The organism is Paenirhodobacter hankyongi (assembly GCF_003664585.1).
Taxonomy (GTDB): Bacteria; Pseudomonadota; Alphaproteobacteria; order Rhodobacterales; family Rhodobacteraceae; genus Rhodobacter; species Rhodobacter hankyongi.
In genome coordinates, this window is record NZ_RCHI01000007.1 from 165,785 (window position 1) to 216,528 (window position 50,744).

Annotated in this window: 53 protein-coding genes and 2 tRNA genes (1 of these 55 cut by a window edge); 36 read left to right on the forward strand and 19 right to left on the reverse strand. The window is 70.0% G+C overall.

All coding sequences use genetic code 11. The features are described 5' to 3' along the window. The 3 genes in view from DYS74_RS09700 to DYS74_RS09710 are tightly spaced (each overlapping or abutting the next) and all read left to right on the forward strand, a layout consistent with a single transcriptional unit that may run on beyond the window. A protein-coding gene (locus DYS74_RS09700; protein WP_121533268.1) for an ABC transporter permease crosses the window boundary here: on the forward strand, positions 1-727 show its 3' portion. Its footprint begins 26 nt before the window's first position; the window shows 727 of its 753 coding nt (coding positions 27-753); the start codon falls outside the window, past its left edge; it ends in the stop codon at positions 725-727. Then, a complete protein-coding gene (locus tag DYS74_RS09705) occupies positions 720-1,475 on the forward strand; it encodes an ABC transporter ATP-binding protein (RefSeq protein ID WP_121533270.1) in 756 nt (251 codons plus the stop codon). The genes DYS74_RS09700 and DYS74_RS09705 overlap by 8 nt, the downstream gene beginning before the upstream one ends. Continuing rightward, positions 1,472-2,470, forward strand: a complete 999-nt coding sequence (locus DYS74_RS09710; protein WP_121533272.1) for an ABC transporter substrate-binding protein — start codon at positions 1,472-1,474, stop codon at positions 2,468-2,470. Before DYS74_RS09705 ends, DYS74_RS09710 begins: the two co-directional genes overlap by 4 nt. A gap of 3 nt (positions 2,471-2,473) precedes the next feature. On the opposite strand, the gene DYS74_RS09715 is transcribed toward DYS74_RS09710, so the two are convergent. Together DYS74_RS09715 and DYS74_RS09720 are read right to left on the reverse strand one after the other, a co-directional pair. Continuing rightward, on the reverse strand, positions 2,474-3,469 hold the full coding sequence (locus DYS74_RS09715; protein WP_121533273.1) for a 2-dehydropantoate 2-reductase: 996 nt from the start codon (positions 3,467-3,469) through the stop codon (positions 2,474-2,476). Continuing rightward, positions 3,466-5,109, reverse strand: a complete 1,644-nt coding sequence (locus DYS74_RS09720) for an FAD-binding dehydrogenase (RefSeq protein WP_121533275.1) — start codon at positions 5,107-5,109, stop codon at positions 3,466-3,468. Before DYS74_RS09720 ends, DYS74_RS09715 begins: the two co-directional genes overlap by 4 nt. Positions 5,110-5,318: 209 nt before the next feature. On the opposite strand from DYS74_RS09720, the gene DYS74_RS09725 reads away from it, so the two are divergent. From DYS74_RS09725 to DYS74_RS09825, 21 genes are all read left to right on the forward strand, one after another. Continuing rightward, the gene (locus tag DYS74_RS09725) at positions 5,319-6,629 is read left to right on the forward strand and encodes a sensor histidine kinase (RefSeq protein ID WP_121533381.1); all 1,311 of its coding nucleotides are present in this window, start codon (positions 5,319-5,321) and stop codon (positions 6,627-6,629) included. After that, entirely contained in the window at positions 6,626-7,624 is a 999-nt protein-coding gene (locus tag DYS74_RS09730) for an NADH-quinone oxidoreductase subunit B family protein (RefSeq protein WP_121533277.1), read from the forward strand. Before DYS74_RS09725 ends, DYS74_RS09730 begins: the two co-directional genes overlap by 4 nt. A 5-nt stretch (positions 7,625-7,629) precedes the next feature. Further along, a complete protein-coding gene (locus DYS74_RS09735) occupies positions 7,630-9,057 on the forward strand; it encodes a nickel-dependent hydrogenase large subunit (RefSeq protein WP_121533383.1) in 1,428 nt (475 codons plus the stop codon). Between the two features lie 64 nt (positions 9,058-9,121). Further along, entirely contained in the window at positions 9,122-11,380 is a 2,259-nt protein-coding gene (hypF, locus tag DYS74_RS09740) for a carbamoyltransferase HypF (protein WP_121533279.1), read from the forward strand. Positions 11,381-11,579: 199 nt separating this feature from the next. Next, a complete protein-coding gene (locus DYS74_RS09745) occupies positions 11,580-12,656 on the forward strand; it encodes a hydrogenase small subunit (RefSeq protein ID WP_113901003.1) in 1,077 nt (358 codons plus the stop codon). Between the two features lie 3 nt (positions 12,657-12,659). Then, positions 12,660-14,453 (forward strand): nickel-dependent hydrogenase large subunit, encoded by a 1,794-nt coding sequence (locus tag DYS74_RS09750; RefSeq protein WP_121533281.1) that lies wholly within the window; start codon positions 12,660-12,662, stop codon positions 14,451-14,453. Between the two features lie 48 nt (positions 14,454-14,501). Further along, positions 14,502-15,278 carry a Ni/Fe-hydrogenase, b-type cytochrome subunit gene (gene cybH, locus DYS74_RS09755; RefSeq protein WP_113901005.1) on the forward strand — a complete coding sequence of 259 codons (777 nt, stop codon included), beginning with the start codon at positions 14,502-14,504 and terminating at the stop codon, positions 15,276-15,278. A gap of 309 nt (positions 15,279-15,587) precedes the next feature. Beyond that, the gene (locus tag DYS74_RS09760; protein ID WP_121533283.1) at positions 15,588-16,220 is read left to right on the forward strand and encodes a HyaD/HybD family hydrogenase maturation endopeptidase; all 633 of its coding nucleotides are present in this window, start codon (positions 15,588-15,590) and stop codon (positions 16,218-16,220) included. After that, positions 16,220-16,540: a HypC/HybG/HupF family hydrogenase formation chaperone gene (locus tag DYS74_RS09765; RefSeq protein ID WP_121533285.1), complete on the forward strand. Its 321-nt coding sequence runs from the start codon at positions 16,220-16,222 to the stop codon at positions 16,538-16,540. Before DYS74_RS09760 ends, DYS74_RS09765 begins: the two co-directional genes overlap by 1 nt. A gap of 10 nt (positions 16,541-16,550) precedes the next feature. Next, positions 16,551-16,964: a hydrogenase accessory protein gene (locus DYS74_RS09770; protein ID WP_121533287.1), complete on the forward strand. Its 414-nt coding sequence runs from the start codon at positions 16,551-16,553 to the stop codon at positions 16,962-16,964. Positions 16,965-16,968: 4 nt separating this feature from the next. Continuing rightward, complete coding sequence (locus DYS74_RS09775) at positions 16,969-17,796, forward strand: hydrogenase expression/formation protein (RefSeq protein ID WP_121533289.1); 828 nt, start codon at positions 16,969-16,971, stop codon at positions 17,794-17,796. Further along, positions 17,793-18,599: a [NiFe]-hydrogenase assembly chaperone HybE gene (gene hybE / locus DYS74_RS09780; RefSeq protein WP_121533291.1), complete on the forward strand. Its 807-nt coding sequence runs from the start codon at positions 17,793-17,795 to the stop codon at positions 18,597-18,599. Before DYS74_RS09775 ends, hybE begins: the two co-directional genes overlap by 4 nt. Then, a complete protein-coding gene (locus DYS74_RS09785; protein ID WP_121533293.1) occupies positions 18,596-19,480 on the forward strand; it encodes a hypothetical protein in 885 nt (294 codons plus the stop codon). The genes hybE and DYS74_RS09785 overlap by 4 nt, the downstream gene beginning before the upstream one ends. Further along, the gene (hypA, locus tag DYS74_RS09790) at positions 19,473-19,814 is read left to right on the forward strand and encodes a hydrogenase maturation nickel metallochaperone HypA (RefSeq protein ID WP_121533295.1); all 342 of its coding nucleotides are present in this window, start codon (positions 19,473-19,475) and stop codon (positions 19,812-19,814) included. Before DYS74_RS09785 ends, hypA begins: the two co-directional genes overlap by 8 nt. Beyond that, positions 19,814-20,713, forward strand: a complete 900-nt coding sequence (gene hypB / locus DYS74_RS09795) for a hydrogenase nickel incorporation protein HypB (RefSeq protein WP_183077499.1) — start codon at positions 19,814-19,816, stop codon at positions 20,711-20,713. Before hypA ends, hypB begins: the two co-directional genes overlap by 1 nt. Beyond that, positions 20,713-22,188, forward strand: coding sequence for a sigma-54-dependent transcriptional regulator (locus DYS74_RS09800; protein WP_121533297.1), 1,476 nt, complete (start codon positions 20,713-20,715; stop codon positions 22,186-22,188). The genes hypB and DYS74_RS09800 overlap by 1 nt, the downstream gene beginning before the upstream one ends. A gap of 1 nt (position 22,189) precedes the next feature. Then, a complete protein-coding gene (gene hypC / locus DYS74_RS09805) occupies positions 22,190-22,480 on the forward strand; it encodes a HypC/HybG/HupF family hydrogenase formation chaperone (RefSeq protein ID WP_121533299.1) in 291 nt (96 codons plus the stop codon). After that, the gene (gene hypD / locus DYS74_RS09810; protein WP_121533301.1) at positions 22,477-23,613 is read left to right on the forward strand and encodes a hydrogenase formation protein HypD; all 1,137 of its coding nucleotides are present in this window, start codon (positions 22,477-22,479) and stop codon (positions 23,611-23,613) included. Before hypC ends, hypD begins: the two co-directional genes overlap by 4 nt. A gap of 73 nt (positions 23,614-23,686) precedes the next feature. Beyond that, positions 23,687-24,709, forward strand: a complete 1,023-nt coding sequence (hypE, locus tag DYS74_RS09815; RefSeq protein WP_121533303.1) for a hydrogenase expression/formation protein HypE — start codon at positions 23,687-23,689, stop codon at positions 24,707-24,709. Between the two features lie 939 nt (positions 24,710-25,648). Further along, positions 25,649-26,986 carry an NAD(P)/FAD-dependent oxidoreductase gene (locus DYS74_RS09820; protein WP_121533305.1) on the forward strand — a complete coding sequence of 446 codons (1,338 nt, stop codon included), beginning with the start codon at positions 25,649-25,651 and terminating at the stop codon, positions 26,984-26,986. A gap of 64 nt (positions 26,987-27,050) precedes the next feature. Continuing rightward, complete coding sequence (locus DYS74_RS09825; protein ID WP_121533307.1) at positions 27,051-28,217, forward strand: M20 aminoacylase family protein; 1,167 nt, start codon at positions 27,051-27,053, stop codon at positions 28,215-28,217. Positions 28,218-28,359: 142 nt separating this feature from the next. Here the strand turns inward: DYS74_RS09825 and DYS74_RS09830 are convergent, their stop codons facing one another. Then, a complete protein-coding gene (locus DYS74_RS09830) occupies positions 28,360-28,710 on the reverse strand; it encodes a RidA family protein (protein ID WP_121533309.1) in 351 nt (116 codons plus the stop codon). A 107-nt stretch (positions 28,711-28,817) separates the two neighbouring features. On the opposite strand from DYS74_RS09830, the gene DYS74_RS09835 reads away from it, so the two are divergent. Then, entirely contained in the window at positions 28,818-29,906 is a 1,089-nt protein-coding gene (locus DYS74_RS09835) for a PQQ-dependent sugar dehydrogenase (protein ID WP_121533311.1), read from the forward strand. Positions 29,907-29,929: 23 nt separating this feature from the next. Here DYS74_RS09835 and DYS74_RS09840 read toward each other — a convergent pair. Then, positions 29,930-30,003, reverse strand: a tRNA-Gly gene (locus DYS74_RS09840). 266 nt (positions 30,004-30,269) lie between these two features. Continuing rightward, positions 30,270-31,115, reverse strand: a complete 846-nt coding sequence (locus tag DYS74_RS09845; RefSeq protein ID WP_121533313.1) for an AAA family ATPase — start codon at positions 31,113-31,115, stop codon at positions 30,270-30,272. A gap of 192 nt (positions 31,116-31,307) precedes the next feature. Here DYS74_RS09845 and dksA point away from each other — a divergent pair, with 192 nt between their 5' ends. Both dksA and DYS74_RS09855 read left to right on the forward strand, forming a co-directional pair. Next, positions 31,308-31,730 carry an RNA polymerase-binding protein DksA gene (dksA, locus tag DYS74_RS09850; protein WP_121533315.1) on the forward strand — a complete coding sequence of 141 codons (423 nt, stop codon included), beginning with the start codon at positions 31,308-31,310 and terminating at the stop codon, positions 31,728-31,730. A gap of 103 nt (positions 31,731-31,833) precedes the next feature. After that, positions 31,834-33,012, forward strand: coding sequence for an FAD-dependent monooxygenase (locus DYS74_RS09855; protein WP_121533317.1), 1,179 nt, complete (start codon positions 31,834-31,836; stop codon positions 33,010-33,012). A 111-nt stretch (positions 33,013-33,123) separates the two neighbouring features. Here the strand turns inward: DYS74_RS09855 and DYS74_RS09860 are convergent, their stop codons facing one another. Beyond that, complete coding sequence (locus DYS74_RS09860; RefSeq protein ID WP_121533319.1) at positions 33,124-33,531, reverse strand: universal stress protein; 408 nt, start codon at positions 33,529-33,531, stop codon at positions 33,124-33,126. A gap of 84 nt (positions 33,532-33,615) precedes the next feature. Next, complete coding sequence (gene moaA, locus DYS74_RS09865; RefSeq protein WP_121533321.1) at positions 33,616-34,632, reverse strand: GTP 3',8-cyclase MoaA; 1,017 nt, start codon at positions 34,630-34,632, stop codon at positions 33,616-33,618. A gap of 131 nt (positions 34,633-34,763) precedes the next feature. On the opposite strand from moaA, the gene DYS74_RS09870 reads away from it, so the two are divergent. From DYS74_RS09870 to DYS74_RS09885, 4 genes are all read left to right on the forward strand, one after another. Continuing rightward, positions 34,764-35,291, forward strand: a complete 528-nt coding sequence (locus tag DYS74_RS09870) for a hypothetical protein (protein ID WP_121533323.1) — start codon at positions 34,764-34,766, stop codon at positions 35,289-35,291. Positions 35,292-35,305: 14 nt separating this feature from the next. Then, a complete protein-coding gene (locus DYS74_RS09875) occupies positions 35,306-35,773 on the forward strand; it encodes a methyltransferase family protein (RefSeq protein ID WP_245965250.1) in 468 nt (155 codons plus the stop codon). A 278-nt stretch (positions 35,774-36,051) separates the two neighbouring features. Then, positions 36,052-37,629, forward strand: coding sequence for a Re/Si-specific NAD(P)(+) transhydrogenase subunit alpha (locus DYS74_RS09880; protein ID WP_121533325.1), 1,578 nt, complete (start codon positions 36,052-36,054; stop codon positions 37,627-37,629). Between the two features lie 18 nt (positions 37,630-37,647). Further along, the gene (locus DYS74_RS09885; protein ID WP_121533327.1) at positions 37,648-39,084 is read left to right on the forward strand and encodes an NAD(P)(+) transhydrogenase (Re/Si-specific) subunit beta; all 1,437 of its coding nucleotides are present in this window, start codon (positions 37,648-37,650) and stop codon (positions 39,082-39,084) included. Positions 39,085-39,132: 48 nt separating this feature from the next. Here DYS74_RS09885 and DYS74_RS09890 read toward each other — a convergent pair whose 3' ends face one another. The 5 genes from DYS74_RS09890 to DYS74_RS09910 all read right to left on the reverse strand — a co-directional run bounded on the left by DYS74_RS09890 (position 39,133) and on the right by DYS74_RS09910 (position 41,238). After that, the gene (locus DYS74_RS09890; RefSeq protein WP_121533329.1) at positions 39,133-39,525 is read right to left on the reverse strand and encodes a hypothetical protein; all 393 of its coding nucleotides are present in this window, start codon (positions 39,523-39,525) and stop codon (positions 39,133-39,135) included. After that, positions 39,525-39,824, reverse strand: coding sequence for a hypothetical protein (locus tag DYS74_RS09895; RefSeq protein WP_147435487.1), 300 nt, complete (start codon positions 39,822-39,824; stop codon positions 39,525-39,527). Before DYS74_RS09895 ends, DYS74_RS09890 begins: the two co-directional genes overlap by 1 nt. Next, positions 39,821-40,390, reverse strand: a complete 570-nt coding sequence (locus DYS74_RS09900) for an RNA polymerase sigma factor (RefSeq protein ID WP_121533333.1) — start codon at positions 40,388-40,390, stop codon at positions 39,821-39,823. The genes DYS74_RS09895 and DYS74_RS09900 overlap by 4 nt, the downstream gene beginning before the upstream one ends. 68 nt (positions 40,391-40,458) lie before the next feature. Further along, a complete protein-coding gene (locus DYS74_RS09905; RefSeq protein ID WP_121533335.1) occupies positions 40,459-40,770 on the reverse strand; it encodes a hypothetical protein in 312 nt (103 codons plus the stop codon). A 33-nt stretch (positions 40,771-40,803) separates the two neighbouring features. Continuing rightward, the gene (locus tag DYS74_RS09910) at positions 40,804-41,238 is read right to left on the reverse strand and encodes an EF-hand domain-containing protein (protein ID WP_183077500.1); all 435 of its coding nucleotides are present in this window, start codon (positions 41,236-41,238) and stop codon (positions 40,804-40,806) included. A gap of 215 nt (positions 41,239-41,453) precedes the next feature. Here DYS74_RS09910 and DYS74_RS09915 point away from each other — a divergent pair, with 215 nt between their 5' ends. Continuing rightward, a complete protein-coding gene (locus tag DYS74_RS09915; RefSeq protein ID WP_121533339.1) occupies positions 41,454-42,743 on the forward strand; it encodes a DUF3422 family protein in 1,290 nt (429 codons plus the stop codon). Between the two features lie 17 nt (positions 42,744-42,760). Here DYS74_RS09915 and ybaK read toward each other — a convergent pair whose 3' ends face one another. From ybaK to DYS74_RS09935, 4 genes are read right to left on the reverse strand one after another with little or no spacing between them, the layout of a single operon-like run. Continuing rightward, entirely contained in the window at positions 42,761-43,243 is a 483-nt protein-coding gene (gene ybaK / locus DYS74_RS09920; RefSeq protein WP_121533341.1) for a Cys-tRNA(Pro) deacylase, read from the reverse strand. Then, on the reverse strand, positions 43,240-43,602 hold the full coding sequence (locus tag DYS74_RS09925) for a DUF4186 domain-containing protein (protein WP_121533343.1): 363 nt from the start codon (positions 43,600-43,602) through the stop codon (positions 43,240-43,242). Before DYS74_RS09925 ends, ybaK begins: the two co-directional genes overlap by 4 nt. Further along, positions 43,599-43,958: a YigZ family protein gene (locus tag DYS74_RS09930; protein WP_121533345.1), complete on the reverse strand. Its 360-nt coding sequence runs from the start codon at positions 43,956-43,958 to the stop codon at positions 43,599-43,601. Before DYS74_RS09930 ends, DYS74_RS09925 begins: the two co-directional genes overlap by 4 nt. Before the next feature lie 9 nt (positions 43,959-43,967). Continuing rightward, positions 43,968-45,815: a heavy metal translocating P-type ATPase gene (locus DYS74_RS09935; RefSeq protein ID WP_121533347.1), complete on the reverse strand. Its 1,848-nt coding sequence runs from the start codon at positions 45,813-45,815 to the stop codon at positions 43,968-43,970. 169 nt (positions 45,816-45,984) lie between these two features. Between DYS74_RS09935 and DYS74_RS09940 the strand changes: the two genes are divergently transcribed. The 4 genes from DYS74_RS09940 (at position 45,985) to DYS74_RS09955 (ending at position 50,036) form a co-directional block, all read left to right on the forward strand. Further along, a complete protein-coding gene (locus DYS74_RS09940) occupies positions 45,985-47,778 on the forward strand; it encodes a PhoX family protein (protein WP_183077501.1) in 1,794 nt (597 codons plus the stop codon). Between the two features lie 89 nt (positions 47,779-47,867). Next, positions 47,868-49,520, forward strand: coding sequence for a hypothetical protein (locus DYS74_RS09945; RefSeq protein ID WP_121533349.1), 1,653 nt, complete (start codon positions 47,868-47,870; stop codon positions 49,518-49,520). A 70-nt stretch (positions 49,521-49,590) separates the two neighbouring features. Then, positions 49,591-49,664 (forward strand) — tRNA-Gly (locus DYS74_RS09950). Between the two features lie 102 nt (positions 49,665-49,766). Beyond that, positions 49,767-50,036, forward strand: a complete 270-nt coding sequence (locus DYS74_RS09955; protein ID WP_121533351.1) for a DksA/TraR family C4-type zinc finger protein — start codon at positions 49,767-49,769, stop codon at positions 50,034-50,036. A gap of 57 nt (positions 50,037-50,093) precedes the next feature. On the opposite strand, the gene hemP is transcribed toward DYS74_RS09955, so the two are convergent. The 3 genes from hemP to cydX all read right to left on the reverse strand — a co-directional run. Next, positions 50,094-50,252 carry a hemin uptake protein HemP gene (gene hemP / locus DYS74_RS09960; RefSeq protein ID WP_164880124.1) on the reverse strand — a complete coding sequence of 53 codons (159 nt, stop codon included), beginning with the start codon at positions 50,250-50,252 and terminating at the stop codon, positions 50,094-50,096. 9 nt (positions 50,253-50,261) lie between these two features. Next, positions 50,262-50,414, reverse strand: a complete 153-nt coding sequence (locus tag DYS74_RS18660) for a hypothetical protein (RefSeq protein WP_164880121.1) — start codon at positions 50,412-50,414, stop codon at positions 50,262-50,264. A 209-nt stretch (positions 50,415-50,623) separates the two neighbouring features. After that, a partial coding sequence (gene cydX / locus DYS74_RS09965) for a cytochrome bd-I oxidase subunit CydX (protein ID WP_121533355.1) occupies positions 50,624-50,744 on the reverse strand: 121 nt, incomplete at its 5' end.

Below are 50,744 nucleotides of genomic sequence, written 5' to 3' on the forward strand. Positions count from 1 at the left end.
GATCGTTGCTGCCTGCCTGCTGGCGGGCTGGGAGGCCTATTGCCGGCTGGCCGGGGTCTCGCCCCTGATCCTGCCCGCGCCCTCGGCGGTGCTGCGCGCGCTGGTTCTGAACCGCGCCGAGATCGCCGTCCATGCCGGTGCCACGCTGCAGGTCGCGGCGATCGGCTTTTCCGCCTCGGTCGCGGTGGCGCTTGCGGTCTCGGTGGCGCTCCACTTCCTGCCGCGGGCCGAGCGCGCGCTGATGCCGCTCTTCGTCGCCAGCCAGACCGTGCCGCTCGTTGCGCTCGCGCCGCTGATGATCCTGTGGTTCGGCTTCGGGCTGCTGCCGAAGGTGCTCTTGGTGATCCTCGTCACCTTCTTCCCGATGCTGCTGACGCTGCTTGCGGGCTATCGCCAGACCCCGCCCGCGTTGCGCGAGCTCTTGGCCTCGATGGGGGCGGGGCGGGGGCAGGTGTTCCTGCGCGCCTGCCTGCCCGCGGCGCGGCCGTCGTTCCTGTCCGGGCTCAGGGTCTCGGCGACCTATGCGATCGTGGCGACGATCTTTGCCGAATATGCCGGGGCGCGGCGGGGGCTGGGCATCTACATCCTGCAGGCGAAGAACACCTTCCGCCCCGATCTCGTGCTGGCGGCGGTGCTGGTCTCGGCGGGGCTGACGCTGGCGCTGCTCGCGCTGATCGGTGGTCTGGCCCGGCTGACGGCCCGCGGGCCGGAGGCGCGCCATGACTGAGGCGGGGCTCGATCTGAGCGGGCTGACGATCCGGGCGGGCGCGCGGGTGCTGGTCGAGGACCTGTCGATGACCTTGCCGACCACCGGCATCACCGCGCTGATCGGCCCTTCGGGCTGCGGCAAGTCGACGGTGCTGCGCTGGCTGGCGGGCATCCTGCCCGACACCCTTGCCGCCGAGGGGCAGGCGCGGATCGGCGGCCGGCCGCTGCGCCTGCCCGATCCGGCGATCGGCTTTCAGCCGCAGGCGGATGCGCTGTTTCCCTGGCTCACCATCGCCCAGAACGCCGCGCTCGGGCTGCGGGTGGCGGGGCTGTCGGCGCCGGCGGCGCGCGCCCGGGTGGCGCCGCTGTTCCCGGCCTTCGGCCTTGCCGGCACCGAGGCGATGTATCCCGCCGAGCTGTCGGGCGGCATGCGCCAGCGCGCCGCCTTCCTGCGCACGATGGTGCGGGATGGGCAGTTCCTGCTGCTCGACGAGCCGTTCTCGGCGCTTGATGCGGTGACGCGGCTGCGGCTGCAGGGCTGGCTTCTGGCGCGGCTGGCCGAGCGGCCGCGCAGCGTGCTGCTGGTCACTCATGACCTGCACGAGGCGACCTCGCTTGCCGACCGCATCCTGGTCATGGCGGCGCGCCCCGGCCGGATCCGGGCCGAGATCGCCGTGCCGATCCCGCCATCCGCGCGCAGCGAGCACAGCCTTGCCCCGCTGCGCGAAACCCTGAAAACCCTGTTGCTGGAGGACCCCCCGACATGATCCGATCCCTTGCGCTGGCGCTTGGCCTGCTGCTGCCGCTTGCGACCACGGCCACGGCCACGGCCGAGACCGCCACCCCCGTCACCGTCGCGCTCGACTGGACGCTGAACACCAACCACGTCGGCCTTGTCGTCGCGCAGCAGAAGGGCTTTTACGCCGAGGCGGGGCTGGCGGTCGAGCTGCTGCCCTATTCCGACACCAGCCCGGCGGCGCTGCTGGCGGCGGGGGCGGCCGATTTCGGCTATCTGACCTCGCTCGGCTTCCTGTCGGCGCGGGCAAGCGGGGCGGATCTGGTCGCGCTCTGGGCGACGATGCAGCACGAGACCGGGCGGCTCGTCTACAATTCCGACAACACGGCGATCACCCGCCCGGCCGATCTGTCGGGCAAGGTCTATGCGGGCTTTGGCGGGCCGGCCGAGGCGGCGCTGATCGGCACGATGATCCGCGCCGACGGCGGCACGCCCGAGTGGACGACCGTGACCCTCGGCACCGGCGCCTACGAGGCGCTGGCGGCCGGCAAGGTCGATTTCACCCTCGAGGTCGCGACCTGGGAAGGGGTGAACAGCACGCTCGAGGGGCGGCACCAGTCGTCCTTCCGCTATGCCGATTTCGGCGTCCCCGACCAGCAGAACGGCTATATCGCCGCGCGTGCCGAAACCGTGGCGAAGAGCCCCGAGATGGTCGCAGCCTTCATGCGCGCGACGCAGAAGGGGTATGAATGGGCGGCCGACCACCCGGCCGAGGCGGCCGATCTGTTGCTGGCGGCGGGGGATTTCCCGAACCCGGCACTGGTGCGCGGCTCGATGGCGGCGATCGACGCGGGCGGCTATCTGCGTGACGGCAGCACCCCTGTCGGCACGATCGACCCCGCGCGCTTTGCCGCGATGGCGAAGTTCCTGTTCGACAGCGGCGTGCTGAAGGACAGCAGCGGCGCGGCGCTTTCCTGGCCGGGCGATGTCTCGGGCTGGCATGACCAGCGCTGGATGGCGGAGTAAGGCTCAGCCTGCCCGGGCGGCGGCGCGCAGATCGGCAAGCAGCGCCGCCGCCGCGATCGGCCGGCGCCCCTCGCGGATCAGGGCGCACAGCCGCGCGTTCACCGGCGCCCGCCGCCCAAGCCTGCGGGCGAGCGCCACCACCTCGCCGTTGATCCAGTCGATCTCGGGCGGCCGGCCGGCCTCAAGGTCGTCGGCCATCGAGGACCGCGCGCTCGGGTCGATGCGCAGCATCGCGCCGGCCAGACGCCGGAAGACCGGGTCGGGCAGGGCCAGCACCCGCGGCACGAGGGTGGACGGCAGCGGCGTCAGCCGGGCCGGGCGCACCCGCCCTTCGCGGCGCAGCAGCGCGAGCGCCTCGGTCTGCGCCAGCGCCAGCGCCCGGCGATAGTCGCGCTGCGCAAGCTCTGCCCGCAGCGGCAGGCCGGAGAGCGCATTGACCGCGTTGTTGAGGTTCAAAAGCAGCTTGCCCCAGAGCACCGCCTCCATGTCCCGGCGCAGGTCGAGCGGCAGCCCGGCGCGGGCGAAGACCGGCGCGAAGGCCGCGGCGCGGGCGTCGACGGCGATCCGCCCCGCGGTGGCGCGGTGGTGACGCCCGCCCGGCCCGGTGATGACGTTGAAGGGTACCATGCCCGCCAGCACGGTGATTCCGGGCAGCGCCGCCGAAAGCCGGGCGGCATTGCCGAGGCCGTTTTGCAGGCTCACCACCACCGCATGCGGCGCGAGCACCGGGGCAAGCGCGCGCCCGGCCGCCTCGGTCGCGGCGGATTTCACCGTCACCAGCACGAGGTCGCAGCCCGCGAGCGCCCGCGGATCGTCGGTCGCAAGGCAGGCCCGGGTGCGGCCGTCGCGCCCGTCGAGGTCGCTCACCCGCAGCCCGTCGCGGCGCAGCGCCGCCATCTTCGGCGCGCGCCCGACCAGCACCACCTCGGCCCCCGCAAGGGCGAGGCAGCCGCCGACATGGCCGCCCACGGCCCCCGCGCCGAAGACGCCGATCCTCATGCCGCCCGCCCCGCGGCCCGGCCCGAGAACAGGCAGCCGCCGAGGAAGGTGCCTTCGAGCGCGTTGTAGCCGTGATAGCCGCCGCCGCCGAAGCCCGCCGCCTCGCCGCAGGCGAAAAGGCCCGGGATCGGCCGGCCGTCGGCGCCAAGCGCCTGCCCGGTCAGGTCGGTCTCGATGCCCCCCAGCGTCTTGCGCGTCAGCACATGCAGCCGCACCGCGATCAGCGGTCCGGCGATCGGGTCGAGGATCCGGTGCGGCCGCGCCGTGCGCATCAGCCGGTCGCCGAGATAGGCGCGCGCGCCGCGCAGCGCGGTGATCTGCACGTCCTTGGCGAAGGGATTTGCAAGCTCGCGGTCGCGCGCCTCGATCTGTGCGCGCAGGTGATCGGCCTTGATCGGCCGCGCGCCGATCCGGTTCATCCCCGCCACCAGTTCCTCAAGCCCGCGGGCAACGACGAAATCCTCGCCATGGCGCTTGAACGCCTCGAGTGGCGGCGCCGCGGCCCGGCCGAGCCGGCTGCGCAGCAGAAGCGGGATGTCCTTGCCGGTGAGGTCGGGGTTCTGCTCGGACCCCGAGAGCGCGAATTCCTTCTTCGCGATCGCCTGGGTGGTGACGAACCACGAATGCGGCTGGCCGATGCGGCACAGATGGGCGAGCGTGCCGAGGCTGTCGAAGCCCGGCAGGCAGGGGGCGGGCAGGCGATTGCCGTCGGCGTCGAACCACATCGAGGAGGGGCCGGGCAGGATCCGGATGCCGTGGTTCGGCCAGATCGGGTCCCAGTTCCGGATGCCCTCGGTGTAATGCCACATCCGGTCGTTGTTGATGACCCGGGCGCCGGCGCGTTCGGCATGGCCGATCATCAGCCCGTCGACATGGGCAGGCACGCCGCAGACCATGCTTTCGGGCGGCGGGCCGAGCCGCTCGACCGGCCAGTTCTGTCGCACCAGCGCGGCATTGCCGCCGATGCCGCCGCTCGCCACGATCACCGCCCCGGCGGCGATCTCGAACCGGCCCGCGACGGCGCGCGTGCTTTCCATGCCGCGCCCGGCGGCGTCCTCGGCCAGGATCTCGCCCTCGACCCCGGTGATGCCCTCGGGCCCGCCGCAGAGCGCGGTGACGCGGTGACGAAAATGCAGCCTGAGCCGGCCCTCGGCCTCGGCCGCGCGGACGCGGGCGACGAAGGGGGCGAGCACCCCGGGCCCGGTGCCCCAGGTGACATGGAAGCGCGGCACCGAATTGCCGTGCCCGTCCGCCAGCCCGCCACCGCGCTCGGCCCAGCCCACGACCGGGAACCAGCGCATCCCGAGACCGTGCAGCCAGGCCCGCATCTCGCCCGAGGCGAAGGCGAGATAGGCCTCGGCCCAGCGGCGCGGCCAGGCATCCTCGGCGCGGTCGAAACCCGCCGAGCCGAGCCAGTCGGAGAGCGCCAGATCGGCGCTGTCGCGGATCCGCATCCGGCGCTGCTCGGGGGTGTCGACCATGAACAGCCCGCCGAGCGACCAGAACGCCTGCCCGCCAAGGCTTGCCCGCGGCTCCTGGTCGAGGATCGTCACGCGCCGGCCGCGGTCGAGCAGCTCGCAGGCGGCCACCAGCCCCGCAAGCCCGCCGCCGACGACGATAACGTCGGTTGTCTCTCCCATTGTCTCCTCCCCGGACAAGGCCTCCGATCCCGATGCTGGGGCAGGCCCTTGCAGGCGTCCATAACGACGCAGCGTCAGCGGCGGGGCTTGCGCGCGAGGGGCAGGCGGATATGCTCGCGGCCATGGCACATCGCGCGCAGATAGGGGGCACGGACCCCGCCGAACCGGCCCCGCATCGCGGGGTTCCGGGCGCGCCCGGCCTTGACGAGATGGCGCGCGCGGCGGGCGACGAGGTCTGGATGGACGTGCTGTCGGCCGTCGACCGCACTTATGCCGATCTCGTCGATTATCAGGAACGGCTGGAACATCAGAACCACGCGCTCGAGGACATGCGCTCGTTCCTCGGCTCGATCCTGGCGAGCGTGTCGGATGCGCTGATCGTGGTCTCGCGCGCGGGCGAAGTGGTCGAGACCTCGGCCTCGGTCGGCACGCTGACCGGGCATCCGGCGGCCGACTGGCACGGAAAGCCGCTCGCCGAGATGGTCGAGCCGCAGACGATGGCGGCGCTCGATGCGGCGCTGGCCGAGGCCGCGAACAGCCGCCGCCCGGTGACGCTTGAAGGCGCGTTGCGCGGCCCGGCGGGCCCGGCGCCGCTGGAACTGTCGGTCAGCCCGCGGCTTGACGAGCGGCAGCGGGTGGTGGGCTATGTGCTGACCGGCCGGCCGCTCGGCGAGCTGCGCCAGGCCTATTCGGCGCTTGCCCACAGCCACGAGGATCTGAAGGCGGCGCAGGCGCAGCTGGTGCGCAACGAGAAACTCGCCTCGCTCGGCCGGTTGCTGGCCGGCGTCGCGCACGAGCTGAACAACCCGATCTCCTTCGTCTATGCCAATGCCCATGCGCTCGAACGCTATGCCGGCAAGTTCGAGACTTATTTCGAGCAGGTGGCGCAGGGGGCGAGCCGCGAGCGGCTGATGGCGCTGCGCGAGGAGCTGAAGCTTGACCGCGAAGTGCGCAACCTGCGCGACGCGGTGCGCGGCGCGCGCGACGGCGCCGAACGGGTGCGCGACATCGTCGAGGACCTGCGCCGGCTCTCGGCCGAGGGCTCGGGCGAGATGGTCGAGTTCGATCTGGTCGAGACCGCGCGGATCGCCGCCACCTGGGTGCGGCGCGGCTCGAAGACCCTGGCCGAGGTGCGCTTCACCGGCCTGCCCGCGCTGAAGGTGAGGGGCCGGCCCGGGCATATCCAGCAGGTGGCGATGAACCTCGTGCAGAACGCGATCGACGCGCTCGACGGTCGGGCCGACGGCGCGATCGAGATCTCGGCGCGCACCGCGGGGGACCGCGGCGTGCTTTCGGTTGCCGACAGCGGCCCGGGTGTGCCCGAGGATCTGGCGCAGGCGGTGTTCGACCCGTTCTTCACCACGAAGCCCGTCGGCCGCGGCACCGGGCTTGGCCTGTCGATCAGCAACAAGATCGTCGAGGAGCACGGCGGCCGGTTGCGGCTGTGCCCGAGCGGCAGCGCGCTTGGCGGCGCCTGCTTCAGCTTCGATCTGCCGCTTGCGACGGGGGAGAGCGCATGAACATCCTGTGGCTGCAGGCGTCCGGGTGTGGCGGCTGCACGATGTCGCTTCTGTGCGCCGAGGATCCGAACCTCTTCGACACGCTCTCGGGGGCGGGGCTGCGCTTCCTGTGGCACCCGGGGCTGAGCCTCGAGACCGGGGCCGAGGCGCGCGCGATCCTCGCCGCCGCCGAGGCGGGCGAGGTGGCGCTCGATATCCTCGCCGTCGAGGGCGCGATCGCGCGCGGGCCGCGTGGCACCGGGCGGTTCCAGATGCTGTCGGGCACCGGGCGCTCGATGCTCGACTGGCTGCGCAGCCTGGCGCCGATGGCGGAGAACGTCGTCGCCGTCGGCACCTGCGCGACCTATGGCGGGGTGACCACGGCGGGCGGCAATCCGTCGGACGCGGTCGGCGTGCAATATGACGGCGCCCATCCGGGCGGCGCGCTGCCCGCCGGGTTCCGTGCCCGCTCGGGCCTGCCCGTCATCAACGTCGCGGGCTGTCCGACCCATCCGGGCTGGGTGACCGAGACGCTGCTGATGCTGGCGGCGGGGACGCTCGGGCCCGAGGATCTCGACGCCTTCGGCCGGCCGCTCTTCTACGCCCAGCACCTCGTGCATCACGGCTGCCCGAAGAACGAGTTCTACGAATACAAGGCCTCGGCGATCGAGCCGGGAGAGATGGGCTGCATGATGGAGAACCTCGGCTGCATCGGCACCCAGGCGGTGGGCGATTGCAACATCCGGCCCTGGAACGGTGAGGGCAGCTGCACGCGCGGCAATTACCCCTGCATCAACTGCACCGCCCCCGAGTTCGAGGAACCCCGCCATGCCTTCGGCGAGACGCCGAAGATCGCGGGCATTCCGGTGGGCTTGCCGACCGACATGCCGAAGGCCTGGTTCATGGCGCTCGCCTCGCTGTCGAAAGCCGCGACGCCCGCGCGGATCGCCACCAACGCCACCGCCGACCGGATCGAGACCCCGCCCACCCTGCGCAAGCCGAAGGGCCGGCGATGAGCGGGCTGACGCGGCTGGTCGTCGGGCCGTTCAACCGGGTCGAGGGCGATCTCGAGGTGCATCTCGACATCGCCGGGGGCGTGGTGGCCTCGGCCGAGGTGAACGCGCCGCTCTATCGCGGTTTCGAGCGGATGCTTGACGGCAAGGACCCGCGCGACGCGCTGACCATCGCGCCGCGGATCTGCGGCATCTGCTCGATCAGCCAGTCGGCGGCGGCGGCACGGGCGCTTGGTGCCGCGATGGGGCTGGCGCCGACGCCGCAGGGCGCGGCGATGGCGGCGCTGATCCACGCGGTCGAGAATGTCTCGGACCACCTGCTGCATTTCAACCTGTTCTTCATGCCCGATTTCACCCGCCCGGCCTATGCCGGCCGCGGCTGGTATCCGCGCGCGGTGGCGCGCTTCACCGCGATCGAGGGCGGCGCGCAGCGCGCGGCGATCGAGGCGCGGGCAAGCCTGATGCACATCCTCGGGCTGATGGCGGGGAAATGGCCGCATACGCTGGCGATCCAGCCCGGCGGCGTCACCCGCGCCCCGGGCCCGCGCGAGAAGCTGCGCATCGAGATCACCCTGCGCGCCTTCCGTCGCTATCTGGAAGAGGTGGTCTTCGGCGGCCCGCTTGAGGATTTCGTGGCGCTGGAAACGGTTGCGGCGCTGACGGGCTGGGGCCGGGGCGACGTCGGGCTGTTCCTCGAGATCGCCGCCGATACCGGGCTTGCGGGGCTTGGTCGGGGTCGCGGCCGTTACCTGAGCTTCGGCGCCTATCCGCTTGAAGACAGGCGGATCTATGCCCCCGGCCTGTGGCAGGACGGGGCGGTGCAGCCGGTGGTTGACGCGGCGATTGTCGAGGACCTGAGCCACGCCTGGATGCTCGGCGAGACCGCGCATCCCTTCGCCGCCGAGACCCGACCCGACGAGGCGATGCGCGCGGGCGCCTACAGCTGGTGCAAGGCGCCGCGGCTGGCCGGAGCGCCGGCCGAGGTCGGTGCGCTTGCCCGGCAGGTGGTCGATGGCCACCCGCTGGCGCGTGCGCTGGCGGCCGGGGGCGGCGGGGTGCTGGCGCGGGTGGCCGGGCGGCTGCTGGAGCTTGCCCGCACGCAGCTGGTGATGGAGGAGCTCGCCCGCGGCATCGACCCCGGCGCGCGCTTCATCACGCAAGGGAAGATCCCCGAGGTCGGGCAGGGGGCGGGGCTGGTCGAGGCTGCGCGCGGCGCGCTTGGCCATTGGCTGCGGATCGAGGGCGGGCGGATCGCGTCTTACCAGATCATCGCGCCGACGACCTGGAACTTTTCGCCCCGCGACGCGGCGGGGGTGCCCGGACCGCTCGAGGCGGCACTGGTCGGCGTGCCGGTGGCGGCGGGCGACGACACGCCGGTCGCGGTGCAGCATGTGGTGCGCTCCTTCGATCCGTGCATGGTGTGCACGGTGCAGTGAGGGGGCGTGTGGGGGGAGAGCGCCGGGGGCGCTGCCCCCGGGCCCCCGAGGTGTTTGAGGCAAGATGAAAGAGCAGGGCGTTCAGATCCGGGTGCGGGGGCAGGTGCAGGGAGTGGGGTTTCGGCCCTTCATCTGGCAGCTCGCGCATGCGCGGGGCTTGCGCGGCCATGTGCTGAACGACCCCGAGGGGGTGCTGGTGCGGGTGGCGGGCGAGATCGGCGATCTGGCCGCGGCGATCCGGACCGAGGCGCCGCCGCTCGCGCGGGTCGATGCGGTCGAGGTCACGGCCTTCACCTTCGATGTGCCGCCCGAGGGCTTCGCGATTGTCGCCTCGCAAGGGGCGGGGGCCGAGACCCGGGTGACGCCCGATGCCGCGACCTGTCCGGCCTGTCTGGAGGAGATCCGCGGCGAGGGGCGGCGGCGCGGCTATGCCTTCACCAATTGCACCCATTGCGGGCCGCGCTTCACCATCCTGAAGGGGCTTCCCTATGACCGGGCGAAGACGACGATGGCGCCCTTCGTCATGTGCCCCGATTGTGGCGCCGAGTATCGCGACCCGGGCGACCGGCGATTCCACGCGCAGCCGATCGCCTGCCCGGTCTGCGGGCCGCGGCTGTGGTACGAGGCGGGCGGCGCCGAGGTTCAGGGCGATGCCATCGCCCTGGCCGCTGCGCGGCTGAAGGCCGGGGGCATCATTGCGGTGAAGGGTTTGGGCGGCTTTCACCTTGCCTGTGATGCGGCGAACGCCGGGGCGGTGACCAGCTTGCGCGCGCGCAAGCACCGGCCGGCGAAACCCTTCGCGCTGATGGCGCGGGAGGCGGATCTGGCGGCGATCGTCGAGGTGTCGGAGGCGGCGCGGGCGGCGCTGCGCGAGGCCGCGGCCCCGGTCGTTCTGATGCCCTCGCGCGGCACGCTGCCCGAGGCGGTGGCGCCCGGGATCGACAGTCTGGGCGTGATGCTGCCCTATACGCCGCTGCATCATCTGCTGATGGATGCCTTCGGCGGCGTTCTGGTGATGACCTCGGGCAATCTCTCGGGCGAGCCGCAGGTGATCGGCAATAGGGAGGCGCGCGAGAAGCTTGCAGGGTTCGCCGACGGCTTCCTGATGCATGACCGCGAGATCGCGCGGCGGCTCGATGACTCGGTGGTGCGCGCCGAGCCGCCGATGGTGCTGCGCCGCGCGCGGGGGCAGGTGCCGGGCACGCTGCCGCTGCCGCCCGGGTTCGAGGATGCGCCGCCGGTCGTCGCCTATGGCGGGCAGATGAAGGCCGCGATCTGTCTGGTGAAAAACGGGCAGGCGCTGCTCGGCCACCATCTGGGCGAGCTGGACGAGGCGCTGACCTGGGAGGCGTTCCAGCAGGCCGATGCCGATTATGCCGCGCTTTTCGATCATCACCCGGCGGTGGTCGCGACCGATCTGCACCCCGATTTCCGCGCGACGCGCCACGGCCAGGCACGGGCCGCGGCCGAGGGGCTGCGGCTCGTCGCGGTGCAGCATCACCACGCCCATCTCGCCGCCTGCCTGGGTGAGAACCTCTGGCCGCGCGATGGCGGCAAGGTGGCGGGGATCGTGCTCGACGGTCTGGGCCTTGGCCCCGATGGCACGGTCTGGGGCGGCGAGATCCTGCTCGGTGATTACCTGGGATACGAACGGCGGGTCTGGCTGATGCCTGCGCCGCTGATCGGTGGCGACCGCGCGCAGATCGAGCCCTGGCGCAACGCGCTGGTGCGGCTCGATGCCGCAGGGCTGTCGGACTGGGCCGATGCACTCTTCCCGTATGCCCCGCGCGATCTTGCCCGGCAGGCGGCGGCGAAGGGGATCAATGCGCCGATGTCCTCGAGTGCGGGACGGCTTTTCGATGCGGTTGCCGCGCTCCTCGGGATCTGTCCGATGCGGCAGAGTTACGAGGGCGAGGCGGCGATGCGGCTCGAAGCGCTGGCACGACGGGCCGTGCGGGCGGGAGCGCCGAAGCGCAGCTTCGGCGCTCCCGCCCCGCGGGGCGGCGCGCTCGATCCCGCAGCCCTGCTGCGGGAGCTGATGGCGGCGCAGCTGGGCGGCGCCGATCCGGGCGCCCTTGCGCTTGCCTTCCACCGCTGGGTCGCCGAGGCCTTCGCCGCCCCGGCCCGCGCGCTGGTCGAGGCCGGAGAGGCGCAGGCGGTGGCACTGTCGGGCGGGGTGTTCCAGAACGCGCTGCTGCACGATCTGACCTGCGCCGCGCTGGCCGGGCTACCCGTGCTCACTCACCAGCGGGTGCCGGCGAATGACGGCGGGCTGGCGCTCGGTCAGGCCCTAGTCGCTGCAGCGCAGTCGGAAAGCACCTGACCACTCGGGCCGCGAAAGCGGTCACGCACTTGCCGCCAGACTCGCTGGGAATTTTTCCAACCAATTGATTTCACGTTAAAAACGCGTGCACCGCCGGAGGGTGAAATCCCTTTGGCAGCCCCCGCCACCGCCCTGCATACCAAGGAATACACCGCGCGGGCCCCCGGTCTGGCGCGCCGAACGGGCCAGGGAGGGACCAGTGTCGACAATCGAAACCTTCTATGACGTGATGCGGCGGCAGGGGATCACCCGCCGCAGCTTCATGAAATATTGCTCGCTCACCGCCGCGGCCCTCGGCCTTGGCCCGGCTTACGTCCCGAAGATCGCCGAGGCGATGGAGACGAAGCCGCGCACGCCGGTGATCTGGGTGCATGGGCTCGAATGCACCTGCTGCTCGGAAAGCTTCATCCGCTCGGCCCACCCGCTGGCGAAGGATGTCGTGCTGTCGATGATCTCGCTCGATTATGACGACACGCTGATGGCGGCGGCGGGCACCGCGGCCGAGGCGGCACTTCAGGACACGATCGAGAAATACAAGGGCAACTACATCCTCGCGGTCGAGGGCAACCCGCCGCTGAACGAGGACGGCATGTTCTGCATCGTCGGCGGCAAGCCCTTCGTCGAGCAGCTGAAACACGCCGCCGAACACGCCAAGGCAATCATCAGCTGGGGCGCCTGCGCCTCCTATGGCTGCGTGCAGGCCGCAGCGCCGAACCCGACGCGCGCGACGCCCGTTCACAAGGTCATCACCGACAAGCCGATCATCAAGGTGCCCGGCTGCCCGCCGATCGCCGAGGTGATGACCGGCGTCATCACCTACATGCTGACCTTCGACCGGCTGCCCGAGCTTGACCGTCAGGGCCGCCCGGCGATGTTCTACAGCCAGCGCATCCACGACAAGTGCTATCGCCGCCCGCATTTCGACGCCGGCCAGTTCGTCGAGCACTGGGACGACGAATATGCGCGCAAGGGCTATTGCCTCTACAAGATGGGCTGCAAGGGGCCGACCACCTACAACGCCTGCTCGACGGTGCGCTGGAACGACGGCGTGTCCTTCCCGATCCAGTCTGGCCATGGCTGTATCGGCTGTTCGGAAGACGGGTTCTGGGATCAGGGCTCGTTCTATGACCGGCTGACCAACATCAAGCAATTCGGCATCGAGGCCAATGCCGACAAGGTCGGCGGCACCGCGGCCGCCGTCGTCGGCGGCGCCGTGGCGGTGCATGCCGCCGTCTCCGCGCTCAAGCGCGCGCAGAAGAAGAACGAGGAGGCGTAAGCCATGACCACCATGACCCCGAACGGCTTCACCCTCGACACGACCGGCAAGCGCATCGTCGTCGACCCGGTCACCCGCATCGAAGGCCATATGCGCTGCGAGGTGAACGTCGACGAGAACGGCATCATCCGCAACGCGGTCTCGACCGGCACGATGTGGCGCGGGCTCGAGGTCATCCTCAAGGGCCGCGACCCGCGCGACGCCTGGGCCTTCACCGAGCGGATCTGCGGCGTCTGCACCGGCACCCACGCGCTGACCTCGGTGCGCGCGGTCGAGGATGCGCTTGGCATCCGGATCCCGGACAACGCGAACTCGATCCGCAACATGATGCAGCTCGCGCTGCAGATCCACGACCACATCGTCCATTTCTATCACCTGCATGCGCTCGATTGGGTGAACCCGGTAAACGCGCTCCGCGCCGATCCGAAGGCCACCTCCGAGCTGCAGCAGGCGGTGAGCCCGAGCCACCCGCTCTCCTCCCCCGGCTACTTCCGCGACGTGCAGAATCGTCTGAAGAAGTTCGTCGAAAGCGGGCAGCTCGGGCTCTTCAAGAACGGCTACTGGGACAACCCCGCCTATCTGCTGCCGCCCGAGGCGGATCTGATGGCGACGACCCATTACCTCGAGGCGCTCGACCTGCAAAAGGAGATCGTCAAGGTCCACACCATCTTCGGCGGCAAGAACCCGCATCCGAACTGGCTGGTGGGTGGCGTGCCGTGCCCGATCAACATCGACGGCGTCGGCTCGGTCGGCGCGATCAACATGGAGCGGCTGAACCTCGTCTCCTCGATCATCGACAAGTCGGCTGAGTTCAACCGCAACGTCTACATCCCCGACGTGATCGCGATCGGCGGTTTCTATCGCAACTGGCTCTATGGCGGGGGCCTCTCCTCGCAGGCCTGCCTTGCCTATGGCGACATCCCGGAAAACCCCAACGATTTCAGCCCCGAACAGCTGCACCTGCCGCGCGGCGCGATCATAAACGGCAACCTGAGCGAGGTCCACGACGTCGATCCGCGCGACCCCGAGCAGGTGCAGGAATTCGTCGATCACTCCTGGTACACCTATGGCGAGCCGGGCAAGGGGCTGCACCCCTGGGACGGCGAGACCACCCCGCATTACGAGCTCGGCCCGAACGCCAAGGGCACCCGCACCAATATCGAGGAGCTCGACGAGTCGGCGAAATACTCCTGGATCAAGGCGCCGCGCTGGAAGGGCCACGCGATGGAGGTGGGGCCGCTCGCCCGCTATGTCGTGGGCTATGCCAAGGGCCACGAGGACATCAAGAACCAGGTCGACGGGCTTCTGCGCACCATGGACCTGCCGTTCAATGCCCTCTTCTCGACGCTCGGCCGCACCGCGGCGCGCGCGCTTGAAAGCGAATATTGCTCGCGCCTGCAGCGGCACTTCTTCGACAAGATGATCGCCAACATCCGGAACGGCGACCAGTCGACGGCGAATGTCGAGAAATGGGACCCCTCGACCTGGCCGAAGGAGGCCAAGGGCGTCGGCATGACCGAGGCGCCGCGCGGCGCGCTTGGCCACTGGATCAAGATCAAGGACGGCCGCATCGAGAATTACCAATGCGTGGTGCCGACCACCTGGAATGGCTCGCCGCGCGACAGTCAGGGCAACATCGGCGCCTTCGAGGCCTCGCTGATGGACACCAAGATGGAGCGTCCCGAGGAGCCGGTCGAGATCCTGCGCACGCTGCACAGCTTCGACCCGTGCCTGGCCTGCTCGACCCATGTGATGTCGCCCGACGGTCAGGAACTGACCCGGGTCAAGGTGCGCTGAGGGAGGAAGCGATGCAGATCAAGGCAAGAGCCAGGGGAGGGCCCGGCCATGAGTGACAAGATCTTTCATCCCGCCCGCGAGGCGCACGAGATCTTCGAGGCCTCGCGCCTGACCGGGGATGCGACGCTCGAGGATCTGGAATCGATCCGCCACAGCACCTCGGTCTATGTCTATCAGGCGCCGGTGCGGATCTGGCACTGGGTCAATGCGCTGGCGATCACCGTGCTGTGCGTCACCGGCTATCTGATCGGCCGGCCGCTGCCGACGATGCAGATCGCCGAGGCCTACGACCAGTTCGTGATGGGCTATGTCCGCTTTGCCCATTTCGCCGCGGCGATGATCCTGACGGTCGGTTTCTTCGGCCGCATCTACTGGGCCTTTGTCGGAAATTCCCACGCCCGGCAAATGTTTTACGTGCCGATCTTCAACCCGCGGTTCTGGCGCGAACTGCTGTGGGAGCTGCGCTGGTACATGTTCCTCGAGAAGCACCCGAAGAAATATGTGGGCCACAACCCGCTCGCGCATGTGGCGATGTTCTGCTTCATGACGCTCGGGCTCACCTTCATGATCGGCACCGGCTGGGCGCTTTATGCCGAGGGCGCGGGACAGGGCAGCCTGCCCGACACCGCGATGGGCTGGCTTCTGGGCCTCGTGCAGAACAGCCAGCGGCTGCACACGCTGCACCACCTCGGCATGTGGGCGATCGTGATCTTCATGATCATCCACATCTATGCCGCGATCCGCGAGGATATCATGTCGCGCCAGTCGATGGTCTCGACGATGATTTCCGGCCACCGCATGTTCAAGGACGACCGGATCGACTGAACCGGGATGGGTAACGAGTGATCCGGTCGGCCGGACGGACAGGCGCGGGAGATCCCCGCGCCTGTTTGCATTCAGGGCTGCCATGCGGAAAATGAATTGCCGGATTTCAATGTCAGGTGGTAAGATGCTTTCCGGAATTTCCCTCTCGCCAGGCGGGGTTTCGACCAGATTTTGATTTTATTTCAAGGCTGTGGCCCAGAATGCCGCGGTCTTGATTTTTTCGGCGGCGCAAAGCGGCGGAAAGATTACTTTCGGAATCAACTTGGGGCGAAAAGCCTCTTGCCAGCAGACGGTCAAGGGGAGGGACCTATGCCAGCTGAACGACCTGAACGGGTGCTTGTCCTCGGCATCGGTAACGTGCTCTGGGCGGACGAGGGCTTCGGCGTGCGCTGCGTCGAGGAGATGGCCGAGCGCTGCGCGCTGCCTGACCGGGTGCGGCTGCTCGACGGCGGCACGCAGGGGCTTTACCTGCTGCCCTTCCTCGAGGAGGCCGACGCGCTTCTCGTCTTCGACGCCATCGATTTCGGGCTTCCCCCCGGCACGCTGCGGGTGCTGCGCGACGCGGACGTGCCGGCCTTCATGGGCGCGAAGAAGATGTCCCTTCATCAGACCGGGTTCCAGGACGTGCTGGCGACGGCGCAATTCACCGGCGGCTGCCCGGCGCGGCTGACGCTGATCGGCTGCCAGCCGGTCGAGCTCGAGGATTACGGCGGCGGCCTGCGGCCGGCGGTGGCGGCGCAGATCGGCCCGGCGATCGCCGAGGCGGTGGCCGAACTGACCCGCTGGGGCGTGCCCGTGGGCGATGGCCGCACCGAGACCGGCGATCTCGCCGATGCCTCGATCCGGCGCGGCGCCTACGAGACCGGCCGCCCCTCGGCCGAGGCGGCGTGCCGCACCGGCGACGATCGATTCTTCCCCGCGACAGCCAAGGAGACTGCGTGATGTGTGTGGGCATTCCGGTGCAGCTGACGGCGGTCGAGGGCATCCGCGGCGAGGCCCTTGAGGACGGGCGGCCGGTCATCGTCGACCTCTCGCTCACCCCCGAGGCGGTGGTGGGGGACTGGGTCCTCTCCTTCCTCGGCGCCGCGCGGGCGGTGCTGCCTGCCGAGGAGGCGGGGCGGATTCTCGCCGCGCTCGGCGGGCTGCGGGCGCTGATGGCGGGCGAGGGGCTGGGCGATGCCTTCGCCGATCTCGAGGCGCGCGCGCCGCAATTGCCGCCCCATCTGCAGGCCGCGCTCGACGCCGGCAAGACCAGCGCCTGAGGAGGGCCCGATGCACGATCTCGTTCTTCCCGATGCCGCCCCCTCGGGCGTGATGCACCCGCTCGTGGCGCGGCTGATCGCCGAGCTGGGCTGGCCGCTGCTGGGCAACCGCTCGGATCTGGCCGAGTTCACCGCGCGGCCCGGCGCGCATTGCCTGCTGGTGCCGGGCGACGCGAAACGCAACCTCGAGACGCCCGATGCCGCCGTGGTGCTGCCCGAGCTGCGCATGGCCTTCCAGCACGCCTTCGACTGCGCCGTGGTCGGCGACGCGATCGAGGCGCAGCTGCGCGAGGAAACCCGCGCGCTCCGCACGCCGGCGTTTCTCTTCTACCGCGACGGCGTGTTCCTCGGCGCGATCGAGAAGATCCGCGACTGGGACGATTACATCGCCCGCACCACCCATATCCTGACCGCGAAAGGCTGAGCCGATGGTTTCCAACTTCCACCTGCCGCCCGTCGGGTTCGGTCCGGGCTCGCAGCCCGAAGAGGGCGAGGAGCTGCATTACATGCAGTTGCCCGACGGCATGCGCACCTATTCGACGCATCTGCCCGAGGTCGAGGATGCCACTGACCTCGGCCCGGCGCTCGCCCTTCTGGCCGAGATCGCCGATGCCGCCGAGGTCTGCGCCGCGGGCGGCATGGCAAGGTTCGACCTTGCCCCCCTCGACGCGCCGAACCGGGCGCTGATCGCCGAGACCATGGGGCAGGGCGAGGTCGCGATGAAGATCCGCGGCATCCCGGCGCTTGCGGTGCAGGAAAGCGTCTTCGCGGGGGTCTGGAGCGTGATCGGCGCCGGCATCGACCACATCGAGGTGGGGGCAGTGCCCGCCGCCGCGATCTCGCGCGCCTTCGAGCCCTTCCGCGCCGCGCGCGGCGCCCGCCATCCGCGCCCCGCGGGTGTGGTGAACGCCCCCGCGCTGATGGCCGAGCTCGAGGACCAGTCGGCGCGGTTCGCGGGCGGGCTGCCGCATGTCATCAACCTGACGCTGCTTCCGCACACCGAGGAAGACCTTCTCTGGCTTGACGCCGCGCTTGGCGAGGGCGCCGTCACCATCCTGTCGCGCGGCTATGGCAATTGCCGGATCACCGCGACCGGGCTCACGCATGTCTGGCGCGTGCAGTTCTTCAACTCGATGGACACGCTCATTCTCGACACTTTCGAGGTGACGGCGATGCCCGAGGTGGCGATGGCCGCGCGCGAGGATCTCGAGGACAGCGCCGAGCGCATCCGCGAGGTGCTGGAGGCGATCCGATGAGTGGCTTCGAGGGCTCGTATCTCGGCGCGAACGACCGCATTTCCGAGCGCGCGGTGATGGAGTGCAAGATCTGCTGGACCCCCTATGACCCGGCCGAGGGCGACGACAGCCGGCAGATCCTGCCCGGCACGCCCTTTGCCGCGCTGCCCGAGGACTGGCATTGCCCGACCTGCGACGCGCCGAAGGCGCAGTTCATGGTGCGCGAGGACCCGGGCGCGCCGGCGCTGCTCGAGGCGCAGCGGGTGGCGGCGCAGGCCGAGCGTCTGGCGGCCGATTTCCGCGAGATCTGGAATGCCAAGATGCGTGACGTGCCGCTGGTGAACAAGGCGCTCTCGGTCGAGGCGGTGGGCTTTGTCGCCCACGAGGGCCGCGCGCTTGGGGTGCTGGTCAGCCCGTGGTTCATGAACCTGATCCTGCTGCCCGCCGAGGGCGAGGACTGGTCGGCGCTGATCCCCGGCGCGAAGGAGGCGATCGACTTCCCCTCGGGGCGTTACGAGTTCATCCACAACGTGCGCGAGATGGGCGGCGGCTACAAGGCGTGCTCGCTGTTCTCGCCGATGGGCGATTTCCAGACCCAGATGCAGGCGCGCGACGTCGCCCGGGCGATCATGGTCGAGCTGTTCAAGACCGAGAACCGGGCCGAGACCGACCGCGCCGCCGAGATCCGCGCGGGGCGCGAGGCCGAGCTGGCGGCAGCCGAGGCGCCCGAGGCCGAGGACACGGCCGAGGCAGCGGCGCCGACCCGGCGGCGGCTGATCTCGGCGGGGCTTGCCGAGGACCCGGCGCCCGAGGGGGCCGCATGAGCACGGCGCTCGCCATCACCCTGCGCCCGGCGGGCGCGGCGCTTGCGGTGCAGATCGTGCCGCCCGCGCCGCTGCCGGTCGCGGCGCTGATGCGCGGGCGCCCGGCCGAGGAGGTGGCACAGCTGCTGCCGCGGCTCTTCAACCTGTGCGGCGCGGCGCAGGGGCTGGCGGCGCGGCTGGCGCTTGGCTTGCCGGCCGATGCCGCCGACACCCGGCGCGAGATCCTGCGCGACCATCTGGCGAAGCTGTGCCTGAGCGGGCCGCGGCTTCTGGGCCTTGACCCGCGGCCCTTGCCCGCGGGCTGGGCCGAGGGCGGCGCGGGGCTGAGCGTGGCGCTCTGGGGCGGCGACAAGCCCGCGGATCTGGCGGGCTGGCTCGCCTCGGGGCGCGGCATGGCGCCGCTTCTGGCCGAGATCGCCGCGCGCTTCGCGCCGGGCGAGGCGACCGCCGATCTGCCGCCGCTGACCGAGCCGATGGCGCTCACCGCGCAGGAGAACTCGCCCGCCGGCCGGGTCGCCGAAGACCCGCTGATGCGCGCGGCCGAGGCGGCCTTCGGGCGCGGGCCGCTGTGGCGCGCGCTTGGCCGGCTTGTCGATCTCGATGCCTTCTGCGCCGCGCCGCGCCCGGCGCGGGTGACCGAGGACGGCACCGCACTGGTCGCCGCGGCGCGCGGCACCTATGCCTTGCGGGCCGAGACCGAGGCGGGGCGGGTGACGGCGCTGTCCCGGGTCACGCCGACCGATCATCTGCTGGCCCCGGGCGGGGCGCTCGAACGCGCGCTCGCCACGCTGCCCGCGGCGAAGGCGGGGCTTGCGGCGCTGGTCGTCGATCTTCTCGACCCCTGCGTGGCGGTCGATCTGCAGGAGCTGAGCGATGCATGAGATGTCGATTGCCGAGGGCATCCGCGACGTGATCGAGGACTCGGCGCGCGCGAACGGGTTTTCGCGCGTCACCCGGGTGCGGCTGGAGATCGGCCGCTTTGCCGGCGTCGAGACCGAGGCGCTCGATTTCGCCTTCGACGTGGTGATGCGCGGTTCGGTCGCCGAGGGGGCGACGCTCGAGGTGATTGAACTTCCCGGCAAGGCGCTGTGCTATGACTGCGGGGCGGCGGTGGAGATCCGCCACCGTCTCGATCCCTGCCCGGACTGCGGCGGCGGCAAGCTGCTGGTGCAGGGCGGCGAGGAAATGCGGATCAAGGATTTGGAGGTGCTCTGATGTGCACGGTTTGCGGTTGCGGCGGACACAGCGTGGAGGACGCGTTCCGCGCCCATCTGGAAAAGACCGGGCAGGCGGGGGCACCGCTTGCGGCCAAGCCCGCGGCCCATCCCGCGCCGCTGCAAAGCGTGGCGATCCCGGCCCTTGGCGGGGCGCTGCATGACCACGGCCATGCGCATGCGGGCGGTGATATCCACCTTGGCCACGGCCCCGCCGGCACTGAGGTTCCTGGCATGAGCCAGGAGCGGCTGATCGAGATCGAGACCGACATCCTGTCGAAGAACGACGCCTTCGCCGCGCGCAACCGCGCCGCGATCACCGCCCGCCATGCCTTCGCGACGAACCTCGTCTCCTCGCCCGGCTCGGGCAAGACCACGCTTCTGTGCCGCACCATCGAGATGTTGGGCGAGGTGCCGCTCGCGGTGATCGAGGGCGACCAGCAGACCACGAACGACGCCGACCGCATCCGCGCCACCGGCGCCCCGGCGATCCAGGTGAACACCGGCAAGGGCTGTCACCTCGACGGCCGGATGGTCGAGGCGGCGCTTGCGCGTCTTGGCCTGCCCGAGGGCGCGTTTCTCTTCATCGAGAATGTCGGCAACCTCGTCTGCCCGGCGGCCTTTGACCTCGGCGAGGACGCCAAGGTTGCCATCCTCAGCGTCACCGAGGGCGAGGACAAGCCGCTGAAATACCCCGACATGTTCGCCGCGGCGGGGCTGGCGATCCTGAACAAGGTCGACCTTGCGCCCTATTGCGACGTCGATCTCGACCTCTACGAGGCGAATGTGAAGCGGGTGAACCCGGCGATCGAGGTGCTGCGCGTCTCGGCCCGCACCGGCGAGGGGATGCAGGCCTGGCTTGACTGGCTGCGCGCGGGCCTTGCGCGAAAGGGCGCGTGATGGCGGCCTCCACCCCGGCGATCCTGCTTGTCGATGACGAGCCGCACTCGGCCCTCGCCATGAAGATGGCGCTCGAGGACGAGTTCGAGATTCTCACCGCGCCCTCGGCCGAAGAGGCGATCGCGGTGCTCGAGGATCAGTGGGTGCAGGTGATCTTCTGCGACCAGCGCATGCCCGGCCGCTCGGGCGTCGAGTTCCTCACCGAGGTGCGCGAGCGCTGGCCCGAGACTGTGCGCATCGTCATCACCGGCTATACCGACAGCAACTCGATGGTGGCGGCGATCAACGAGGCCGGGGTGCATCAGTTCATCGCCAAGCCCTGGCATCCCGAACAGCTTCTGGCGGCGGCGCGCAACGCGGCGAAGATGTTCGCGCTGGCGCGTGAGAACGAGCGGCTGTCGCTCGAGATGCGCTTTTTGAACACCACGACCGAGACCCGGGTCGAGAAGCGCCGCCGCGCGCTGCGCGAGGGCATGGGGTTCGAGACCATCCTGCGCAGCCCGAATTCCGCGATGAACACGGCGGTGAAGCTGGCGCGGCAATATGCGACCTTCGATGTCCCGGTGCTGCTGACCGGCGAGCCGGGCACCGGCAAGGGGCAGATGGCGCGGGCGATGCACTATGGCTCGCTGCGCTCGGACAAGCCGTTCTATGAACTTTCGATCGCCGGCATGCCCGAGGAGCTCGCGATGATCGAGCTGTTCGGGGCGAAGCGCGGCGTGCTGCCGGGCGGCATGGCGCGGATCGGGCTGGCGCAGAAGGCCGACCGCGGCACGCTCTATCTTGCGGGGCTCGAGGCGGCGAGCCCGGCGCTGCAGCTCGCGCTGCTGCGGATGCTGGCCGAGGGCACGATCACCCCGGTCGGCGGGCAGGAAAGCGTCAGCACCAACCTGCGGCTGATCGCGGGGGCGGCCTGCGACCTGCGCAGCGCGGTCGCCGAGGGCCGCTTTCGCGCCGATCTTTACTATGCCATCGCGCTTGGCGAGATCGCGCTTTTGCCGCTGCGCGCGCGGCGCGGCGATGTCGCGATGCTCGCGCAGGCGATCCTGTCGGAGGCCGCCGGGGCGCATGGCAAGCCGATCCTCGGCTTCGAGGCGGCGGCGCTGGAGTTCCTGGAGAACTACGACTGGCCCGGCAATCTGCGCGAGCTGACGAACGAGATCACCCGGATGCTGATCTTCGCGCAGGAAAATGTGCTGGGCGCCGAGCTGATCTCGCGCCATATCCTGCAGGCGGCGCCCTCGGACGAGGGGGCGGACCGGGCCGCGGAAGAGGTGATGACCGCCGAGGGCTCGCTGAAGGACCGCATCGAGCTGATCGAGATGCGGATCCTGCGCGAGACCCTGACGCGGCAGCGCTGGAACAAGAGCCGGGCGGCGGCCGAGCTTGGGCTGTCGCGGGTCGGGTTGCGGGCGAAACTGGACCGTTACGGGATCACCGATCCCTCGGCGGCAAGCGAGGAGGAGGAGATCTGAGATGTGCCTTGGGATTCCGGGACAGATCGTGGCGATCACCGATGCGGGGCGGCTGATGGCGATGGCCGACGTGTCGGGGGTGCGGCGCGAGGTGAACGTGGCCTGCGTGGCCGAGGGGCCGCTCGAGGATCTGCTCGGCCGCTGGGCGCTCATTCATGTCGGCTTCGCGATGAGCCTGATCGACGAGGAGGAGGCGGCAAAGACCCTGGCCGCGCTCCACGATCTGGGCGAGGCGCAGGAGGCGCTTGCACAGATGGCCGAGGGTGACGCGGCGCTGGAGGGACGGGCATGAAATTCGCCTCCGAATTCCGCGACCCGAAGGCCGCGAAGGCGCTGCTGGCCGAGATTGCACAACTGGCCGACCGGATCGGCGCGACGCGCGAGAAGCCCGTCGCGATCATGGAGATCTGCGGCGGCCACACCCATTCGATCTTCCGCTACGGGCTCGACAAGCTGGTGCATGAGGGGGTCGAGTTCGTGCATGGCCCGGGCTGTCCGGTCTGTGTTCTGCCGCGCGCGCGCGTCGACGAGTGCATCGAGATCGCCGAGAAGCCCGGGGTGATCTTCACCACCTTCGGCGATGCGATGCGGGTGCCGGGCTCGAAACGCTCGCTGTTGCAGGCGAAGGCGGCGGGGGCCGATATCCGCATGGTCTATTCGCCGCTCGATGCGCTCGAACTTGCCCGCCGCAACCCCGAACGCGAGGTCGTCTTCTTCGGCCTTGGTTTCGAGACGACGACGCCCTCGACCGCGCTGGCGATCCAGCAGGCGGCACGCGAGGGGCTGGCGAATTTCTCGGTCTTCTGCAACCACATCACCGTGCCCGAGCCGATCAGGGCGCTGCTTGAAGACCCCGACATGCGGCTTGATGGGTTCATCGGGCCGGGTCACGTCAGCATGGTGATCGGCATCCACCCTTACGACTTCATCGCGCGCGACTATCACAAGCCGATTGTGGTCGCGGGGTTCGAGCCCACCGACCTGCTGCAATCGGTGATGATGGTGCTGCGCCAGATCGCCGAGGGGCGGGCCGAGGTCGAGAACCAATATGCCCGCGTCGTGCCCGAACATGGCAATGCCGTCAGCCTTGCCGCGATCGCCGATGTCTATGAGAAGCGGCCCTCCTTCGAGTGGCGGGGGCTGGGCGAGATCGACGCCTCGGGGCTGCGCATCCGGCCGGCCTACAGGGCCTTCGACGCCGAGGAGAAATTCGGTGTGGGTTATGCCGGCGTGCGCACCGAGCTTGCCGATCCCGAGGGCTGCGCCTGCGGGGCGGTGATGACCGGGCGGATGAAGCCGGTGCAGTGCCCGCAATTCGGCCGCGGCTGCACCCCCGAGATGCCCTTGGGCGCGCTGATGGTGTCGAGCGAGGGCGCCTGTGCGGCCTATTGGCAATATGGCGGGGCGCGGGCGGCGGCGGAATGAGTTCGGGGGCGTGACGCCCCCGACCCGCCGGGGGCGCTGCCCCCGGACCCCGAGGTATTTGGAGCAAGATGAAATGGCATTGCGGGATGAACGGGTGACGCTGGCCCATGGTGGTGGCGGCACGGCGATGCGCGATCTGATCGAGGAGGTCTTCACCGCCGTCTTCGAACCGCCCGGGATGGAGGATGCCGCGCAGCTGAGCGCCGCGGCGCTGGCCGAGCCCGGCGCGCGGCTTGCCTTCACCACCGACGGTTTCGTGGTGACGCCGCTCGAGTTTCCGGGCGGCGACATCGGCAAGCTCGCCGTCTGCGGCACGGTGAACGATCTTGCGGTCTGCGGCGCGCGGCCGCTGTGGCTGTCGGCCGCCTTCGTGATCGAGGAGGGGACCGAGATCGCGCTGTTGCGCCGGATCGTCGCCACCATGGCGCGCGAGGCCGAGGCCGCCGGCGTGCGGATCGTCACCGGCGACACCAAGGTCGTCGGGCGCGGCGCCTGTGACCGGGTCTTTGTCACCACCGCCGGGGTGGGCGTGGTGCCGCCCGGGCGCGAGATGGGCGCGGGCCGGGTGCGGCCGGGCGATGTCGCGCTGGTGAACGGGGTGCTCGGCGATCATGGCGCGACGATCCTGGCCGCGCGCGGCGATCTGGCCCTGTCGACGGCACTTGAAAGCGATTGCGCGGCGCTTGGCCATCTGATGGAGGCGGTGCTGGCGGCGGCGCCCGGGGCGCGGGCGGCGCGCGACCTGACCCGGGGCGGGCTTGCCTCGGCGCTGAACGAGATCGCGGCGGCGGCGGGCTGCGGCATCGAGATCTCGGAAGAGGCATTGCCGCTGCGCGCCGAGGTCTCGGGCATGTGCGAGATCCTCGGGCTCGATCCGCTCTACCTGGCGAACGAGGGGCGGCTGGTTGTCTTCGTGCCCGGGGACGAGGCCGAGGCGGCACTCGCCGCGATGCGGGCGCGGCCCGAGGGGCAGGGCGCCTGCATCATCGGCGCGGCGGTTGCGGCGCACCCGGGACAGGTGCGGATGCGCACGGCCTTCGGCGGGGCGCGGATCGTCGACATGCTGGTGGGCGAGCAGCTGCCGCGCATCTGCTGAGTGCGCGGCGCGAAAACTGGCTGCTGTGTCCCGGCGGAACTTGCCCGCGCGGTGCGTGCCGCCTTCTGGCCCGAGGGGCTGCCCACGGCGGCCCGCGAACAACCTGTGGTCGGAACGCGACGCGATCGTCATCACCCGTGGCCTGCGATCGAGGGTGGGGTGCGCAGGCCGCACGACCGGCTGCATGATTTCCTGCGGTGCGAGATGACCTGCGTGGTCGGCGGCGGCCATGAGCGCGTCGAGTTCGGACGGCGGTTTCGCGGTGACGGAGCCCCGCGGGACCGGCCCCGCGCCCGGGGACCTGTCCGATATCCGCCGCATCGGCGCGGGCGTCGGCCTGCTGTCGAACATGATGGTGCACCTGTCTTGTCGCTGGGCGGCTGGCTCACCGCGCGCACCCGCGACCCGTCGTTCCAGATCACCACGTGGTTTTGCGGCCGCCGCACGAAGAAGCGCTTCGCCGCGGCGAATTGCGCGGCATCGGCGCGGCCGCGGCCGATGAGACGCGGAGCAGGTCTTGCCCCTTCGAGAGCGCGTCGTGGATATGGGCCGGCGACGCCCTCCTGCTCGGAAAAAGAGCGAAGGGAGGATCCGGGCGATCTTGCGGGGTCGGGCGAAGCTTTCGAGCCGGTATTCGAGCCCCTCGCGCGGCCGGGGGCACGGAATGCGGCCGCCTGCCGCGCCCGCGGGGCAGCGCCGTGCCGGTCTCGGTGCGCAAGATGACGCCGCGGGCGAGGCAGGCGATCATCTCGGCCTCCTCCGGCGCGTCGCAAAGGTGATGGCCAGGTCGGCGCGGACGCGCCGCTTCCCCGGGCCGCAGCCCCGGCCCCAGCCAACCCGGCGTGGGCCGCGGGAGACAGATTGTGCCGCGCTGCGGCATCGGGCTTGACGTGGGCCCGCCGTGGCGCGAGCTTCGGGGCGGCACAGCAGGGGGCACAGATGGCATTCGTGATTTCCGAGGCGGAGCGCGTCGTTTACCCGGGACCGCCGCCGGCGCAGGCCGACGTGGTGGTGATCGGCGGCGGCATCGCCGGGGTGATGACGGCCTATTATCTCGCGCAGGCAGGGCAGCGCGTCGTGCTGTGCGAAAAGGGGCGCATCGCGGGCGAGCAGTCGAGCCGCAACTGGGGCTGGATCCGCGCCCAGGGCCGCGACCCGGCCGAGCTGCCGCTGATGCTCGAGGCGCTGGAGCTGTGGCAGGGATTCGCGGCGCAGCTCGGCCCCGAGCTTGGCTTTCGCCGCGCGGGTGTCGCCTATCTCTCGCATGACCCGAAATCGGCTGCGGGCTACGAGGCCTGGGTGCGGCTGGCGGCCGAGCACGGGCTTGAAAGCCGGCTGATGTCGCGCGCCGAGCTCGCGGCGCTCTCTGCAACCGCGGGCTGGGCCGCGGGGCTGATCACGCCGTCCGACGCGCGCGCCGAGCCCTGGGTGGCGGTGCCGCTGCTTGCCCGCCTCGCCGTCGCCGCGGGCGTCGAGATCGTCGAGAATTGCGCGGTGCGCGCGCTCGACCGTGCCGGCGGGCGGGTGATCGGCGTGGTGACGGAACTGGGCCGGATCACCGCGCCGCAGGTGCTTCTGGCCGGCGGCGCCTGGTCGTCGCTTCTGGCCGCGCGCGAGGGGGTGCGGCTGCCGCAGCTCGCCGTGCGCTCGACCGTCGCGCAGACCGAACCGCTGCCCGAGGTGGCGCAGGTCTCGGCCACCGACGAGATCTTCGCCTGGCGGCGCCGGGTTGACGGCGGCTACACCCTTGCCTCGGGCACCTGGCACGATTTCTACATCGGCCCCGATGCGTTCCGGAACCTCGCCCGCTATCTCCCGCAGCTTCGCCGCGACGGTGCGAAGACCCGGCTGCGCCCCTGGGCGCCCGGGCGCGGCTGGCCCGATGGCTGGACGACGCCCCGGCACTGGAGCGAGGAGGAGGAAAGCCCGTTCGAGCGGCTGCGCGTCCTCGACCCCGCGCCGAACCTGGCGCGGCTGAAGGAGGTGCAGGCGGGCTTTGCCCGGGCCTTCCCGGCGCTTGGCGTGCCGCGGCTGATCCGGTCCTGGGCCGGCATGATCGACGTGATGCCCGACACCGTGCCGGTGCTCGACGAAAGCCCGGTGCCCGGGCTCTTCATCGCCACGGGCCTGTCGGGGCATGGCTTCGGCATCGGCCCGGCGATCGGGCGGGTGATGGCGGCGCGGATGCTTGGCCGCGACACCGGCCACGACCTGCGCCGCTTCCGTTTTGCCCGCTTCTCGGACGGCACGAAGATGGATCTCGGCCCGACCTTCTGACGGCGCGTCAGGGGCTTGCCGGCGCGCCGCTTCTGCCGCAGGCTGGCGCGTCTGGAGGTGCCCGATGCCCGTGAAGAACCGTTTCGCCGAACTGCTGCCCGAGATCATCGCCTGGCGGCGCGATTTCCACGCCCACCCCGAGCTGATGTTCGACCTGCCGCGCACCGCGGGCCGGGTGGCGGGGCTGCTGCGCGGCTTCGGGGTCGACGAGGTGGTCGAGGGGATCGGCCGCTCGGGTGTCGTCGCAGTGATCCGCGGCCGCACCGACAGCCAGGGCCGGGCGATCGGGCTGCGCGCCGACATGGACGCGCTGCCGATCGAGGAGGAGACGGGGCTGCCCCATGCCTCGACCACGCCCGGCAAGATGCACGCCTGCGGCCATGACGGCCACATGGCGATGCTGCTCGGCGCGGCGAAATACCTGGCCGAGACCCGCGCCTTCGACGGCACCGCGGTGCTGGTCTTCCAGCCCGCCGAGGAGGGCGGCGGCGGCGGCGACGAGATGGTGCGCGACGGGCTGATGGAGCGTTTCGGCATCGACGAGATCTATGGCATGCACAACTGGCCGGGGGTGCCGCTCGGCACATTCGCGATCCGCGAGGGGGCGGTGATGGCGGCCTGCGACCAGTTCCGCATCACCGTGACCGGCCGCGGCGGCCATGCGGCGAAACCGCATCAGGCGGTCGATCCGGTGCTGGTGGCAAGTCAGATCGTCGTTGCGCTGCAGACGGTGGCTTCGCGGCTGACCGACCCGCTGTCGCCCGTGGTGCTGTCGATCTGCACGCTGCGGGCGGGGACGGGGGCCTATAACGTGATCCCGCAGACGGCCGAGCTGCGCGGCACGCTGCGCACCCTCGATCCCGATCTGCGCGTGACGGCCGAGGCGCAGCTGCGCCGCATCGCCACGCTGACCGCCGAGGCGGCGGGGGCGACGGCTGCGCTCGACTGGATGCCGGGCTATCCGGCGACCGTGAACGCGCCCGAGCCCACCCGCGCCGCCATCGCCGTTGCGCAATCGGTTGCGGGCACGGTCGACACCGACTTCCCGCCGCAGATGGCGGCCGAGGATTTCAGCTACATGCTGAACGCGCGGCCGGGCGCCTATATCTTCGTCGGCAATGGCGACAGCGCCATCCTCCATCACCCCGGTTACGAGTTCAACGACGAGGCGATCTGCTTCGGCGCAAGCTGGTATGCGGGGATGATCGAGACCCGCTTGCCGCTGGAGTGACGGCGCCGCGCCTTGCGCAAAAGAAACCCCCCGGCCGATCTGCCGCGACGGCGGGCGAAAGCGACCTTTCCCCTTCCAATCGCACCCAATCTCCCGGGGGTGAGCGCCAAAGGCGCGAGGGGGCAGCGCCCCCTCGACCGGCTCAGGCCTGCGCGGCGGTGACGATCACCTCGACGCGATAGCCGGGCGCGGCCAGCTTCGCCTCGCCGGTCGCACGCGCGGGCGTCGCGCCCTGCGGCACCCAGGCATCCCAGACCGCGTTCATCTCGGCGAAATCGGCCATGTCCGCGAGCCAGATCTGTGCGCTCAGGATCCGGGTCTTGTCCGAACCGGCCAGCGCCAGCAGCCGGTCGACCTCGGCCAGCGCGTCTTTCGTCTGCTCGGTGACGCTGGCGCCCGGGGTGCCGACCTGGCCTGCCAGCCAGACAAGCCCGTTGTAGACGACGGCGCCGCTCATCCGCGCGCCGCATTCGATGCGTTCGATCCCGGCCATCGGGCCCTCCTGTGGTTGTGCCCCAGCGTGATAGCGGCGGGCAGGGCCAAGGGGAAGGGTGCAAAGCGCGGCCCGCCGTGCCAGACTGCCCGCAAACGGAGGGCGCGATGCGATTGGGATGGATCGTGGCAGTGCTGCTGATGACCGGCGCGGCGCTGGCACAGGAGCCGGGCAACATGGGCGGCCTGCCGGCGCGCGCCGAGGCGCCGTTCCGGCTCGAACGGGTGGTGCCGCTCACGCTGCCCTGGGCGATTGCGCCACTCCCCGGCGGCGATCTGCTCGTCACCGGCAAGGGGGGGCGGCTGTGGCAGGTCTCGCACGGGCAGGCGGAGGAAATCCGCGGCCTGCCCGCGGTGCGCTACGAGGGCCAGATCGGCCTTCTCGACATCGCCGCCGCGCCCGATTTCGTCACCACCCGGCGGGTCTTCCTCAGCTATGTCGCGGAAGACAACGCGCTGACGCTCGCCCGCGCGCGGCTCGCGGGCAATCGGCTGACCGAGCTCACCCCGCTCTGGCGCCAGAGCCCGGGCGGCGAGGGGCAACCCGGCGGCATCATCGCCTTCGGGCCGGACGGGATGGTCTATCTGTCGGTGGGCGACCGGATGCAGCCCGACACCGCACAGCAGCCCGATAATCCGCGCGGCAAGATCCTGCGCCTGACGCCCGAGGGGCAGCCCGCGCCGGGCAATCCCTTCACCGGCAGCCCGACCCGCGCCGCGACCTGGAGCGAGGGGCATCGCAACCCCTACGGCCTCGCCTTCGCCCCCGATGGCACGCTGTGGGAACACGAGATGGGCCCGCGCGGCGGCGACGAGCTGAACCGGATCGAGCCCGGGCGGAACTATGGCTGGCCGCTCGTCTCGAACGGCGATCACTATTCCGGCTGGCCGATCCCCGACCACTACACCCGCCCCGATCTGGCCGCGCCGGTGCTGTGGTGGACACCGGTGATCGCGCCCGCCGGGCTTGCGGTCTATGCCGGGCACGACTTTCCCGACTGGACGGGGTCGCTGCTGATCGGCGCGCTGCGCGGCGAGGGGCTGGTCCGCGTCGCGCCCGATGGCACGTCCCAGCTCGACCGCTGGGATCTCGGCATGCGGGTGCGCGACGTGGCGGTCGACGGCGCGGGCCATGTCTGGATCATCAGCGATGCCGAGGAGGGCGCGCTTTACCGTCTGGTGCCACTTTCCGAGTGAAGGGCTGTGACCGGAGGGGGGGCTGGAGCGGGTAGCGGGAATCGAACCCGCGCGTTCAGCTTGGGAAGCTGACAGGCTACCATTACATCATACCCGCATGGTGCAGGCGCAGACCTAAGCCAAGTGCCGGGCGCCGTCAAGCGGCCTTGCGCGGGATTTTCGCGGCCCGGCCCGGGGCGGAAGGCAGGGGGCGCTGCCCCCTCTTTTCCTTCGGAAAATTCACCCCCGGGATATCTGGGGCAATTGGAAGACGAGAGCGGTCCTGTGCTTCCAATTGCTGCGAATATCCCGGGGGGTGAGGCCGCAGGCCGAGGGGGGCAGCGCCCGCCTTGCGACGGTTCGTGCTCACCCGGTGGGCCGCGCTCAGCGCCCGGGCTGGCGGCGCGCCATGAAGGCCAGCCGCTCGAACAGATGCACGTCCTGCTCGTTCTTCAGCAGCGCGCCATGCAGCTTCGGCAGCAGGGTCGCGCCCTCCTTCTTCAGGTCCCCGGGCGCCAGATCCTCGGCCAGCAGCAGTTTCAGCCAGTCGAGCACCTCGGAGGTCGAGGGTTTCTTCTTCAGCCCGGGCGTCTCGCGGATCTCGTAGAACTGCGTCAGCGCGGCGGTCAGCAGCGCCTCCTTGATGCCCGGGAAATGCACCCGCACGATCGCCTTCAGCACCTCGGCCTCGGGGAACTTGATGTAATGGAAGAAGCAGCGGCGCAGGAAGGCGTCGGGCAGTTCCTTCTCGTTGTTCGAGGTGATGATCACCACCGGGCGATGGCGCGCCCGCACCGTCTCGCCGGTCTCGTAGACGTGGAACTCCATCTTGTCGAGTTCCTGCAGCAGGTCGTTCGGGAATTCGATGTCGGCCTTGTCGATCTCGTCGATCAGCAGCACGACCTTGCCCTCGGCCTCGAAGGCCTGCCACAGCTTGCCCTTGCGGATGTAGTTGCGCACATCCGCCACCCGCGCCTCGCCCAGCTGGCTGTCGCGCAGCCGGCTGACGGCGTCGTATTCGTAAAGCCCCTGCTGCGCGCGCGTCGTCGACTTGATGTTCCACTCGAGCATCGGCAGACCCAGGCTTTGCGCCACCTGTTTCGCGAGTTCGGTCTTGCCGGTGCCGGGCTCGCCCTTCACCAGCAGCGGCCGTTCGAGCGCCACGGCGGCATTGACCGCGACGATCAGGTCTTCGGGGGCGACGTAGCTGTCGGTCGACTGGAAACGCACGGGCGAACTCCGCTGGCTGTGGCACGGGAGCGGAGCCTAGCGGTGCGCGGGGCGCGCCGCAACCGGTGGGGCGGAAGAGGCGCGGTGAAAACGGGGGCGTGACATCCCAACGGCGTTGCGGTATGAGCGCGCCATGAATTTTGGGCAGGGAATCTGCCGGACTTGCGGGACGGCAGAAGAGTGAGGGCAGAAATGAAGGCCGAAATCTTTCTACCGGATGACTATCGCCCCGCCGAGGACGAACCGTTCATGAATGAACGGCAGCTCGAATACTTCCGCCGCAAGCTGCAGGCCTGGAAGCACGAGCTCCTCGAACAATCCGCGGAAACGCTTGAAGGCCTGGCGGAATCGGCGCGCAACGTGCCCGACCTCGCCGACCGCGCGAGCGAAGAGACCGATCGCGCGCTCGAGCTGCGCACCCGCGACCGGCAGCGCAAGCTGGTGGCGAAGATCGACGCGGCGCTGCGGCGGATCGACAATGGCGAATACGGCTATTGCGAGATGACGGGCGAGCCGATCAGCCTGAAACGGCTCGATGCGCGCCCGATCGCGACGATGACGCTCGAGGCGCAGGAGCGCCACGAGCGGCGCGAGCGCGTGCATCGCGACGATTGATCGCGGCGGGTCCCGGCGGCGGGGTGCCCCGGATTTGATGTCGCGCAAGGACAGCTCGCACCGGCACCCCGATGGTGCCGGTGCAGTCGTTTCTGGAGGAACCATGCTGATCGGACGCAGGATCACCGTGCTGGGGGCCGGTGTGGCGGGGCTTACCGTGGCGCGCGCCCTGGCGCTGCGCGGCGCCGAGGTCACCGTTCTCGAACAGGCCGAGGCGATCCGCGAGGTGGGGGCGGGGCTGCAGATCTCGCCGAACGGGGCGCGGGTGCTGCGTGCGCTCGGCCTTGGCGAGGCCTTCGAGGCCGCGGGCCCGCGCGCCGAGGCGGTCGAGCTGATCGACGGCGAGACGGCCTCGCGCGTGGCACGGCTTGACCTCGCACGGCTGCGGCCGGGCGCCGAATACCGCTTTCTGCACCGCGCGCGGCTGATCGAGCTGCTGGCCGAGGGCGCGCGCGCGGCGGGCGTGCAGATCCGCCTGCTGCAGAAGATCGACACCGTCGATCTCGCCGCCGGTCGCGCGCCGCGGCTGACCACCGCGCAGGGCACCGAGATCGAGACCGACCTGCTGATCGGTGCCGACGGGTTGCATTCGAAGGTCCGCGCGGCGCTGAATGGCGCGGTCGCCCCCTTCTTCACCCATCAGGTCGCCTGGCGCGCGCTCATCCCCTGCGACGATGCCGCGCCGAAGGTGGCACAGGTCTTCATGGGCGCGGGCAGGCACCTGGTCAGCTATCCGCTCGGCCGCGGGTTGCGCAACATCGTCGCGGTCGAGGAGCGCCGCCGCTGGGTCGAGGAAAGCTGGAGCCTCACCGACGATCCGCTGACGCTGCGCGCGGCCTTCGAGGAGTTCTGTCCGCAGGTCCAGGACTGGCTGGCGCAGGTCGAGGCGCCGGGCCTGTGGGGCCTCTTCCGCCACCCGGTCGCCGGGCGCTGGTGGGGCGAGGGCGCGGTGCTGCTCGGCGATGCCGCGCATCCGACGCTGCCCTTCCTTGCGCAGGGCGCGGTGATGGCGATGGAGGATGCCTGGGTTCTGGCCGAGACGCTGGCGCAGCACACCGAGGACAGTGCCGCGCTCGCCGCCTATCAGGCCGCGCGGGCCCCGCGCTGTGCGCGCATCGTCGAGGCGGCAAACCGCAACGCACGCAATTACCACCTCTCGGGGCTGACCCGCACGGTGGGGCATCTCGGCATCCGCACCCTCTCGACGCTGGTGCCGGGCAAGCTGCTTGGCCGCTTCGACTGGGTCTATGGCCACGACGTCACCGGCGGTGCGGGCGTCTGAGCCTGCCCCCCGCTTGCCCTCGGCCCCTGCTTTCTCCTTGCCCGAAATACCTCGGGGGTGAATTTTGCCGTCAGGCAAAAGAGGGGGCGGCGCCCCCTCCCTGTTTCCGCCTCAGCGCAGCACCATCACCGAGCAGGGCGCGTGGCGCACGACCCGCGCCGCGGTCGAGCCGATCAGGTAATCGCCAAAGCCCGGACGGTGCGAGGCGATGATGATGCAGTCGGCCTGGATCTCCTCGGCAAGGTCGAGGATCTCGTTCGCCGCATTGCCCTGGCGGATCACGCCGGCGCCGGCCTCGAAATCATCGGCCAGCGCGTCGAGCTGCTCCTGCAGCGTCTTGCGCAGCTCGGCGCCGTAGCCCTCGGGCATGTAGGAGATGGCATAGCCCGGCACATCGGCCATGACATGCACGAGGGTGATCCGCGCGCCGTCCGAGGCGAGCGTGCGCGCCACGTTCAGCGCGGTGTCGGGGTTGTGGTCCTCGTCGAAGGCGAGGGGGACGATGATGTTGGAATACATCGAGAATTCTCCTTTGGTCCGGCGCGAGACTGGACTCTCCCTTGGCCGCGCGCCTTGATCTGGGTCATCTTGCCACGCGGCGGCTCAGCCGCCGGTGTGACTCATGTGACGACTCATCTGACCCGAAACATGGGTGCGTGAATAGTCGAAATCGTGCCCCTTCGGCTTGCGCGCGATGGCAGCGCGGATCGCCGCCACGAGCGGCGCGTCGTCGTCCGGGTGGGCGCGCAGCGGCGCGCGCAGATCGGCGCTGTCCTCCTGGCCCAGACACATGAACAGCTCGCCGGTGCAGGTCACCCGCACCCGGTTGCAGCTTTCGCAGAAGTTGTGGCTGAGCGGCGTGATGAAGCCGATGCGCTGGCCGGTCTCGCTCAGCCGCACATAGCGCGCCGGCCCGCCCGAGCGTTCCCCGGTCTCGGTGACGGTGAAACGCTCGGCCAGCCGCGCGCGCAGGTCGGTCAGCGGCCAGTATTGCTCGAGCCGCTGTTCCTCGCCCATCTCGCCCATTGGCATCACCTCGATGAAGGTCAGGTCGTGGCCCTCGGCGCCGCACCAGTCGACCAGGGCGAAAAGCTCGTCCTCGTTGAAGCCCTTCAGCGCCACGGTGTTGATCTTCACCCGCATCCCCGCCCGGGCCGCGGCGCGGATCCCCTCGAGCACCGGATCGAGCCGGCCCCAGCGGGTGATCTCGGCGAATTTCGTCGCATCGAGCGTGTCGAGCGAGACATTCACCCGCCGCATGCCAAGGGCCGCAAGGTCATCGGCAAAGCGCGCGAGCTGCGAGCCGTTCGTGGTCAGCGTCAGCTCGTCGAGGGCGCCGGTCTCCAGATGCCGCGCCACCGCGGTGAAGAAGCCCATGATGCCGCGCCGCACCAGCGGCTCGCCCCCGGTCACCCGCAGCTTGCGCACGCCAAGCCCGATGAAGCCCGTGCACAGCCGGTCGAGCTCCTCGAGCGTCAGCAGCTCCTTCTTCGGCAGGAACTGCATGTGCTCGGCCATGCAATAGGTACAGCGAAAGTCGCAGCGATCGGTGACCGACACCCGCAGATAGGTGATCGGTCGTGCGAAAGGGTCGATGAGGGGCAGGGGCGCGGTTTCCATGCGCGCCCAGATAGGGCGCGATGCCCGGCCCGGCAAGCGCGCGCGCACATCCGCGTGCGCGATGTCGCGCCCCTGTTGCAGTGTCTCCCGCCACCCCCTAGTCTGCGCCGGATTTCTGTGCGGAGGCAGGCATGAAGCGGACGGGTGTGGCGATCACGGTTCTGGCGATCGCGCTGGCGGGATGTGGCGGCGGCAAGGCGGCGCAAAAGCCGGTCGACGCCGCCGAGACCGCGACCGGCACGCTGCCCGATCCGGGCTCGGTCGACGTGATGCCGCTGTCGCAGGCCTCGCCCTCGCCGCAGGCCGGACCGATGCCGGGCTCGGTGCCGCAATCGGGCGTGCCCGAATCGGCGACCACCACCTCGGCCGCGCATATCGCGGCGAATGGCGTCGTCGCGATCCCGGGCGAGATGCGGCTTGGCACCACGGTGGCCAGCCTCGGCGATCCGACGGCGACGGGCTTCTGGATCCGCACGCCGCTGGTCGAGGCCCCGGGCAAGGGCCGGCTCGAGGATCCGAAGACTGGCGCCTCGGTTCAGGTCGACCTGCTGCCGCTGGTGGGCGACCGCAACGCCGGCTCGCAGATCTCGCTTGCCGCGCTGCGGCTTCTGGGCTTTGCGCCCTCCGATCTCGCGCAGATCGTGGTCTGGCGCAGCTGAGCGGGCTGGAGGCCGTGGCGCGCCACCGATCCAGTGCCGACCTTCTGCGCGAGGCGGACATCCCGCCGCTGTGGCTGGCGCTTTTCGCGCTGGCAAGCTGGGCGATCGGCCGGCTCGTGCCGCTGCCCTTGCCCTTCGGACGGGCGCTTGGCGGTGGTCTGATCGGCGCGGCGGTTGTGCTGATGGGGCTCGCGGCAGCGCAGATGGCGGTTCACCGCACGACGGTGATTCCGCGGCGCCGGCCCGCGGCGCTGGTCACCGGCGGTGTCTTCGCCCTGTCGCGCAACCCGATCTATCTGGCCGATGCGATCCTGCTTGCCGGGCTCGACCTGTGGTGGGGCGCAAGCCTTGCACTGGTGCTGGTGCCGGTCTTCATGGCCTTCATCACCCGCCGCTACATCCGTGCCGAAGAGGCCTGGATCGGCGCGGCCTTCGGGGCCGACTATGCGGCCTATTGCGCCCGCACCCGGCGCTGGCTGTGACTGCGCCGCAACGTCGCAGCGACAATTCTCCGGGCCCCGATGCTGCAGCCGCAGCGTGAGGGGCTTGCGTTCGGGCAAAGCAAGGTGTTGATCGCGAACGAAGAAACCTGCACGGGACTCCGTGCAAGTGTATTCACTTATGTTGCCTGCGACTTTTTTCCAAGGATTCCATGGCACCTGCGACTTGTGAAACTTTATTGCGCGGTGCTAAGGAGATTTTGCCACGTTTGTGTCCCCCGGCTGAAATTGGTCCGGGGGCAATCATGGGAGAGAAACACGTGAAGATCGGCGCTCCGAGAGAGACGTTCGAGGGGGAATCGCGCGTCGCGATGACCCCTGATTCCGCGCTGCAGCTGCAAAAACTGGGGCATACCTGTTTCATCGAGGCCGGGGCGGGCGACGCCGCCGGCTTCTCGGACGAGGCCTATCGCAAGGCCGGGGTCACCGTGATCCCGACCGTGGCGGAGCTCTTCGCCGAGGTCGATTTCATCGTCAAGGTGCGCCCGCTGGTCACCGACGAGGAACACGGCTGGCTGCGCAAGGGGCAGACCGTCATCTCGTTCTTCTACCCCGGCCAGCACCCCGATCGCCTTGAACTGGCGAAGGAAACCGGCGCGAACTTCATCGCGATGGACATGGTGCCGCGGATCTCGCGCGCGCAGAAGATGGACGCGCTCAGCTCGATGGCGAACATCGCGGGCTATCGCGCCGTGATGGAGGCCGCGAACAACTTCGGCCGCTTCTTCACCGGGCAGGTGACGGCGGCGGGCAAGGTGCCGCCGGCCAAGGTGCTGATCGTCGGCGCCGGCGTCGCGGGTCTGGCCGCGATCGGCACGACGACCGCGCTTGGCGCGATCACCTATGCCTTCGACGTCCGTCCCGAAGTGGCCGAGCAGATCGAATCGATGGGCGCCGAATTCGTCTATCTCGACTTCGAGGAGAAGACGCAGGACGGCGCTGCGGCGGGCGGCTATGCCGCGCCCTCGAGCCCCGAGTTCCGCGAAGCGCAGCTGAAGAAGTTCCGCGAGCTTGCGCCCGACATGGACATCGTCATCACCACAGCGCTGATCCCGGGCCGCGACGCGCCGAAGCTGTGGCTCGCCGACATGGTCGCCGCGATGAAGCGCGGCTCGGTCGTCGTCGACCTTGCGGCGGAACGTGGCGGCAACTGTGACCTGACCGTGCCGGGCGAGAAGATCGTCTCGGAGAACGGCGTCACGATCATCGGCTACAACGACTTCCCCTCGCGGATGGCAACGCAGGCCTCGCAGCTTTATGCGACCAACATCCGCCACATGATCACCGATCTCACGCCCGGCAAGGATGGCGTCATCGTCCACAACATGGAAGACGACGTGATCCGCGGCGCCACCGTGGCCTTCGAGGGCGCGGTGACCTTCCCGCCGCCGCCGCCCAAGATCAAGGCGATCGCCGCGCACAAGCCGAAGGAGAAGGCCAAGGAGCCGACCCCCGAGGAGCGCAAGGCGGCCGAGAAGGAGGCCTTCCGCAAGGCGACGCGGCAGCAGGTGATGCTGCTGGCCATCGGCACGGCGCTGCTGCTGCTCGTGGGCTCGGTCGCGCCGGCCTCGTTCATGTCGCATTTCGTCGTCTTCGCGCTGAGCTGCTTCGTCGGCTTCCAGGTGATCTGGAACGTGTCGCATTCGCTGCACACGCCGCTGATGGCGGTGACGAACGCGATCTCGGGCATCGTCATCCTCGGTGCGCTGCTGCAGGTCGGTTCGGGTAGCTGGCTGGTCGTCGTCCTCGCTGCGCTTTCGGTGCTGATCGCCACGGTCAACATCGTCGGCGGCTTCCTCGTCACCCGGCGGATGCTCGCCATGTTCCAGAAATCGTGATCGGGGGGAGGGACTGAGATGTTTTCCATCGGTATCGTTCAGGCTGCCTATATCGCTGCAGCCGTTCTGTTCATCCTCTCGCTCGGTGGCCTCTCGGGGCAGGAGAGCGCGAAACGCGCCGTGTGGTACGGCATCACCGGCATGGCGCTCGCCGTCATCGCCACGGTCTTCGGCCCGGGCATGGGCCATGGCTGGGTGATTGCGCTGATGCTCGCAGGTGGCGCGGTGCTCGGCTGGTATGTGGCGAAGACGGTCGAGATGACCGAGATGCCGCAGCTCGTCGCGGCGCTGCACAGCTTCGTGGGTCTTGCCGCCGTCTTCATCGGCTATAACGCCTATCTCGAGATGGCGCGGGTCGGCGCCATGGACGCGGCCGCGCGCGAGGCGCTCACCGGCTTTGCCGCGCTTGTCGCGCACAAGTCGGCGGTCGAGCTGAACATCCTGCGCGTCGAGCTGTTCCTCGGCGTCTTCATCGGCGCCGTCACCTTCACCGGCTCGGTCGTCGCCTTCGGCAAGCTTGCCGGCAAGGTCGACGGCAAGGCGAAGAAGCTGCCGGGCGGCCACATGCTGAACGCGGGCGCCGCGCTGCTGTCGCTCGCCATGCTCATCGCCTTCATGAACGGCGCGGGGGCCTGGGCGCTGATCGTGATGACGCTGCTGGCCTTCTTCATCGGCTATCACCTGATCATGGGCATCGGCGGCGCCGACATGCCGGTCGTGGTGTCGATGCTGAACAGCTATTCGGGCTGGGCCGCGGCGGCGATCGGCTTCTCGCTCGGCAACGATCTGCTGATCGTGACCGGCGCGCTGGTCGGTTCCTCGGGCGCGATCCTGTCCTACATCATGTGCAAGGCGATGAACCGCTCGTTCATCTCGGTGATCCTCGGCGGCTTCGGCGGCGCGACGGGCCCGGCGATGGAAGTGACCGGCGAGCAGGTGGCGATCGATGCGCAGGGCGTGGCCGATGCGCTGAGCGACGCCGACAGCGTGGTCATCGTTCCGGGCTATGGCATGGCCGTGGCGCAGGCGCAGGTGGCGGTGTCGGAGCTGACCTCGATCCTGCGTGGCAAGGGCAAGAACGTCCGTTTCGCGATCCACCCGGTCGCGGGCCGTCTGCCGGGGCACATGAACGTGCTTCTGGCCGAGGCGAAGGTGCCCTACGACATCGTCATGGAGATGGACGAGATCAACGACGACTTCCCGGAAACCGACGTGGCGATCGTGATCGGCTCGAACGACATCGTGAACCCGGCGGCGCAGGAAGACCCGAACTCGCCGATCGCCGGCATGCCGGTGCTGGAAGTGTGGAAGGCGAAGCAGGTCTTCGTGTCGAAGCGCGGCCAGGGCACGGGCTATTCCGGCATCGAGAACCCGCTGTTCTACAAGGAGAACACGCGGATGTTCTACGGCGACGCGAAGAAGTCGATCGAAGAGCTGCTGCATCTGCTGCGCTGAACGGCACCCGCACCGTGATGAAAGGCCCCGCTTCGGCGGGGCCTTTTGCTATTGGCCCCTTGCGCGGGCTTCAAGCCGGTCGCCGATCACCTGTTGCACTGCGCCGAGCGTAGTGTCGAGCTGGGCGCGCATCGCGACCATCGCGGCATCGAGCGCGGCCCGGTCGAAGGGCTGCGCCGTGCTTGCCGCGACGACCGCGGCGCGGTCTTCTGCCAGCCGGTGCAGGGCCGGGCGCAGGGTCTCGGCATTCTCGCGCAGCGCCGCACGCAGGTCGCGCCGCACCGCGCGCGGGAAAAGCGCCTGCTCCGCCGCGGGGCCGAGCAGCTCGCTCTGCAGCGCGCGAAAGCGCAGCACCGCGCCGGCCGCCAGCGCATTGCCCAGAAGCGAGACCGCCAGCACCGCGATCAGCGCGATCCGCCCCTTGTCGCGTTTGAGTGTCATCAGAACCCTCCCGTCACGCCGAGAACATCGCCGAAGAGGCCGAGCGTGACCCAGCCCTCGCCGCCCATCACCGGCAGCAGCAGATAGCCAAGCGCCATCGCCGCCGCCATCATCCCGCCGAAGAGACCAAGCGCCGGGCCGGGCAGGGCCAGCACCTCGGCAAGCCCCGCGGCGCCCGCGGGCGCGGGCGTCGCCAGCCGGGTCAGCACCCGGCGCGAGAGCGCCGCCGCATCGGCGGGCTCTTCGGCCATCAGCGCCGACAGGTCGCGATCAAGGTCGTCGTCATCCATCTGCGTCATCCTTTCTCCTCCTCCCCGGATCCGGGGCCAAGCTGCGCGCGCAACCCCGCGCGGCCCCGCACCAGAAGCTGTTCCGCCGCCCCCGGGCTGACCCCGAGCGCGGCCGCGATCTCGGCCGTGGCGAGCCCGCCGGTCGCGCGCAGCAAAAGCGCCGCGCGTTGCCGTTCGGGCAGGCGGGCGAGCGCCGCGCGGGTCTGCGCGAGCCGTTGCCGGCCGTCGAGCACCGCCTCGGCATCGGGCGCCTCGTCCGCCGTCTCGGGCGCGGCCTCGAAGCCGAGGAAGCGCCGCCAGCCAAGCCGCCGGCGTCGGTCGATGCACAGGTTCAGCGCGATGCGCCAGATCCAGCTGCTGACCGCGCCCTTTGCCGGGTCATAGCGACCCGCCTGCGCCCAGACCCGCAGGAAGACCTCCTGCGCGATATCCTCGGCCTCGCTGCGCGAGCCGAGCTGGGCCGCGATGAAGCGCTGCACCCCGGGCCCGTAAAGGGCGATCAGCCGCGCAAGCGCCGCCCGCTCGCCGCGCGCGAGCGCCGCCATCAGTGCCTGTGCTTCCTCGCCTCGTTCCATTGCCGCCTGTGCGCCGCCTGCGCCCCGCCTGCCGCAGCCTAGCCGCGGGGCGGGGCGGGCGCATCCCCTCAGCGCGTCACGATGATGCGGCGCGCACGATAGGTGGTGCTGCCCTGCGGCCCGGTGCCGGTGACCGTGGTGCTCGAGCTGCCGGCGGTGGTGGTGCGCACCCGCTCGCGCGTCGCGGTCTGCCCGTTCGCGCCGGTCGCGGTGCCGCTGACGGTGCAGCGCGCCGTGCCCGAGGACCGGCTGCAGTCGCGGTCGCGCTGGATCGTGCCGCCATTCGCGCCGGTCACGGTGACGCTGTGCGCCTGCGCGACCGGGGCGGTGGCGGGCAGCACGAGGGCAAGGGCGAGAAGGGGGGTGGCAAGACGTTTCATGATCTGTCCTTTCGACGGAGATGAGGGGCGGTATTAGCGCGGCAGCTGGCCGAGGAAGCGCGCGACGCGCTCGAATTCGGCCGGGCTCAGCACGCCGTCGCCATTGCGGTCGGCCATGTCGAAGCCGCGGGTCTGGGCGGTGTATTCGGCGAGCGTCAGCTTGCCGTCGCGGTTCGCATCCTGCGCCCAGATCCGGTCCTCGCCGCGGCGGCTGCTGCCTTGCGGCAGCTTTGCCCGGGCGGCGTCGAGCTCGGCGCGGGTGATCGTGCCCGAGCCGTCGGCGTCGATGCGTGCGAACATCGCCTTGCGCAGATCGAGGAACTCGGCGCGGCTGATCGCGCCGTTGCCGTCGCGGTCGAGCGCGGCAAAGCCCGGGCTCATGGTGCCAGCGGCGCAGGCAAGCGCCGGGCCGAGTGTCGCGGCAAGCGCGATCGCGGGCAGGGTGCGCAGGGGCAGGGCTGGTTTCATCGCGGGTCTCCCTTTCGATGTCATGCAAGGGGATACGCGGCGCGGCGCCATCCCCTACGCCTGCCGCATGATTTTTCCGCGCCGCGGCATGCGGGGGCGCAACCTGCATACCGTTGTATGCCGATAAACATCTGGTATCGCGGCATTTTTTCTTTGCGTGTGGGGCGATTCGCGGTAAGGGGGAAAGCCTCGGCCCTGACCGCACCGGAGGCAGCATGACCCCGATCGACGACCATCCGCTGCGCTATGCGCTGGTGAACGAGCTGCATGCGCGCCCCTTTCCGCGCATCGCAGCGCCGGCCCATGTGGTCTATGCCGCGGTGAAGGAACCGCGCGATGCCGCGAACCGCGACCGCAGGCGCGATCACGCGCATCTGTGCGCGCTGCTCGAGCGCAACGGCGCGCCGCTGCCGCCCGCCGATGTCACCCACCACACCGGCGAGATCGGCCGCTATACCCTGAAATGGGAAAGCCACACCGAGTTCGTGACCTATCTCGCCCATGCGCCGGGTGTCGCTGCGCGGCCCTTCGACCCGAACGACACCGAGGTCTTCCCGGCCGACTGGCTGTCGCAGGCGCCGGGCAAGCGCATCGCCGCGGTGATGATCCGCATCGAGTTCCTGCCCGAGGACCCGGACGCGATCATGCCCGCGCTCGACGACTGGTTCGTGCACGAAAGCATGGTCTGTGCCTGGGTGCTCGACGGGGCCGCGGCGGTGGCGACCGACTTCCGCATCGACGCGAACGGGCAGATGCGCTTTGCCGTCTTCGTGCGGCCGGGCACCGGCCCGGGGCGGATCGGCCGCGTCGTGCAGCGGATCTGCGAGCTTGAGACCTATCGCGCGATGTCGATGCTGGGCCTTGGCCGGGCGCGCAGCCTGACGCAGCGGCTCAACGCGCTCGACCCCGAGCTCGAGGCGCTGGTCGAGGGGATGAGCGACGACAGCCACCCCGCCGAGGAGCAGCTTGACCGGCTGCTGGCGATCTCGGCCGAGCTCGAGGGGCTTGCCGTCGCCCATTCCTTTCGCTTCGGCGCGACGGGGGCCTATGAGGCGATCGTCAAGGAACGGGTGATGGTGCTGCGCGAGAGCCGCTTCGAGGGCCGGCAGAAATTCTCGGAATTCATGCTGCGCCGCTATGATCCGGCGATGCGCACGGTGAAATCGGCCGAGGCGCGGCTGAACGCGATGATCGAGCGGGCCGAGCGCGCGGGCGAATTGCTGCGCACCCGGGTCGAGGTCGAGCGCCAGGGGCAGAACCAGAAGCTTCTGGAAAGCATGGACCGGCGCGCCGACGTGCAGCTGCAGTTGCAACACACGGTCGAGGGGCTGTCGGTGGTGGCGATCAGCTATTACGCGGTCAGCCTTGCGGGCTATCTGAGCTATCCGCTGGCCAAGCATTACGGCGTGTCGAAGGAGATGGCCGTGGCCGGTCTGACGCCGCTTGTCATCATCGGCGTCTGGCTGATGGTGCGCCGCATCCGCAAGGGCTTTGGCGGGCACTAGGCCCGCCGCAAGGCCGCTCAGTCGGCGATCAGCGGCTGTGCCGTGGCGCCCGCCGCGGTCAGCGCATCGGCGGGGGCGAGGATCACCATCATGCCGCGCTTGCCGCCGTTGATCACCACCGTCGGGAACTCCATCACCGCCGCCTCGATCGCCACCGGCACCCGCTTGCGCTGACCGAAGGGGCTGATGCCGCCGGTGTGAAAGCCGGTCAGGCGCTCGGCCTTCGCCGCGTCCATCATCTGCGCCGCCTTGCCGCCGAAGGCCGTGGCCACGCGCTTCATCGACAGCGTCCGGTCCGAGGGGATCACCGCGCAGGCGGGCTTGCCGTCGACCTCGACCATCAGCGTCTTGAGCACCCGCGCCGGGTCCGCGCCGATCGCCTCGGCCGCCTGCAATGCGATGCGCTCGTGGCCGTGGTCGTGCGGATAGTCGTATTCGCGGATGTCGAAATCGACGCCCGCGCGCTTCAGCGCCTGTGTCGAGGGGGTTTGCGTGCTCATTGTCCGTGGTCCATCTCGCGGTCGATCCAGGCAAGGATCAGGCGCAGGATCCGGTCCTGTTCGGCCGAGGTCAAGGCCGTGCCGGCCGGAATGCCGTGCCATTTCGCCAGACAGCCGCGGCAGCAGGTGGCGGTGGCGTGCTGGGCGACGAAGACCGGGTGGCCGCGCATCGGGGTCTGCTTGCCGTCGTTTTTCGGCGCTTCCGGGGCCAGCCGCGTCGCGATGAAATCGGCGCCATGCGAGGCGATCACCGCGCGGCCCTTCGTCTCGGCATAGGCACGCTCGCGCGGGCCGAGGTGAAAGCGCGCGCGGAATTTCGAGTGCGCGAGGCGGGCCAGCATCTCGGCTTCGGCGCTCATGCCCCGGCGCGCAGCGCGTCGATGTAGATCCGCACCGCCTCCTGCACATGGCGGAAGCGGTCGCCGCCCAGATGCTTGCCGCCGAACCAGCGGGTGACGACGACGATCTCGTCCGTCACCCCCTCGCGCTCCAGCATCCGCAAGATCACCATGCCGGCGCCCGCTTCGCCATCGTCGTTCTTCACCGGCCCCTCGGCGCCGATCAGGCCCCAGCTGTTATGCGTGGCCTTGGCGAATTTCTTGTTGCGCTTCAGTGCGGTGAGGAAGGCGCGCGCCTCCGCCTCGGTGCGGCAGGGGCCACCCGAGACGGCATAGCGCGAGCCGCGGTCGGTGAGGATGTTCTCGAGGATGCGCATGGCCCCCGCTTAGGCCGCTTCGGCGGCGGGGGCAATGCCGCGCGGCCGGATCGCCAGGGCGCGCAGCGCGTTCAGGATCACCGCGACGTCGATCGCCTCCTGCGCGATGGCGCCCTCGACCGGCGAGATCAGCCCGAAGGCCGCGGCGATCATGCCAAGCACGCTCAGCCCAAGCCCCACCGCGACGCTTTGCCAGGCGATTGCGATCGAGCGCTGTGCGACCTCGATGCCGGGCAGCAGCCGGTCGAGCCGGTCGACCAGCAGCACCACCTGCGCCGCCTCGGCCGAGGCGGCGGCGCCGCGCGCGCCCATGGCCACGCCGACATCGGCGGCGGCGAGGGCCGGGGCGTCGTTCACCCCGTCGCCGACCATCATCACCGGCCCGCGGGCGCGCTCGCGCAGCACGATCTCGACCTTCTGCACGGGCACAAGTGCCGCCTCGACCAGATCAAGACCCAGCGGCGCCGCGACCCGCTCGGCGATCTCGGGCCGGTCGCCGGTCGCCAGGATGATGCGGCGGATGCCGAGGCGGCGCGCGGCGGCGAGGAAGCCGGGCGTGTCCTCGCGCAGCCGGTCGGCGAGGGTCAGATGGGCGACGATCCGGCCATCGACGCCGAGCGTCACCCGCAGCGCGCCAGGCTCGGCGGGCGGCAGGTCGGGGGCGGGCTGGCCAAGCGCCGCGGCGACGAAGCCCGGCCCGCCGATCGCGACCGCATGCCCCTCGATCCGGCCGGTCAGGCCCTCGCCGGGCGCCTCGCACACCGCCTCGGGCACCGGCAGGGCCAGGCCGCGGCCCTGCGCCTCGGCCACCAGCGCCTGCGCGACCGGATGGCCCGAGGCCTGTTCAAGCGCCGCGGCAAGGCGCAGCGCTTCGGTCTCGTCGATGCTCTCGGTCAGGATCGCGGTCAGCTTCGGCATGCCGTCGGTGAGGGTGCCGGTCTTGTCGAGGATCAGCACCCGCACCCGCGACAGCGCCTCGAGCGCCTGTGCGCCCTTGATCAGCACGCCAAAGCGCGCGGCGCGGCTGAGCCCCGCGACCAGCGCCACCGGAACGGCGAGGATCAGCGGGCAGGGGGTGGCGATCACCAGCACCGCGACGGCGCGGATCGGATCGCCGGTCAGCCCCCAGGCGGCCCCCGCAATCAGCAGGGTGACGGCGAGAAAGCCGAGCGAGGCGCGATCGGCCATCCGCGCCATCGGCGCGCGCGCGCGGGCCGCCGCCTCGACCAGCCGCACGATGCCGGCATAGGTGCTTTCGGCGGCGCGATGCGTGGCGATCATGTCGAAGGTCTCGCCCGCATTCGCCGCCCCGCTCATCACCGAGGCGCCGGGGCCGATCCGCACCGGCAGCGACTCGCCGGTCAGCGCCGAGGTGTCGAGCAGTGCCGTCGCCGAGGCCAGCGTGCCGTCGACCGGCGTCACCTCGCCGCGCCGCACGAGGATGCGGTCGCCGGGGGCGAGCGCGTCAAGCGCGACCTCCTCGAGCCCGTCGCCGCTGTGGCGATGCGCGACACGCGGCACACGGGCGAGCAGCGCCGACATGTCGGCCCGCGCCCGCCCCTCGGCATAGGCCTCGAGGAAGGTGCCGCCCGCATACATCACCGCCACCACCTGCGCGGCAAGGGTCTCGCCGAAGGCGAGCGCCGCGCTCATCGACAGCGCCGCGACGATGTCGAGCCCGACCTCGCCGCGCGCCAGCGCCCGCACGATCTCGATCAGCAGGGCGGCAAGGACGGGCAGGGTGCCGAGCGTCCAGACGATCTGCGCGGCGGGGGAAAACCCTGCGAATCGCAGCCCGAGCCCCAGAGCGAGCCCGACGATCGCAAGGACGAGAAGCGCGGTGCCGGTTCTGCTCATGGCTGCCTCCGGGGTTGCCGGGGGCCACACTATCCCGCGCTGCGGCGCCGTCAACGGGGCGCACCGTCGCTCCCCGGGGGTGGTTGCCGCAAGGGAAGGCGGGCGTGTCACATTCCTGTTGGGCGGCGGGTCTAGGGCAGGCGCATCCCTCATCCGACTGGAGAATCCCATGTCCCTGCGCAGCCATCTTCTGACAGCCACCGCGCTCATCGCCCTGCCTGTTCTTGCCCATGCGGGCGATCTGTCCTTCGCCCCGGTGCCCTTCGCGGCCGACGATGCGGCCAAGCGCGCCGTGGTGGCGACCGACAAGGTGACGATCGACGGCAAGGACTTCCCGATCGCCTATCACCTGCTGGCGCGCACCGGCGACAAGATCGGCGACGGCACCTTCGCGCTGCTCACCGACGCGAAGGGCAACCCGGTGAAATCCGCCGACGGCTCCGAGCACATCTCGGTCGATGCCGACTTCACCTCGCTGATCCGCAAGGGTGACAAGCTTTATTCGATCACCCATTTCGAATCGCGCCCGGGCTCGATGTACATCTCGGAACTCGCGCGCGACGCCGACGGCAACCTGACGCCGGTCTCGACGAAGCCCGTGAACTTCTCGGCCTTCGGTGGGCTCTGGGTGCCCTGCGCGGGCTCCGTGACGCCGTGGGAAACCCACCTCGGCTCCGAGGAATACCCGGCCGATGCGCGCGAGATCGAGGCTGCGACCGCGCTTGACCAGATCGACGATTACGATTTCCCGATGGTGCGCTATCAGGGCCTCGACCCGGCGAAGATGACGCTCGACGAGTTCCGCGCCGCCTACAACCCCTATCGCTACGGCTTCCCGACCGAGATCACCGTTTCGGACGCGGGCGATGCGATGGCGGCCAAGCACTTCTCGATGGGCCGCGTCGCGGTCGAGCTGGCCAACGTGATGCCCGACCAGAAGACCGCCTATATCTCGGACGACGGCACCAACGTGGGCCTGTTCCGTTTCGTCGCCGACAAGGCGGGCGATCTGTCGGCCGGCACGCTCTATGCCGCGAAATGGGTGCAGACCTCGGACGAGGGCGTGGGCGCCGCGACCCTCGAATGGATTGACCTCGGTCATGCCGATGACGCGACCGTGCAGGCCGCGATCGAGAAGGGCGTGAAATTCTCCGATCTCTTCGAGACCGCCGATCTGAACGAAGACGGCAGCTGCGCCGAGGGCTTTGCCGCGTCGAACGCCGAGGGCCGCGCCGAATGCCTCAAGGTGAAGCCGGGCATGGAGATGCTGGCCTCGCGTCTGGAAACCCGCCGCTATGCCTCGATGATGGGCGCGACGACCGAGTTCCGGAAGATGGAAGGCTCGACCTACGACGCCGACAAGCACGCGCTCTATCTCGCGATGTCGGAAGTGTCGAAGGGCATGGAAGACGGCGGCAAGCAGGACAAGGGCGGCCGCAATGACATCCGGGTGGCGAAGAACGCCTGCGGCGCGGTCTATCAGCTGAGCCTTGACGACAGCTTCACCGCGACCTCGATGAAGGGTCTCGTTGCCGGCATCCCGATGACGAAGGAACAGGAAGAGAAGGCGGCCGATCCGAGCTGCGATCCGGCGCATAACATGTGCGGCGACGCGGCCAAGGTGAACACCTGTGACATCAACGGCATCGCGAACCCGGACAACATCACCTACATGCCGGGCTACAACACGCTGATCATCGGCGAGGACACCGGCGAGGGCCACCAGAACGACGCGATCTGGGCGCTGAACACCGACTCGGGCAAGCTGACCCGGATCCTGTCGACCCCCTACGGCTCGGAAACCACCTCGGCCTACTGGTATCCGAACGTCGATGGCCACGGCTATCTGATGGCGGTCGTGCAGCACCCCTATGGCGAGAGCGACGAGGACAAGCTGGCCGATCCGGCCGATGCGCGCGCCTATGTCGGCTACATCGGGCCGTTCCCGGCGCTGGACAAGTGATCTGAGACCAGACCACGGGCGGGGCGCGGGACTTCCCCCCGCGCCCCGTCTGCTTTCGAGACTTCCTGCCTTTGCGAAAGGACCGACCGATGCGGCGCCTGACCTTGCTTGTCCTTCTTGCCACCGCCGCGCCGGCCCATGCGCTTGATCTGACGGCGACGGTGCTTGCGAACAAGACCGCCTACATCCCGCCACAGTGCTACACCAGGACCGAGGATGCGCAGGGCGCCGTGCACAACCCCTGCCAGACCTGCCACACCCTGCCGCGGTCGCCGAATTTCGTCTCGGATCCGGATCTGCAGCAGGACTACGCGATACCGGGGCCGGCGCTCGAAAACCCCTGGACGAACCTCTTCGTCGATCGCCGCGCCGCGGTGGCCGCGACCGATGCCGAGGAGATCCGGGACTGGGTGCGCGCCGACAATTACCTGGGCGCCGATGGCCGGCCGGTGCTGGCCGCCAGGCTCGACCGGCTGCCGCCCGAGTGGGATGCGAACGGCGACGGGGCCTGGGCTGGCTATCGCCCCGATGCCTCTTTCGCGTTTGACGACGCGGGCTTCGATCATGGCCCGGATGGCCGCATGACGGGCTGGCGTGCCTTTGCCTATGTGCCGCTGCCGGGCACATTCTGGCCCACCAACGGCTCGGCCGACGATGTGCTGATCCGCCTGCCCGAAGCCTATCGCCAGACCTCCGACGGGAGCGAGAACCTTGCCGTCTACAAGGCCAATCTCGCGATCACCGAGGCACTGATCAACCGCGCCGATGTGGTGATCGAGCCCATGGACGAGGGGAGGCTCGGCGTCGATCTCGACCGCGACGGTTCGCTTGGCACCGCGACCCGCGTGGTCTTCGCCTTTGCGCCGCTCGAGGGGGTGACGATGCATTGGGCGGGGCGCGCGGGCACCCTTGGCCCGAAGGTGGCGCCGCTTGCCGCCGGGCTCTATCCGCTCGGCACCGAGTTCCTGCATTCCGTGCGCTACCTCGACCCGCGCCCCGAGGGCGTGACGATGGCGCCGCGGATGAAGGAGCTGCGCTACATGAAGAAGACCTCCTGGCAGAGCTATGCCGAGCTCGAGGAGGGGGCGCTCGCCGAGAAGAAGGAAGACGCCGACTTCCCCGACCGGCCGAAGCAGTTCTTCGGCTCGGCCGAGGCGGGCATCCCGAACGGCATGGGCTGGCGGCTGCAGGGCTTCATCGAGGATGCGGCGGGCGATCTGCGGCCGCAAAGCTTCGAGGAGACGGTGTTCTGCATGGGCTGTCATGGCTCGATCGGCACCACCGACGATTCCACCTTCGCCTTCCCGCGCAAGATTTCGGGCCCCGGCGCCTTCCGCGACGGCTGGTATCACTGGACGCAGAAGGGGCTGGCCGGCACGCCGGATCTCGTGCGCGCGGACGGGCAGGGCGATTACGCCCATTACCTGCGCACCAACCATGCGGGCGACGAGTTCCGCTCGAACACCGAGGTGATTTCGGCCTGGCTTGCGCAGGGCGATCTGACGCCCGAGAAGGCCGTGGCGCTGCAGGCGGACATTGCGCCGCTCATCACCCCCTCGCCCGAACGGGCGATTGCGCTTGATGCCGCCTATCGGATGATCGTGCGCGAGCAGAGCTTCGTGAAGGGCCGCGACGCGACGATCGCCCCGCAGGATGAAACGGTCTGGCGCCGGGTCGAGCAGGATGCGCCGACCGGCATCGCGGAACCGGCCGATCCGTGGTTCTACCGGCTCAAGCGCTGAGCCCGTCACGCGGCGCTTGCACGACGCGCCCGGTGCCTGTATCAGGTCCGGGCGCGGATTGTGCACCGGCGCGGGCGTTGTGTAATGGTAAGACCTTAGCCTTCCAAGCTAATGACGCGGGTTCGATTCCCGCCGCCCGCTCCAGAAAAATTCCTCCCGGATCAAAATTTGCCCCGGATCGTCGCCGCCCCTTTGACGGGCGGCGTTTTGCTGCCTAGCTTGACCCTCTGGCAGGAGGGATGCGGCATGGCCGGTGGCTGGGCGCGTGACGGCGCGGTGAATGAACAGATCGACGCCTCGATCGAGGACGAGCTCAAGCGCCTGCAGGCGCGGCGCGGCCCGATGGGCGAGAGCGCGGAAGTCTGTGTCGAATGCGATGAACCGATCCCCGAGGCGCGGCGCGTCGCGATCCCCGGCGTCAAGCTCTGCATCGACTGCCAGAAGGCGCGCGACGCCCGGCCGCAGCTGCGCGGCGGCATCAACCGGCGCGGCTCGAAGGACAGCCAGCTGAAATGAAAAGGGGGCCGGCAGGCCGGCCCCAGTCGCGACGAAGGAAGGGATCTCTGACGGGGACTACTTCGTCAGGATCAGCTTGCCTGCCTTGGTGATGCGCAGCGTATAGACCTGACCGTCCAGCAGGATGCTGGCGAGCGAGCCGCCCTCGGTCAGCACGCGCGCGTCATGCAGCGGCAGCGCGGGGAGGTAATCCTGCGCGGTAAAGCTTTGCGACATCGTCATTCCTCAGCCCCTCTCGATGCGGTCGAGCATCATCTCGATCCCCTGGGCGGGGGCGACGCCGGTGCAGATCGCCTCGACGAGGTCGCGCAGGCTGAAGGGCGGGTCAGAGCGGCGGGCGCCCCGCGCGTCGGGGCCGGGATGGAGGGAGCGTTTCATGTCCGGGTGTCCTGTTCGCTTCGGTTTCTGGTGGGGATAACCTGAGTGAAAAGATCGGATTTGTAAAGACTGATTCTTTTACTCGGATTACTCCGCCGCGCCGGACGCTCCCCCGGAAGAAAGCGGGGCCGCCCCGGCGGCTGATACCGGGACGGCCCCTGGTCGGCCCCCAAACTGGACGAAGGGGGCCGGTCTCGGGATATGTTGCCTCAGGGTTTCGGATCGTGCTCCCCGGCGATCTTCCGATCGTTGAGCATTTCGAGCCACATTGCGTTAGCGACGGCGATGAGGGCAGCGAGGGGGAGGCCGAGGATCCAGGCGAAGTACCAC

Bases quoted from the DNA above. Each gene is read 5' to 3' on its own strand.
- DYS74_RS09705 (WP_121533270.1), top strand. From the start codon at position 720: ATGACTGAGGCGGGGCTCGATCTGAGCGGGCTGACGATCCGGGCGGGC.
- DYS74_RS09710 (WP_121533272.1), top strand. From the start codon at position 1,472: ATGATCCGATCCCTTGCGCTGGCGCTTGGCCTGCTGCTGCCGCTTGCG.
- DYS74_RS09715 (WP_121533273.1), bottom strand. From the start codon at position 3,469: ATGAGGATCGGCGTCTTCGGCGCGGGGGCCGTGGGCGGCCATGTCGGC.
- DYS74_RS09720 (WP_121533275.1), bottom strand. From the start codon at position 5,109: ATGGGAGAGACAACCGACGTTATCGTCGTCGGCGGCGGGCTTGCGGGG.
- DYS74_RS09725 (WP_121533381.1), top strand. From the start codon at position 5,319: ATGGCGCGCGCGGCGGGCGACGAGGTCTGGATGGACGTGCTGTCGGCC.
- DYS74_RS09730 (WP_121533277.1), top strand. From the start codon at position 6,626: ATGAACATCCTGTGGCTGCAGGCGTCCGGGTGTGGCGGCTGCACGATG.
- hypF (WP_121533279.1), top strand. From the start codon at position 9,122: ATGAAAGAGCAGGGCGTTCAGATCCGGGTGCGGGGGCAGGTGCAGGGA.
- DYS74_RS09750 (WP_121533281.1), top strand. From the start codon at position 12,660: ATGACCACCATGACCCCGAACGGCTTCACCCTCGACACGACCGGCAAG.
- cybH (WP_113901005.1), top strand. From the start codon at position 14,502: ATGAGTGACAAGATCTTTCATCCCGCCCGCGAGGCGCACGAGATCTTC.
- DYS74_RS09760 (WP_121533283.1), top strand. From the start codon at position 15,588: ATGCCAGCTGAACGACCTGAACGGGTGCTTGTCCTCGGCATCGGTAAC.
- DYS74_RS09765 (WP_121533285.1), top strand. From the start codon at position 16,220: ATGTGTGTGGGCATTCCGGTGCAGCTGACGGCGGTCGAGGGCATCCGC.
- DYS74_RS09770 (WP_121533287.1), top strand. From the start codon at position 16,551: ATGCACGATCTCGTTCTTCCCGATGCCGCCCCCTCGGGCGTGATGCAC.
- DYS74_RS09775 (WP_121533289.1), top strand. From the start codon at position 16,969: ATGGTTTCCAACTTCCACCTGCCGCCCGTCGGGTTCGGTCCGGGCTCG.
- hybE (WP_121533291.1), top strand. From the start codon at position 17,793: ATGAGTGGCTTCGAGGGCTCGTATCTCGGCGCGAACGACCGCATTTCC.
- DYS74_RS09785 (WP_121533293.1), top strand. From the start codon at position 18,596: ATGAGCACGGCGCTCGCCATCACCCTGCGCCCGGCGGGCGCGGCGCTT.
- hypA (WP_121533295.1), top strand. From the start codon at position 19,473: ATGCATGAGATGTCGATTGCCGAGGGCATCCGCGACGTGATCGAGGAC.
- hypB (WP_183077499.1), top strand. From the start codon at position 19,814: ATGTGCACGGTTTGCGGTTGCGGCGGACACAGCGTGGAGGACGCGTTC.
- DYS74_RS09800 (WP_121533297.1), top strand. From the start codon at position 20,713: ATGGCGGCCTCCACCCCGGCGATCCTGCTTGTCGATGACGAGCCGCAC.
- hypC (WP_121533299.1), top strand. From the start codon at position 22,190: ATGTGCCTTGGGATTCCGGGACAGATCGTGGCGATCACCGATGCGGGG.
- hypD (WP_121533301.1), top strand. From the start codon at position 22,477: ATGAAATTCGCCTCCGAATTCCGCGACCCGAAGGCCGCGAAGGCGCTG.
- hypE (WP_121533303.1), top strand. From the start codon at position 23,687: ATGGCATTGCGGGATGAACGGGTGACGCTGGCCCATGGTGGTGGCGGC.
- DYS74_RS09820 (WP_121533305.1), top strand. From the start codon at position 25,649: ATGGCATTCGTGATTTCCGAGGCGGAGCGCGTCGTTTACCCGGGACCG.
- DYS74_RS09825 (WP_121533307.1), top strand. From the start codon at position 27,051: ATGCCCGTGAAGAACCGTTTCGCCGAACTGCTGCCCGAGATCATCGCC.
- DYS74_RS09830 (WP_121533309.1), bottom strand. From the start codon at position 28,710: ATGGCCGGGATCGAACGCATCGAATGCGGCGCGCGGATGAGCGGCGCC.
- DYS74_RS09835 (WP_121533311.1), top strand. From the start codon at position 28,818: ATGCGATTGGGATGGATCGTGGCAGTGCTGCTGATGACCGGCGCGGCG.
- dksA (WP_121533315.1), top strand. From the start codon at position 31,308: ATGAAGGCCGAAATCTTTCTACCGGATGACTATCGCCCCGCCGAGGAC.
- DYS74_RS09855 (WP_121533317.1), top strand. From the start codon at position 31,834: ATGCTGATCGGACGCAGGATCACCGTGCTGGGGGCCGGTGTGGCGGGG.
- DYS74_RS09860 (WP_121533319.1), bottom strand. From the start codon at position 33,531: ATGTATTCCAACATCATCGTCCCCCTCGCCTTCGACGAGGACCACAAC.
- moaA (WP_121533321.1), bottom strand. From the start codon at position 34,632: ATGGAAACCGCGCCCCTGCCCCTCATCGACCCTTTCGCACGACCGATC.
- DYS74_RS09870 (WP_121533323.1), top strand. From the start codon at position 34,764: ATGAAGCGGACGGGTGTGGCGATCACGGTTCTGGCGATCGCGCTGGCG.
- DYS74_RS09885 (WP_121533327.1), top strand. From the start codon at position 37,648: ATGTTTTCCATCGGTATCGTTCAGGCTGCCTATATCGCTGCAGCCGTT.
- DYS74_RS09890 (WP_121533329.1), bottom strand. From the start codon at position 39,525: ATGACACTCAAACGCGACAAGGGGCGGATCGCGCTGATCGCGGTGCTG.
- DYS74_RS09895 (WP_147435487.1), bottom strand. From the start codon at position 39,824: ATGACGCAGATGGATGACGACGACCTTGATCGCGACCTGTCGGCGCTG.
- DYS74_RS09900 (WP_121533333.1), bottom strand. From the start codon at position 40,390: ATGGAACGAGGCGAGGAAGCACAGGCACTGATGGCGGCGCTCGCGCGC.
- DYS74_RS09905 (WP_121533335.1), bottom strand. From the start codon at position 40,770: ATGAAACGTCTTGCCACCCCCCTTCTCGCCCTTGCCCTCGTGCTGCCC.
- DYS74_RS09910 (WP_183077500.1), bottom strand. From the start codon at position 41,238: ATGAAACCAGCCCTGCCCCTGCGCACCCTGCCCGCGATCGCGCTTGCC.
- DYS74_RS09915 (WP_121533339.1), top strand. From the start codon at position 41,454: ATGACCCCGATCGACGACCATCCGCTGCGCTATGCGCTGGTGAACGAG.
- ybaK (WP_121533341.1), bottom strand. From the start codon at position 43,243: ATGAGCACGCAAACCCCCTCGACACAGGCGCTGAAGCGCGCGGGCGTC.
- DYS74_RS09925 (WP_121533343.1), bottom strand. From the start codon at position 43,602: ATGAGCGCCGAAGCCGAGATGCTGGCCCGCCTCGCGCACTCGAAATTC.
- DYS74_RS09930 (WP_121533345.1), bottom strand. From the start codon at position 43,958: ATGCGCATCCTCGAGAACATCCTCACCGACCGCGGCTCGCGCTATGCC.
- DYS74_RS09935 (WP_121533347.1), bottom strand. From the start codon at position 45,815: ATGAGCAGAACCGGCACCGCGCTTCTCGTCCTTGCGATCGTCGGGCTC.
- DYS74_RS09940 (WP_183077501.1), top strand. From the start codon at position 45,985: ATGTCCCTGCGCAGCCATCTTCTGACAGCCACCGCGCTCATCGCCCTG.
- DYS74_RS09945 (WP_121533349.1), top strand. From the start codon at position 47,868: ATGCGGCGCCTGACCTTGCTTGTCCTTCTTGCCACCGCCGCGCCGGCC.
- DYS74_RS09955 (WP_121533351.1), top strand. From the start codon at position 49,767: ATGGCCGGTGGCTGGGCGCGTGACGGCGCGGTGAATGAACAGATCGAC.
- hemP (WP_164880124.1), bottom strand. From the start codon at position 50,252: ATGTCGCAAAGCTTTACCGCGCAGGATTACCTCCCCGCGCTGCCGCTG.
- DYS74_RS18660 (WP_164880121.1), bottom strand. From the start codon at position 50,414: ATGAAACGCTCCCTCCATCCCGGCCCCGACGCGCGGGGCGCCCGCCGC.